The 56,772-nt window shown below is 63.1% G+C and carries 54 protein-coding genes and 1 pseudogene; 24 read left to right on the top strand and 31 right to left on the bottom strand.

The features are described from left to right. Positions 1 to 73: 73 nt before the first annotated feature. From mltG to fabD, 5 genes are all read right to left on the bottom strand, one after another. A complete protein-coding gene (mltG, locus tag QM996_RS04400; protein WP_173516063.1) occupies positions 74 to 1,273 on the bottom strand; it encodes an endolytic transglycosylase MltG in 1,200 nt (399 codons plus the stop codon). A gap of 553 nt (positions 1,274 to 1,826) precedes the next feature. Then, positions 1,827 to 3,092, bottom strand: a complete 1,266-nt coding sequence (gene fabF, locus QM996_RS04395) for a beta-ketoacyl-ACP synthase II (protein WP_429808430.1) — start codon at positions 3,090 to 3,092, stop codon at positions 1,827 to 1,829. Positions 3,093 to 3,308: 216 nt separating this feature from the next. Then, entirely contained in the window at positions 3,309 to 3,545 is a 237-nt protein-coding gene (locus QM996_RS04390; RefSeq protein WP_003531676.1) for an acyl carrier protein, read from the bottom strand. A gap of 330 nt (positions 3,546 to 3,875) precedes the next feature. Further along, positions 3,876 to 4,613: a 3-oxoacyl-[acyl-carrier-protein] reductase gene (fabG, locus tag QM996_RS04385; protein ID WP_173516061.1), complete on the bottom strand. Its 738-nt coding sequence runs from the start codon at positions 4,611 to 4,613 to the stop codon at positions 3,876 to 3,878. Between the two features lie 39 nt (positions 4,614 to 4,652). Continuing rightward, entirely contained in the window at positions 4,653 to 5,597 is a 945-nt protein-coding gene (fabD, locus tag QM996_RS04380; RefSeq protein ID WP_500269453.1) for an ACP S-malonyltransferase, read from the bottom strand. A 359-nt stretch (positions 5,598 to 5,956) separates the two neighbouring features. Here fabD and QM996_RS04375 point away from each other — a divergent pair, with 359 nt between their 5' ends. From QM996_RS04375 to rplI, 5 genes are all read left to right on the top strand, one after another. Then, positions 5,957 to 7,000, top strand: a complete 1,044-nt coding sequence (locus tag QM996_RS04375; RefSeq protein ID WP_500269452.1) for an aldo/keto reductase — start codon at positions 5,957 to 5,959, stop codon at positions 6,998 to 7,000. Positions 7,001 to 7,302: 302 nt separating this feature from the next. Beyond that, entirely contained in the window at positions 7,303 to 7,749 is a 447-nt protein-coding gene (rpsF, locus tag QM996_RS04370; protein ID WP_173516058.1) for a 30S ribosomal protein S6, read from the top strand. 26 nt (positions 7,750 to 7,775) lie between these two features. Further along, complete coding sequence (rpsR, locus tag QM996_RS04365) at positions 7,776 to 8,024, top strand: 30S ribosomal protein S18 (protein ID WP_025426448.1); 249 nt, start codon at positions 7,776 to 7,778, stop codon at positions 8,022 to 8,024. 191 nt (positions 8,025 to 8,215) lie between these two features. Next, positions 8,216 to 9,169: a DUF2232 domain-containing protein gene (locus QM996_RS04360; protein WP_500269451.1), complete on the top strand. Its 954-nt coding sequence runs from the start codon at positions 8,216 to 8,218 to the stop codon at positions 9,167 to 9,169. Positions 9,170 to 9,201: 32 nt separating this feature from the next. Next, positions 9,202 to 9,777 carry a bL9 family ribosomal protein gene (rplI, locus tag QM996_RS04355; protein WP_500269450.1) on the top strand — a complete coding sequence of 192 codons (576 nt, stop codon included), beginning with the start codon at positions 9,202 to 9,204 and terminating at the stop codon, positions 9,775 to 9,777. Between the two features lie 95 nt (positions 9,778 to 9,872). Here the strand turns inward: rplI and QM996_RS04350 are convergent, their stop codons facing one another. The 3 genes from QM996_RS04350 to QM996_RS04340 all read right to left on the bottom strand — a co-directional run bounded on the left by QM996_RS04350 (position 9,873) and on the right by QM996_RS04340 (position 13,144). Then, positions 9,873 to 10,970, bottom strand: coding sequence for an HlyD family secretion protein (locus QM996_RS04350; protein WP_500269449.1), 1,098 nt, complete (start codon positions 10,968 to 10,970; stop codon positions 9,873 to 9,875). An 18-nt stretch (positions 10,971 to 10,988) separates the two neighbouring features. After that, positions 10,989 to 12,569: an MFS transporter gene (locus QM996_RS04345; protein WP_500270251.1), complete on the bottom strand. Its 1,581-nt coding sequence runs from the start codon at positions 12,567 to 12,569 to the stop codon at positions 10,989 to 10,991. Between the two features lie 131 nt (positions 12,570 to 12,700). Continuing rightward, a complete protein-coding gene (locus QM996_RS04340; protein WP_500270250.1) occupies positions 12,701 to 13,144 on the bottom strand; it encodes a MarR family winged helix-turn-helix transcriptional regulator in 444 nt (147 codons plus the stop codon). Positions 13,145 to 13,470: 326 nt separating this feature from the next. On the opposite strand from QM996_RS04340, the gene QM996_RS04335 reads away from it, so the two are divergent. After that, positions 13,471 to 14,973, top strand: a complete 1,503-nt coding sequence (locus QM996_RS04335; protein ID WP_173516054.1) for a replicative DNA helicase — start codon at positions 13,471 to 13,473, stop codon at positions 14,971 to 14,973. Between the two features lie 106 nt (positions 14,974 to 15,079). On the opposite strand, the gene QM996_RS04330 is transcribed toward QM996_RS04335, so the two are convergent. From QM996_RS04330 to QM996_RS04320, 3 genes are all read right to left on the bottom strand, one after another. Continuing rightward, positions 15,080 to 15,391, bottom strand: a complete 312-nt coding sequence (locus QM996_RS04330; RefSeq protein WP_500269448.1) for an AzlD family protein — start codon at positions 15,389 to 15,391, stop codon at positions 15,080 to 15,082. Further along, positions 15,388 to 16,041 carry an AzlC family ABC transporter permease gene (locus QM996_RS04325; protein WP_500270249.1) on the bottom strand — a complete coding sequence of 218 codons (654 nt, stop codon included), beginning with the start codon at positions 16,039 to 16,041 and terminating at the stop codon, positions 15,388 to 15,390. The genes QM996_RS04330 and QM996_RS04325 overlap by 4 nt, the downstream gene beginning before the upstream one ends. A 185-nt stretch (positions 16,042 to 16,226) precedes the next feature. After that, positions 16,227 to 17,084 carry an AraC family transcriptional regulator gene (locus QM996_RS04320; protein ID WP_500269447.1) on the bottom strand — a complete coding sequence of 286 codons (858 nt, stop codon included), beginning with the start codon at positions 17,082 to 17,084 and terminating at the stop codon, positions 16,227 to 16,229. Between the two features lie 150 nt (positions 17,085 to 17,234). Here QM996_RS04320 and alr point away from each other — a divergent pair, with 150 nt between their 5' ends. The 5 genes from alr to QM996_RS04295 all read left to right on the top strand — a co-directional run bounded on the left by alr (position 17,235) and on the right by QM996_RS04295 (position 23,227). After that, positions 17,235 to 18,374, top strand: a complete 1,140-nt coding sequence (gene alr, locus QM996_RS04315; protein ID WP_500269446.1) for an alanine racemase — start codon at positions 17,235 to 17,237, stop codon at positions 18,372 to 18,374. A gap of 157 nt (positions 18,375 to 18,531) precedes the next feature. After that, entirely contained in the window at positions 18,532 to 19,935 is a 1,404-nt protein-coding gene (gene radA, locus QM996_RS04310; RefSeq protein WP_500269445.1) for a DNA repair protein RadA, read from the top strand. Positions 19,936 to 20,214: 279 nt separating this feature from the next. Beyond that, a complete protein-coding gene (locus tag QM996_RS04305) occupies positions 20,215 to 20,838 on the top strand; it encodes a CvpA family protein (protein ID WP_500269444.1) in 624 nt (207 codons plus the stop codon). A 145-nt stretch (positions 20,839 to 20,983) separates the two neighbouring features. Then, positions 20,984 to 22,474, top strand: coding sequence for an amidophosphoribosyltransferase (purF, locus tag QM996_RS04300; protein ID WP_500269443.1), 1,491 nt, complete (start codon positions 20,984 to 20,986; stop codon positions 22,472 to 22,474). Between the two features lie 12 nt (positions 22,475 to 22,486). Next, positions 22,487 to 23,227 carry a Rossmann-fold NAD(P)-binding domain-containing protein gene (locus QM996_RS04295; RefSeq protein WP_500269442.1) on the top strand — a complete coding sequence of 247 codons (741 nt, stop codon included), beginning with the start codon at positions 22,487 to 22,489 and terminating at the stop codon, positions 23,225 to 23,227. Positions 23,228 to 23,305: 78 nt separating this feature from the next. Here the strand turns inward: QM996_RS04295 and pssA are convergent, their stop codons facing one another. The 4 genes from pssA to QM996_RS04275 form a co-directional block, all read right to left on the bottom strand. After that, positions 23,306 to 24,181: a CDP-alcohol phosphatidyltransferase family protein gene (gene pssA, locus QM996_RS04290; RefSeq protein WP_500269441.1), complete on the bottom strand. Its 876-nt coding sequence runs from the start codon at positions 24,179 to 24,181 to the stop codon at positions 23,306 to 23,308. 9 nt (positions 24,182 to 24,190) lie between these two features. Beyond that, positions 24,191 to 24,889 carry a phosphatidylserine decarboxylase gene (locus tag QM996_RS04285; RefSeq protein ID WP_500269440.1) on the bottom strand — a complete coding sequence of 233 codons (699 nt, stop codon included), beginning with the start codon at positions 24,887 to 24,889 and terminating at the stop codon, positions 24,191 to 24,193. A 107-nt stretch (positions 24,890 to 24,996) separates the two neighbouring features. Continuing rightward, the gene (locus QM996_RS04280; protein WP_500269439.1) at positions 24,997 to 26,883 is read right to left on the bottom strand and encodes an ABCB family ABC transporter ATP-binding protein/permease; all 1,887 of its coding nucleotides are present in this window, start codon (positions 26,881 to 26,883) and stop codon (positions 24,997 to 24,999) included. Between the two features lie 301 nt (positions 26,884 to 27,184). After that, a complete protein-coding gene (locus QM996_RS04275; protein WP_500269438.1) occupies positions 27,185 to 28,945 on the bottom strand; it encodes a LysM peptidoglycan-binding domain-containing protein in 1,761 nt (586 codons plus the stop codon). A 243-nt stretch (positions 28,946 to 29,188) separates the two neighbouring features. Here QM996_RS04275 and QM996_RS04270 point away from each other — a divergent pair, with 243 nt between their 5' ends. After that, positions 29,189 to 29,809: an LOG family protein gene (locus QM996_RS04270; protein ID WP_500269437.1), complete on the top strand. Its 621-nt coding sequence runs from the start codon at positions 29,189 to 29,191 to the stop codon at positions 29,807 to 29,809. 71 nt (positions 29,810 to 29,880) lie between these two features. Here the strand turns inward: QM996_RS04270 and rarD are convergent, their stop codons facing one another. The 8 genes from rarD to cysS form a co-directional block, all read right to left on the bottom strand. Further along, complete coding sequence (rarD, locus tag QM996_RS04265) at positions 29,881 to 30,819, bottom strand: EamA family transporter (protein WP_500269436.1); 939 nt, start codon at positions 30,817 to 30,819, stop codon at positions 29,881 to 29,883. 307 nt (positions 30,820 to 31,126) lie between these two features. Next, on the bottom strand, positions 31,127 to 32,743 hold the full coding sequence (cimA, locus tag QM996_RS04260; protein WP_500269435.1) for a (R)-citramalate synthase: 1,617 nt from the start codon (positions 32,741 to 32,743) through the stop codon (positions 31,127 to 31,129). Positions 32,744 to 32,778: 35 nt separating this feature from the next. After that, the gene (pip, locus tag QM996_RS04255) at positions 32,779 to 33,741 is read right to left on the bottom strand and encodes an alpha/beta hydrolase family protein (protein ID WP_500269434.1); all 963 of its coding nucleotides are present in this window, start codon (positions 33,739 to 33,741) and stop codon (positions 32,779 to 32,781) included. A gap of 2 nt (positions 33,742 to 33,743) precedes the next feature. Then, positions 33,744 to 34,265 carry a GFA family protein gene (locus tag QM996_RS04250; protein WP_500269433.1) on the bottom strand — a complete coding sequence of 174 codons (522 nt, stop codon included), beginning with the start codon at positions 34,263 to 34,265 and terminating at the stop codon, positions 33,744 to 33,746. After that, complete coding sequence (locus tag QM996_RS04245) at positions 34,238 to 34,714, bottom strand: GFA family protein (protein WP_500269432.1); 477 nt, start codon at positions 34,712 to 34,714, stop codon at positions 34,238 to 34,240. The genes QM996_RS04250 and QM996_RS04245 overlap by 28 nt, the downstream gene beginning before the upstream one ends. Next, entirely contained in the window at positions 34,711 to 35,202 is a 492-nt protein-coding gene (locus tag QM996_RS04240) for a GFA family protein (protein WP_500269431.1), read from the bottom strand. The genes QM996_RS04245 and QM996_RS04240 overlap by 4 nt, the downstream gene beginning before the upstream one ends. Before the next feature lie 12 nt (positions 35,203 to 35,214). Further along, positions 35,215 to 35,598 carry a VOC family protein gene (locus QM996_RS04235; protein WP_500269430.1) on the bottom strand — a complete coding sequence of 128 codons (384 nt, stop codon included), beginning with the start codon at positions 35,596 to 35,598 and terminating at the stop codon, positions 35,215 to 35,217. 109 nt (positions 35,599 to 35,707) lie between these two features. Then, complete coding sequence (cysS, locus tag QM996_RS04230; protein WP_500269429.1) at positions 35,708 to 37,099, bottom strand: cysteine--tRNA ligase; 1,392 nt, start codon at positions 37,097 to 37,099, stop codon at positions 35,708 to 35,710. 528 nt (positions 37,100 to 37,627) lie between these two features. Here cysS and QM996_RS04225 point away from each other — a divergent pair. Further along, positions 37,628 to 37,771 (top strand): hypothetical protein, encoded by a 144-nt coding sequence (locus tag QM996_RS04225; protein ID WP_173516032.1) that lies wholly within the window; start codon positions 37,628 to 37,630, stop codon positions 37,769 to 37,771. Positions 37,772 to 37,787: 16 nt separating this feature from the next. On the opposite strand, the gene QM996_RS04220 is transcribed toward QM996_RS04225, so the two are convergent. Next, positions 37,788 to 38,567, bottom strand: a complete 780-nt coding sequence (locus QM996_RS04220) for an SOS response-associated peptidase (protein ID WP_500269428.1) — start codon at positions 38,565 to 38,567, stop codon at positions 37,788 to 37,790. 61 nt (positions 38,568 to 38,628) lie between these two features. Here QM996_RS04220 and QM996_RS04215 point away from each other — a divergent pair, with 61 nt between their 5' ends. The 9 genes from QM996_RS04215 (at position 38,629) to QM996_RS04175 (ending at position 44,452) form a co-directional block, all read left to right on the top strand. Continuing rightward, the gene (locus QM996_RS04215) at positions 38,629 to 39,090 is read left to right on the top strand and encodes an NUDIX hydrolase (RefSeq protein WP_500269427.1); all 462 of its coding nucleotides are present in this window, start codon (positions 38,629 to 38,631) and stop codon (positions 39,088 to 39,090) included. Then, positions 39,087 to 39,539 (top strand): TIGR02301 family protein, encoded by a 453-nt coding sequence (locus tag QM996_RS04210; protein WP_500269426.1) that lies wholly within the window; start codon positions 39,087 to 39,089, stop codon positions 39,537 to 39,539. Before QM996_RS04215 ends, QM996_RS04210 begins: the two co-directional genes overlap by 4 nt. A gap of 159 nt (positions 39,540 to 39,698) precedes the next feature. Then, on the top strand, positions 39,699 to 39,968 hold the full coding sequence (locus QM996_RS04205) for a hypothetical protein (protein ID WP_093232155.1): 270 nt from the start codon (positions 39,699 to 39,701) through the stop codon (positions 39,966 to 39,968). A 15-nt stretch (positions 39,969 to 39,983) separates the two neighbouring features. Beyond that, a complete protein-coding gene (locus tag QM996_RS04200; RefSeq protein WP_500269425.1) occupies positions 39,984 to 40,775 on the top strand; it encodes a hypothetical protein in 792 nt (263 codons plus the stop codon). Between the two features lie 308 nt (positions 40,776 to 41,083). Then, positions 41,084 to 41,932, top strand: a complete 849-nt coding sequence (ygfZ, locus tag QM996_RS04195) for a YgfZ/GcvT domain-containing protein (RefSeq protein ID WP_500269424.1) — start codon at positions 41,084 to 41,086, stop codon at positions 41,930 to 41,932. Continuing rightward, positions 41,929 to 42,537, top strand: coding sequence for a YfbR-like 5'-deoxynucleotidase (locus QM996_RS04190; RefSeq protein WP_173516026.1), 609 nt, complete (start codon positions 41,929 to 41,931; stop codon positions 42,535 to 42,537). Before ygfZ ends, QM996_RS04190 begins: the two co-directional genes overlap by 4 nt. 1 nt (position 42,538) lies before the next feature. Continuing rightward, positions 42,539 to 43,078: a tyrosine phosphatase family protein gene (locus QM996_RS04185; RefSeq protein ID WP_500269423.1), complete on the top strand. Its 540-nt coding sequence runs from the start codon at positions 42,539 to 42,541 to the stop codon at positions 43,076 to 43,078. Further along, positions 43,068 to 44,048: an NUDIX hydrolase gene (locus tag QM996_RS04180; protein ID WP_500269422.1), complete on the top strand. Its 981-nt coding sequence runs from the start codon at positions 43,068 to 43,070 to the stop codon at positions 44,046 to 44,048. The genes QM996_RS04185 and QM996_RS04180 overlap by 11 nt, the downstream gene beginning before the upstream one ends. 164 nt (positions 44,049 to 44,212) lie before the next feature. After that, positions 44,213 to 44,452, top strand: coding sequence for a hypothetical protein (locus tag QM996_RS04175; protein WP_500269421.1), 240 nt, complete (start codon positions 44,213 to 44,215; stop codon positions 44,450 to 44,452). Between the two features lie 19 nt (positions 44,453 to 44,471). On the opposite strand, the gene nadC is transcribed toward QM996_RS04175, so the two are convergent. The 4 genes from nadC to QM996_RS04155 form a co-directional block, all read right to left on the bottom strand. Next, on the bottom strand, positions 44,472 to 45,380 hold the full coding sequence (gene nadC, locus QM996_RS04170; RefSeq protein WP_500269420.1) for a nicotinate-nucleotide diphosphorylase: 909 nt from the start codon (positions 45,378 to 45,380) through the stop codon (positions 44,472 to 44,474). A gap of 49 nt (positions 45,381 to 45,429) precedes the next feature. Then, entirely contained in the window at positions 45,430 to 47,028 is a 1,599-nt protein-coding gene (locus QM996_RS04165; RefSeq protein ID WP_500269419.1) for an L-aspartate oxidase, read from the bottom strand. 59 nt (positions 47,029 to 47,087) lie between these two features. After that, entirely contained in the window at positions 47,088 to 48,167 is a 1,080-nt protein-coding gene (gene nadA / locus QM996_RS04160; protein WP_500269418.1) for a quinolinate synthase, read from the bottom strand. 172 nt (positions 48,168 to 48,339) lie between these two features. Beyond that, complete coding sequence (locus QM996_RS04155) at positions 48,340 to 49,578, bottom strand: MFS transporter (RefSeq protein ID WP_500269417.1); 1,239 nt, start codon at positions 49,576 to 49,578, stop codon at positions 48,340 to 48,342. A gap of 149 nt (positions 49,579 to 49,727) precedes the next feature. On the opposite strand from QM996_RS04155, the pseudogene QM996_RS04150 reads away from it, so the two are divergent. Continuing rightward, a pseudogene (locus tag QM996_RS04150) lies at positions 49,728 to 49,829 on the top strand (phytanoyl-CoA dioxygenase family protein); the annotation flags it as partial. A 79-nt stretch (positions 49,830 to 49,908) separates the two neighbouring features. Here QM996_RS04150 and QM996_RS04145 read toward each other — a convergent pair. The 3 genes from QM996_RS04145 to QM996_RS04135 form a co-directional block, all read right to left on the bottom strand. Continuing rightward, positions 49,909 to 50,760, bottom strand: a complete 852-nt coding sequence (locus QM996_RS04145) for an MOSC domain-containing protein (RefSeq protein WP_500269416.1) — start codon at positions 50,758 to 50,760, stop codon at positions 49,909 to 49,911. Positions 50,761 to 50,941: 181 nt separating this feature from the next. After that, positions 50,942 to 51,598: an HD domain-containing protein gene (locus QM996_RS04140; protein ID WP_500269415.1), complete on the bottom strand. Its 657-nt coding sequence runs from the start codon at positions 51,596 to 51,598 to the stop codon at positions 50,942 to 50,944. Between the two features lie 6 nt (positions 51,599 to 51,604). Beyond that, the gene (locus QM996_RS04135; RefSeq protein ID WP_500269414.1) at positions 51,605 to 54,424 is read right to left on the bottom strand and encodes a DUF2339 domain-containing protein; all 2,820 of its coding nucleotides are present in this window, start codon (positions 54,422 to 54,424) and stop codon (positions 51,605 to 51,607) included. Positions 54,425 to 54,718: 294 nt separating this feature from the next. Here QM996_RS04135 and QM996_RS04130 point away from each other — a divergent pair, with 294 nt between their 5' ends. Continuing rightward, on the top strand, positions 54,719 to 56,731 hold the full coding sequence (locus tag QM996_RS04130; protein ID WP_500269413.1) for a PhoX family protein: 2,013 nt from the start codon (positions 54,719 to 54,721) through the stop codon (positions 56,729 to 56,731). Positions 56,732 to 56,772: the final 41 nt, after the last annotated feature.

Below are 56,772 nucleotides of genomic sequence, written 5' to 3'. Positions count from 1 at the left end.
AAGCAATACGGCGACGGCGCGGCATCCCGCAAGGGATATCCGCGCCGTGATCTATCCGTCCACAATGCAGCGTTTATTGCGGCTGCGCTGCTGCCGGTTCAGCCACTGCAGCATCCGTGGCAGCCTTCGCGGCTTCCGCTGCCTTCTCGGCTTCCGCCTTGCGCCAACGCCTTACGTTCGCGTTGTGCTCGTCCAAAGTCTCGGCGAAAACATGGCCGCCCGAGCCGTCGGCCACGAAGTAGAGTTCCGGCGTACGCGACGGATTGGCGACTGCCTCCAGCGCCGCACGGCCCGGATTGGCGATCGGCGTCGGCGGCAAGCCCTTGATGATATAGGTATTGTAGGGCGTCTGCTTGTCGATGTCGGACTTCAGGATCGGACGGTCCGCCGGCTTTCCGTCGCCGCCGAAAATGCCGTAGATGATCGTCGGGTCGGACTGCAGCCGCATGCCCTTGTCGAGCCGGTTGATGAAGACGGAGGCGACTCGCGGCCGTTCGTCGGCGCGACCGGTTTCCTTCTCGACGATCGAAGCAAGCGTAACGAGTTCCTCGACCGTCGAAACCGGCAGGTTCGGATCACGCTTCTCCCAGATCTGATCGACCAGCGCCTTCTGGGCGGCAACCATCTGCTGGACAATCTCGCCGCGTTTGGTGCCGCGTGTGAACTTGTAGGTGTCCGGCATCAGCGAGCCTTCCGGCGGAAGCTCCTTCGGCAGATCGCCGACCAGAACCGGATCGTCGGAAAGCTTGTGGAACATCTGCTTGACGGTCAGGCCTTCGGGCAGAGAAACGGAATAGAGGATCGATTTGCCCGACTTCAGAAGCTGCATCACGTCCTGCATCGACGAGCCGGCCTTGATTTCATACTCGCCGGCCTTCAGCGTCTCATTGTCGAGATAGGCTTCCGAGACAAAGCGGAAGACGCGCGCGTCGGTAATGATGTTGCTGCGCTCGAGACCGCTGGCGATCTCGCTCATGCCGGCGCCGCTCCTGACGATGAAGTTCTGGTTTGCCTGCAGCGGACCCGGCTTCTCGTACTGATGCATGGCGTAGTAGACCGTGCCGGCGGCGGCGAGCGCCGCGAAGACGATGATGGTCATCACGAAGTTCAGGAAGATCACCACCTGGCTGCGCGCCTTGCGCGACCGCTTCGGGGGCTGCGGCACCTTTTCCGGCCGCAGCGCCTCGTTGGCCGATTTCGGAATGATCGGCCCGTTGCTCGCGTTTTCATTGCGGCCGAATTGCGCCGCGCCGTTATCGTTTGAGTCGCTCACGATTATCCCGAACCCGAAATTCGCAGCCTCATTCTCTTCCTGCCCCGGTGCGAATTTCGGACTGGACCATGGCAGGCTTAAGTCAATTTCATAACCGGCGCCGACCTGGCGGGCGGCGTTCCGCAGTCTTCATCACAATAGACCTGCGGCGCAGTGCCTTGGCACCAGGAACCACAGAAATGTGTCGGTTCACCGCCTATTCAAGAGAAGGCGACGGACGGCTGACACTTTACAGAACCGTACGCCTTATAGGACGCATTAAGGTCGCTGTAACACTCTAAATGGCTGCCTGCTTTCTCCTTAAATCGGATGGATTTAAGGAGACAGGCAGCCGTTCGGAACGTGCCGCCCCCGGTTACCACTGGGCGGGCGACATGTTCCCGGCAATAGCTAAATGGCAATCTGACAGATATGCCTTGCGCGAACATAGCGGTCGGCAAGCATCGCGCGATGGCGTTGCATCCTCCCAAATCATGCTTGTAGCGAGCAATGCGGCAAAAGCAGGATCATCGGACCGACTTGTTGGACCGATCCGATGAAAGGCAGGGCCCGATCAGGCGCCCGTGTAGCGGCGCAGGACCAGCGACGCGTTGGTGCCGCCGAAGCCGAAGGAGTTCGACAGCGCCACGTTGATCTCGCGCTTGCGCGCGACGTGCGGCACGAGGTCGATCTTGGTTTCCACCGACGGATTGTCGAGGTTGAGCGTCGGCGGCGCGATGTTGTCGCGAATCGCGAGTGCCGAGAAGATCGCTTCGACAGCGCCGGCAGCGCCGAGCAGATGGCCAATCGCCGACTTGGTCGAGGACATGGAGATCTTCGACGCATGCTCGCCGACCAGGCGCTCGACGGCGCCAAGCTCGATCGTGTCCGCCATGGTCGAGGTGCCGTGGGCGTTGATATAGTCGACGTCGGCCGCCGTCAGGCCGGCGCGCTTCAGCGCCATCTGCATGCAGCGATAGGCGCCATCGCCATCTTCCGACGGAGCGGTGATGTGGAAGGCGTCGCCGGAAAGGCCGTAACCGACGACTTCCGCATAGATCTTCGCGCCGCGGGCCTTGGCGTGCTCGAGCTCTTCGAGGATGACGACGCCGGCGCCCTCGCCCATGACGAAGCCGTCACGATCGACATCGTAGGGACGCGATGCCTTTTCCGGGTTGTCGTTGTGCTGGGTCGACAGGGCCTTGCAGGCTGCGAAGCCCGCAAGCGAGATCCGGCAGATCGGCGATTCCGCACCGCCGGCAACCATGACGTCGGCATCGCCGAGCGCAATCAGACGGCTCGCGTCGCCGATGGCGTGCGCGCCGGTCGAGCACGCGGTGACGACCGAGTGGTTCGGGCCACGCAGCTTGTGGCGGATCGACACCTGGCCCGAGGCGAGGTTGATGAGGCGGCCGGGAATGAAGAACGGCGAAATGCGGCGGGGGCCCTTGTCGCGCAGCGTATAGCCGCCTTCGACGATGCCTTCGAGACCGCCGATACCCGAACCGATCAGGACGCCGGTCGCGATCTGGTCCTCGTTGCTCTCCGGCTTCCAGCCGGCGTCGGCAAGCGCCATGTCGGCGGCCGCCATCGCGTAGACGATGAACGGATCGACCTTGCGCTGCTCCTTCGGCTCCATCCAGTCGTCGGCGTTGAAGGTTGCGTCGGTGCCGTCGCCGAAAGGAATGCGACAGGCGATCTTGGCAGGAAGATCCTCGACCTCGAATTCGGTCACCTTGCGCGCAGCATTCTGCCCGGCAAGAAGGCGCGCCCACGTCGCCTCAGTTCCGCAACCCAAGGGAGATACCATGCCGGTACCGGTGATAACGACACGTCTCATAGTCCGCGACCCACCCTGACTTTTCAATTTCAGAGCCGGATCGGACCACGTGTGACGAACCCGATCCGGGCATCCATTTTAAGGTTCTTATTCACGATCAGAGGAAAATGCGGAAAACGCTTGCTGATCGAAACCCGCGCTCGCGGGACAGCCCACTTCCTTGGGCTGAAACGGGCCGCTTTAGGCGGCCCGTCTACGGCCGTAGCCGCTTGGATATTAGGCCTGGGCCTTTTCGATGAACTTGACGGCGTCGCCGACGGTCAGGATCGAGTCAGCGGCATCGTCCGGGATTTCAACGCCGAATTCTTCTTCGAAAGCCATGACCAGTTCGACGGTGTCGAGCGAGTCCGCGCCGAGGTCATCGATGAAGCTTGCGCCTTCGCTGACCTTTTCGGCGTCGACGCCAAGATGATCAATAACAATTTTCTTTACGCGTTCTGCGATATCGCTCATGTCGGAGTTCCTCGACCTTCGTTTCTGTGGGCGCCTGTTCCGGCACCGGTACTCTTATTCAAGCCTGATAGACCAAGACGGGCTACCCGGCAATCCATCCAACCGGAACTGCGGCAAACCCAGGGCAGCCAAGGCTGCCGGACACCTGGCGGGACCGGTCGACTGCTAACAGTCATGGCCCGATTAACACGGTTTAAGTCTGTCGCAAAGTCCGAAAATGCCTGACATTCGCTTGCTCAACATTGAATTTCAGGCATTTGGCAGGCGCATCCCGGGACGTTGAATATCGCCCGTCGCACAATCTCGACGGGCGACGCATCCCGAACCGGATCAGATCATGGCCATACCGCCATTGACGTGAATCGTCTGGCCGGTGACGTAGCCAGCCTCGTTCGACGCAAGGTAGACGACGGCCGACGCAATCTCCGCGCCGGTGCCCATGCGCTTCATCGGGATCGCGCCCATGATCGCGTCTTTCTGCTTGTCGTTCAGCTTACCGGTCATCGCGCTCTCGATGAAGCCGGGCGCGACGCAGTTGACCGTGACGTTGCGCGTCGCGATCTCCTGCGCCAGGGACTTCGAGAAGCCGATCATGCCGGCCTTGGAGGCACAGTAATTGGCCTGGCCCGGATTGCCCGTGACACCGACAATCGAGGTGATGTTGACGATGCGGCCGAAGCGGCGGCGCATCATCGGATGGGTGAGCTCGCGCGTCAGGCGGAAGACGGCAGTCAGGTTGACTTCGAGAACGCTGTCCCAGTCCTCATCGCTCATGCGCACGAAGAGGCCGTCCTTGGTGATGCCGGCATTGTTGACGAGAATATCGACGCCGCCGAGTTCGGCCTCGGCCTTTTCGCCGAGTGCCTTGACTTCGGCACGGTCGGAAAGGTTCGCCGGGAAGAGCTGCACGCGATCGCCGAGTTCGTTGGCAAGCGCTTCCAGCTTTTCGACGCGCGTGCCGTGCAGGCCGACGGTTGCGCCCTGGGCGTGCAGCATGCGGGCAATTTCTTCACCGATTCCACCGGATGCACCGGTAACGAGAGCCTTGCGGCCGGAAAGATCGAACATCTGATTGATTCCTTGTAACTGGAGCGCTTACGCGATCGCTCAGGCGAGCAAGGCGGCAAGTGCGGTGTCGATATCGGCAGGCGTATTGACGGCAATACCGTTGACGGTCTTGTCGATCCGGCGGGCAAGCCCGGTCAGGACCTTGCCGGAACCGAGCTCGTAGAGCGTCGTGACGTTGTTGGCGGCAAACCACTCGACCGTCTCGCGCCAGCGGACCTGGCCCGTGACCTGCTCCACCAGCAGCCGGGCAATCTCGCCGGCATCGCTGACAGGTGCGGCCAGCACGTTGGCGATCACGGGTACGACGGGATTGCGCTTCTCGACCTTGGTGAGAGCCTCGCGCATGGCGTCGGCGGCCGGCGCCATCAGGCTCGAATGGAAGGGAGCGGAGACCGGCAGCATCAGAGCGCGCTTGGCGCCCTTTTCGGATGCCAGTGCGGCAGCCTTCTCGACGGCCACCTTCTCGCCGGAAATCACCAACTGGCCGCCGCCGTTGTCGTTGGCGATCTGGCAGGAGCCGAGCGCCGAAGCTTCGCGGCAAACGGCTTCGACGTCGGCATACTCCAGGCCGATGATCGCGGCCATCGCGCCCTTGCCGACCGGGACGGCCGCCTGCATCGCGTTGCCGCGGATGCGCAGGAGACGCGCCGTGTCGGCGATCGAGAAGGTACCGGCGGCACAGAGTGCCGAATATTCGCCCAGCGAATGGCCGGCGACGAAGGAGACCTTGGACTTGATGTCGAGGCCCTTGGCTTCGAGCACCCGGATGACGGCCATCGAGACGGCCATCAGTGCGGGCTGCGCGTTCGCGGTCAGCGTCAGCGTTTCCTCGGGGCCGTTCCACATGATCTCGGACAGCTTCTCGCCGAGCGCCTCGTCGACTTCGGAAAAAACGGCTGCCGCTTCCGGAAAGGCGTCCGCCAGATCCTTGCCCATGCCGACAGCCTGGCTGCCCTGGCCGGGAAACGTGAATGCAATGCTCATGGGATAGTCCCTTCCCTAGATCACTATGATTTCGGGTCGGCGCGACACGAAATCATAGTGATCGGTTCTTATGAGTTGGAGCGGGATGCGGGCGAAAACCGCAAACACTTTTCCCCAACCCCGCTCCGGTTTCCTCTCCATTCACATTCCTGAACGGCGAGTCAAGCTTGCAGGCCCGTACGGACGGGGCCGACGGCGCCTTTTGCCCTTGATCTTCAACAATCAAGGCGTAAGTTTGCCGCCCGATGTCGTTCTGCCCTGCGACCGACGCACAGGCAAAGGCGGCCACTCCATTCCCGGCGCGCGCGCCCCTTTCCTCCCCAGGTCGGCGCCCGCCCTTCACAAGGATACCTATCTAGATGCGCTACAACACGCTTGGCCGCACCGGCATAAAGGTTTCGGAAATCTGCCTGGGCACCATGACCTGGGGCTCGCAGAACTCCATCTCCGAGGCGCACGAGCAACTGGATCATGCCTTCGACAAGGGCGTCAACTTCATCGATACGGCTGAACTCTACCCAACGACCCCACTGTCGCCCGAGACCTACGGCAATACGGAGCGTTTCATCGGCGAATGGCTGGCGAAGCGCGGCCGCCGCGACGACGTCGTGCTCGCGACCAAGGTCGCCGGCCCGGGTCGCCCCTATATCCGTAATGGCGATCCCACGACCCCGGAAGGCATCGAACTGGCAATCGACGCCAGCCTTCGACGTTTGAGGACCGACTATGTCGACCTCTACCAGATCCATTGGCCGAACCGCGGTCACTACCATTTCCGCAATGCCTGGTCCTACGATCCGGCCAAGCAGGACAAGGCGCATGTCGCCAGCGATCTCCGAGCGATCCTCGACAAGCTCGGCGATCTCGTGAAGGCCGGCAAGGTTCGCGCCATCGGTCTCTCCAACGAAACGGCCTGGGGCACGATGAAGTTCATCGACATGGCCGAGCGCCACGGCCTGCCACGGATCGCCTCAGTGCAGAACGAATACAATCTGCTCTACCGCGCCTATGATCTCGATCTTTCCGAGCTGTCGCATCACGAGGACGTGGGCCTGCTCGCCTATTCGCCGCTCGCAGCCGGACTGCTCAGCGGCAAGTATCTGGACGGTGCCAGACCGACGGGCTCCCGCCTCTCGATCAACGGCGACCTCGGCGGCCGCTTCACGCCGCACCAGGAACCGGCGGTGGCCGGCTATGTGCAGCTTGCACGCGAGCACGGTATCGACCCCGCTCAGATGGCAATCGCCTTCTGCCTGACGCGGCCGTTCATGGCATCCGTCATCATCGGCGCGACCTCGATGGAACAGTTGAAGACCAACCTCGGCGCCGCCAATCTCACTCTGTCGCAGGACGTCATGAACGGCATCAGGCGACTGCACCGTCTCTACCCGATGCCGATCTGATCGGCATCGGTCCGCCTGAGAACAGGTCGGAGTGAAAATATCCGGCGAGCCTTGCCTTCTGCGGAAAAATGCGTATAAGCGCGCTGTTCGAAATGCCCGGTCTTCTGGCTGGTGGCTGAACGGAGGGCCGGTTTCCCGCGAGGGGAGCCGTTAGGATAGCAAGTCTTTCCGGCCTCCCGTGTCTCCGCTCTCGACCGTCTCGATACAACACTTTCTTGCCGGCTCTTGCGAGCCCATAAGAACAGTCGTTGAGGCTTAGCCGCCGAGGTCCGGGCTGATTAACGCAAGAAAGGCAAGCCACAATGGCTCTTTATGAACACGTATTCCTGGCCCGCCAGGACATCACGCCGCAGCAGGTCGACGCTCTCGTCGAGCAGTACAAGGGCGTGCTCGAAGCGAACGGCGGCAAGGTCGGTCGCGTCGAGAACTGGGGCCTGAAGTCCCTCACCTACCGCATCAAGAAGAACCGCAAGGCTCACTACGTTCTGATGGACATCGATGCTCCGGCACCGGCCGTTCACGAAGTCGAGCGTCAGATGCGCATCAACGAAGACATCCTCCGCTACATGACGATCGCCGTCGAGAAGCACGAGGAAGGCCCGTCTGCCATGATGCAGAAGCGCGACCGCGACGACCGTCCGCGCCGCGATGGCGACCGTCCGGAGCGTGGCTTCGGCGACCGTGGTCCGCGCCCGGACCGTGGCGACCGTGAAGACCGCCCGCGTCGTCCGCGCGAAGACCGCGCGTAATCAAGAAGCTTTAGGAGATAAAGACAATGGCTGAAGTTTCTTCCGCTCCGGTTCGTCGCCCGTTCCACCGTCGCCGCAAGACCTGCCCCTTCTCGGGCGCAAACGCTCCGCGGATCGACTACAAGGACATCCGTCTGCTGCAGCGCTACATTTCCGAGCGCGGCAAGATCGTTCCTTCCCGCATCACGGCCGTTTCCCAGAAGAAGCAGCGCGAACTCGCCCAGGCGATCAAGCGTGCACGCTTCCTCGGCCTCCTGCCCTACGTCGTTTCCTAAGAACGGCTGACTCTCCGTCGGTCGTCTGACTCGACGGAAGCCGACTCCGGGATAAGGCGCTCCGCCGACGTGAGCGCCTTATCCCTCCCTTCCGCGGTGGGCGCGGATCGGAACCGGTGCGAAAGCGCCAAAATCCCATGCTGGGGCCGGGCATTTGCCATCCCCTAACTGCACGAAGCAGGACAGCGAACGTGACGAATGTGAACAGGACATCGCTGCTGACCGGCGTTCTCGCCGGCTTTACCGCCGCCCTCTTGTCGATGGGCGCGAACACGCAGTCGTCTCTTGCCATCGTCCTTTATGCCGCTTCCGCACTTCCGATCCTGATCGCCGGCCTCGGTTGGGGCAATGCCGCGGCGATTGCTGCGATCGTTAGCGCCGGCGCCACCGCCGCCGCGCTCGTCTCGCCCTATTTCGCACTGCTGATTCTCGTCGTCACGCTGATCCCCGCCGGCTGGCTCAGCCACCTCGCCAATCTCGCCCGCCCGGCTTCCGAACTCGGCGGCCCGGACGAGGCGCTCGCCTGGTATCCGCTGTCCGATATTCTCAGCCACCTCGCCGGCCTCGTGACCATCGGCATGATCATCGTCGGCTTCATCGTCGGCTATGGCGCCGACATTTCCGACCGCATGGTCGATATCGTCATTGAGGCGGTGAAGGCGCAGGATCCGGGCTACAATCCGGACGTCGCTGCCGTTGCCCAGATCAAATCGCTCTTCACGCTGGCCCTGCCGCTCGTCCAGGGCGCGATCTGGGTATTGATGCTCTTTACCGCCTACTACGTCGCAACCCGCATCGTGCAGATGTCGGGCCGGTCGTTGCGCCCGCGCGAGGACATCCCTTCGACGCTGCGCATGCACCGCAACGCGATCTTCATCTTCCTCGGCGGCCTGGTCATGACCTTCCTCGGCGGCGCGCCCGCGACGATCGGCGCGCTGATCTGCGGAACCTTCGGCGCAGGTTTTCTGCTCGCCGGCTTCGCCTCCTTCCATTTCCGCACGCGCGGCAAGTCCTGGCGGCTTCCCGTGCTGTGGATCGCATACCTGTCGGTGCTCGTGTTCACGATCCCGGCATTCTTCTTCCTCCTGTCCGGCCTGATCGATACGCGACGCACCATCGCAGTCACGCCGGTGGGAAAAAGCTGACCAACAAACTGGAACACTGAAAGGAAACGAACATGGAAGTCATTCTTCTCGAACGTATCGCCAAGCTCGGCCAGATGGGCGAAACCGTAAAGGTTCGCGACGGCTTTGCCCGCAACTATCTCCTGCCGCTCGGCAAGGCACTGCGCGCCAACGCTGCCAACAAGGCCCGTTTCGAAGCCGAGCGTTCGACGCTCGAAGCCCGTAACCTCGAGCGCAAGTCGGAAGCCCAGGCGGTTGCCGAAAAGCTCGACGGCAAGTCCTTCATCATCGTCCGCTCCGCTGGCGAAACCGGCCAGCTCTACGGCTCGGTTGCTGCTCGCGACATCGTCGAGACGCTCGCTGCCGAAGGCTTCAACGTCGGCCGCAACCAGGTTGACCTCAACCACCCGATCAAGTCGATCGGCCTGCACAAGGTCACGCTGCACCTGCACTCGGAAGTCGAGATCTCGGTTGAAGTCAACGTTGCCCGTTCGGCTGAAGAAGCCGAACGCCAGGCCAAGGGCGAAAGCCTGACCTCGGCCGACGCCATCTACGGCGTCGACGAAGACGCTCTGAAGCCGGAAGACTTCTTCAACCCGGAAGCCGAATTCGAAGGCGAAGAAGAATAAGCCTAACGGCCATTCGACATACGAAAGCCCGGGTCAATCGATCCGGGCTTTTTCTTGGCCGCATCTTTCCTGGCCTCTTCACGTGAGGCGGCAGGCTACCCACGAGCAGCGACGGGCACAGCGTGACTGGTCGCCTGATCCACGGCGGTCCGCGCTGGCGCATCCTTGTCGACACGCACGACCACCGAGAGGCCGGGCGAGAGCATCTCGGCCAGCGGCTGACCGGGATCGACCATGATCCGCACGCCGACGCGCTGGGCCACCTTGGTGAAGTTGCCGGTGGCGTTGTCCGCCCGGATGACACTGAATTCCGAACCGGCTGCCGGCGAGAAGCGCTCGATATGCCCCGTGAGTTCGTTCTTCTGCAGGGCATCGACCGCGATGGTAACGGGCTGGCCCGCCTTCATGCCGTCGAGTTGCGTCTCCTTGAAATTGGCGACGACCCACACATCGTTCGGTACCAGTGCGAGAAGCTGCGATCCCGCCGTCACATATTGCCCGATCCGCGCGCCAATCTCACCCAGCCTGCCGTCACGCGGCGCAACGATGCGCGTGTTTTCGAGATCGATGCGCGCCAGCTCGACGGCGGCTTGCGCACCGGCCACGGCCGCTTCCAATCCTGCACGCGCGCCAAGCGTCGTCGCCAGCGCCTGCTTCGACACTTCCAGCCCGGCTTCCGCCTGGCTCACGGCCGCGCCGGCCTGCTCGAAGCCGGCGCGTGCCTGATCGGCATCGCTGCGTGTCGACACGCCCTTTTCGGCGAGCGGACGAATACGGTCCCAGGTGGCGCGCGCCCGATTGAAGGCCGCCTTGGCGCTCGCGAGCTGGGCTTCGCTGGCGACGATGCCGGCCTTGGCCGATAGTTCCTGCTGATAGGAATTGGCGAGCGCCGCCTTCTGTCCGGCAAGCGTCGCTTCGGCCTGAGCCAGCTTCTGCGCATAGATGCGATCGTCGATCTTCACCAGCAATTGCCCGGCCCTGACGGTCTCGTAGTCACGCACCGGAACATCGGCGACGTAGCCCGAAAGCTGCGGGCTCATGATCGTGACGTAGCCGCGCACATAGGCATTCTCCGTCATCTCGACGGAGCTGTGGAACGGCGGCAGCCGCCAGGCATAGAGCACAAGGGCGACACCGGCGATGCCGGCAAGAAGCACAATGATGGTCGTTGGGGAACGGAGAAACTTCAGCATGGTCGTCAACTCGATTGATCAAGCGGCCGGCATTGGCGCAGGGCCGGTCAGCCTCTGCGTGAGCCAGTTGTAGGACATGTGCAGGAGCAGGCCGGCGAGCGCGAAAAGCGCGATCACAGCGGCAAGCAGGAATGCGTCGTTATAGGCGAGTATGTAGGCTTCCCGCGTCACTTGCTGCGACAGCAGCAGCGTGCCCTCGCCGTTCAGCAAGGTCTTGTCGCCCATCACCCTGCCATAGCCGGCGGAGAGCTGGTTGACGCGCTGAGCAACCAGCGGATTGGACAACACGATCTGCTCGGCCAGAATATTGGAATGGAACTTCTCGCGGAATGTGATGAAGGTCCCGAAGGCCGCGGAACCGATCAGGCTGCCGATGCTCTGGGTGAACAGGAAGATGACGATGAAGCTCAGGATGTAGCTCGGCCCCTTCGCCAACGCCGCCTTGAAGCCGCGCGCCATGGCAGGCGGCAGGAAGAGCGCAGTGCCCGAAGCGATTATCGCCTGGCTCAGATACATCTGCTCGGGTCGTGTCAGGCTCGTCGCCTGGCTGTCCATATAGGCGCCGGTCGCAAGCAGGCCGAGCGCAAGGATGTGCACACGCTCCGCATGCTGCGGGTTCATCAGCACGGCACAGAGCAGACCGCCGGCAATGGCCGCGGCGAGGATGATCCAATAGAGCGTTGCGACCTGTTCGAACTGGAGGCCGAGCTGCTGATAGAAATTCGCAGCGATTGCCGATTGCTCGGAGGCGACCAGGCGGAAGATCAGCAGGACCGCGGCAAAATGGATGATTTCCTTCGAGGCGATCCAGCGCACATCGATCAGCGGCACCTGGCGATGGAGCTCGATCAGCACCACGGTCGTCAGCGTCGCGATCGCGACAACCAGGAGAACGCCGAGCCAGGGCGCCTCCAGCCACCAGTAGAGACGCCCCATGGTCAGCACGACGGCGAGACAGCCGAAGGCGACGGCGACGAGCAGGTAGCTCAGGATATCCATGCGCTGGATGACCTTCGCATGCGGAACCGGCGTCAGCGGCAAAAGATAGATGATCGGCAGCGCGATCAGCGCCAGCGCCATTTCGAGCGTATAGAGAGCATGCCACTGACCGTATTCGATGAGGGTCGGGGAGATGAGACGGGTGATCGGCGCGGAGATCGTCGTGCAGGTGAGTGCGAGCGCCAGGCCGACCGTCAGCTTGCGCGCCGGCGGAAAGGCCTCGAGCATATAGAGGAAGCCGAGCGTCGACATCGGTGCGGCGGCGATGCCGCTGATGAAGCGCACGACTATGGCCGAATGCAGGTCGGAGACGAAGACGTTCATCAACGAGACGATGACGAAGCCGACGATGCTGATTTCGGCAAAGCGGCGCAGCCCGTATTGAGCGCGGATCTTCACCAGCGCGATCGACAGGCTGACATTGGGCGCCATATAGGCCGCAGACAACCAGCCGGCCTCGACCGAAGTTGCCGAGAGCGCCCCCTGGACCTGTGTCAGATTGGCCAGAGCCAAGTTCATGCCCAGGCCCTGTGTCAGGAACAGGAGAACCGAACCGACGACATAGACCGCCGATAGCGCCAGGCTTTTGTCGACCGGCATCGGGGCCGGCGCCGGAGCTGGGGCCGGCGGGACCGGAGCGATCTCCTCCAGGTCGCCGGCCGCGCCGGTCGCCGGCGCCGGGGCATTGCGATTATCGTTTGCAGCAGCAGTCGCGACTGCGCTCATCGCCGTCACTCCCGCGCCAGCGCCTGAACGTTGTCGGCGATCGCCCGTATCACCCGCTGCGTCACGGCAAGCTCGGCGGCATCGATACCTTCCAGCACTTCCGCCCGAACCTCGTCGGCAAGCCGCAGAATCTCGTCCGCGACGCCGCGGCCATCGTCGGTCATGTGGATCTGCTTGGCGCGCCGGTCGGAGGCCTCGACCCGCCGCTCGATGAAACCCTGCTTCTCCATGCCGTCGAGCAGACGCACCAGCGTCGGCGTCTCGATGTCGAGCTCATCGGCCAGTTCGCGCTGGTTCAAACCATCCTTCCGGGTCAGGGCGAAGAGCGCGCGGGCCCGCGACAGCGTCAGCCCCCTCTCCTTCACCCGAGCATCGAATACGGCCCGCAGCTTGCGATTGACCAGCGACAGGGCATCGAACAGTTCGCGGTTCACGGTGGGTTGATAAATTGATATCTTTTCCATATTACTAGCATGCTAACTATTTTGATCCTATCTAATCCAATTGCGGCCGGTTTTCAAGATGGAGATTTGTGCGGATCAGGGAGAGGGCTACACTTCCGTAGCCCGGTTGGGTGATTCGTTCGTCAACGTCCAACTTTGTGGGAAGGCGAGATTCTACGCTTTTGTGAACCCGGCCTGTGGATCAGTCGAACAACGGGAAAAGCGCCAGGCCGCGATGAGACGCTTTGCGAGTGTGTCCCCCCTGCACTTGACCCGGCTCGCGGTAGATCGCAAACCGGTTCCACACCAGACAGAGGCAGAGATAAAACGACATGAACGACGCGGCGCGAAAGCTATCCCCTATCAGCAACGATCAGGTGGACCAGCACTATCGCGAGGCGCCGAACAACCTTGAAGCCGAACAGGCTCTGCTCGGCGCGATCCTCGTCAACAATGATGCCTTTTACCGTGTCTCGGACTTCCTGAAGCCTGTGCATCTCTACGAGCCGCTGCACCGCAAGATCTTCGAGGTCGCCGGCGACATCATCCGCATGGGCAAGACTGCGAACCCGGTCACTATCAAGACCTTCCTCAAGGCCGACGAGAAGGTCGGCGACCTGACCGTCGCGCAATATCTCGCGCGTCTCGCCGCCGAAGCCGTATCGATCATCAATGCCGAAGACTATGGCCGGGCGATCTACGATCTGGCGCTCCGCCGCTCGCTGATCACCATCGGCGAGGACATGGTCAACATCGCCTATGACGCGCCGCTCGACATGCCGCCCCAGGGCCAGATCGAAGACGCCGAGCGCCGCCTGTTCGAACTCGCCGAAACCGGCCGCTACGACGGCGGCTTCCAGTCGTTCAACGACGCCGTGGCACTCGCGATCGACATGGCCGGCGCCGCCTTCGAGCGCGACGGCAGCCTGTCGGGCATTTCCACCGGCATCCATTCGCTCGACGCCCGCATGGGCGGCCTGCAGCGCTCGGACTTGATCGTGCTCGCCGGACGCCCGGGCATGGGCAAGACCTCGCTTGCCACCAACATCGCCTATAACATCGCCGCCGCCTACGAGCCCGAAGTCCAGGCGGATGGTTCGTTCAAGGCGAAGAACGGCGGCGTCGTCGGCTTCTACTCGCTCGAAATGTCGTCCGAACAGCTCGCCACCCGTATCATCTCCGAGCAGACCGAGGTCTCCTCGTCGAAGATCCGTCGCGGTGACATTTCCGAGGCCGATTTCGAAAAGCTCGTCGCCTGCTCGCAGATGATGCAGAAGGTGCCGCTCTATATCGACCAGACCGGTGGTATCTCGATCGCCCAGCTTTCCGCTCGCGCTCGACGCCTGAAGCGCCAGCGTGGCCTCGACTGCCTGGTGGTGGACTATATCCAGCTCATGACCGGCTCGGGCAAATCGAGCGACAACCGCGTGCAGGAAATCACCCAGATCACCACGGGCCTCAAGGCGCTGGGCAAGGAACTGAACGTTCCGATCATCGCGCTGTCACAGCTCTCCCGTCAGGTGGAAAGCCGAGAAGACAAGCGCCCGCAGCTCTCCGACCTTCGTGAATCGGGCTCGATCGAGCAGGACGCCGACGTGGTGCTCTTCGTGTTCCGTGAGGAATACTACGTGAAGAACCTGGAGCCGCGCGACGAGTTCGATCCGAAGTACGAAGAGTGGAAGATGAAGATGGAACAGGTGAAGGGCACGGCCGATGTGATCATCGCCAAGCAGCGCCACGGACCAACCGGCACCGTGAAGCTCGCATTCCAGTCGGAATACACGCGCTTCGCCGACCTCGCCGATCCTTCCTTCAGCCAGTACGAAGAACACTAAAGTTCCGTGGGGGCGGCCGGAGCGGGATGGGAAAAATGTTTGCGGTTTCCTATCCCGCTCTCACTTCATAGCGACCCGCCCAGCATGCGTTTGAGCTGCACCGCCTTCACCAGGCGCCACCCAGAACCTGACGCAACAGCGCCACCGAAATTACGCCGACGGCAACGGATGCCAAGAGCGGCAGCCTGGTTGCGGCAACGGCCGTCGCGGCAGCCGCAATCGTTTCAGCCGGGCCGGTGACCAGGGCCGTCGGAGCGATGACCGCCATCAGAACTGCTGGCGGGATGGCTTCGAGGGCGCGCTTCTGGTTTTCTCCGATCGTCACGTAGCGGATGAGCACTAGGCCGGCGATGCGGGTTGCGATGGTCGCGGCTGCCATGGCCACAATCGCAAGCAGTGCGTCGAGATCGATGGTCATGCGTGGGCCTCCTTGCGTCCGCCGGATAGCACGGCCACGACGACGCCGGCGGCGGCACCGGCCGCGATGTACCACACCCCCGGCAGCAACTGATGCGTGACCACGGCCGCACAAGCGCTCGCGGCCAGCACGGCGCCCGTTTCACGCCCCTTCCAGAACCCCATGACCAGTATGATGAAAACGGCCGGGAAGGCGAAGTCGAGGCCGATGACCTTCGGATCGCCGAGCAGGGCGCCAAGCATCGCGCCCGTCAGGCTCGTCAGAACCCAGGCGCAGTAGAAGGGCACGGCGAGGCCGGCATACCAAGCGGGGGTCAGCCTGCCATTGCTCGCGCGCATCTCGGCCATGGCCCATATTTCATCGGCGAGAAGCAGCATCGAGGCATAGCGCGCCGGCCCGGAGAATCCGTCGAGCTTGCTGCCGATCGAGGCGCTCATCAGCACATGGCGGATGTTGACCAGCAGGGCCGAAAAGCCGAGTGCGGCCCAGGACGCCGGATGCGTCCAGATATCCATGGCGACGAATTGCGACCCGCCGGCAAAGACCAGCGCGCTCATCAGAGTCACCGCCGCCGGCGTCAGCCCCTTGGCCGCCGCCACCGCACCGAACACCAGACCGATCGGCATGACGGCGACGATCAGCGGCGTCATCGCGATCGCCGCGGCGCGAAATTCCTGAAATGCACTTCTTACCTGCAACGTCCCTGGCTCCATTTGCGCGAAACGAAGACCGTCTAAAGGCTGGAGCGGCTCCCGTATTGAACGAAAGTGATTGCTCTCGTGAGTAAGGGCGGAATGCGGGCGGAAAAACCGCACGCACCTTTTCTCATCCCGCTCTACCCGGCGCGGAAGGCGCCGGGTGTCACGCCGGTGCGTGCCTTGAAGTGGCGGCTGAAATGCGCCTGATCGGCGAAGCCGCACTGATAGGCCGCATCCACCGCCGACCAGCCATGCCTGAGCAAGGTCTTGGCAGCACGCACGCGCTTGTCGGTCAAAAAGGCATGCGGGGTGATATGAAATTCCTTGCGGAAGGCGCGGATCAGGTGCGCGCGGCTGAGCCCTGCGACCTTGGCCAGTTCCTCGAGCCCGACGTCTTCAACGTAATTTTCGACCAGATAGTCCCGTGCCCGATGCACGGCGGACTGCTCGCGCGTCTCGATCGGGGCGATGATCGTACTGCCGTGCCTCTCGAACATCGCCGCAAGCACGCCGAACATCTTTTCCTCGGCCTCGAGCTGACCACCCGCCAGCTCAAGCGTTCGGTGCGCGTGATGAAAGGATAAGGCGAGGTCCGGATCCTGCAGCACACGCTTCGAGAAGGATGGCGTTCCCCTGAAGGGGCGACCGGTCACGTCCTCGATGATGTTCACCAAAAGCTCGGCGCTCGGATAGACCATGCGGTAGCGATAGCCGCTGCCGCCGGGATGACCGTCGTGGATCTCGTCGGGGTTGATCAGGTAGAAGAACCCGGGGCCGGCTTCCGAGCGCTCGCCCTTGATCTTGCTGATCTGCGAGCCAGCCTCGATCGCGCCGATGCTGAAGGTCTCGTGCGCATGCGGCGCGAATTCGTGGGTGATGAAGGTCGCCGTCAGACATTCCATCCCCATGAAACGAGCGTCCCGCCAGAAGCGTGTGCGCTCGGCGCCCTCAATCGGCGTATCATCGATGGCCTGTTGCTGCGAAATCGTCTGCATGCGGGAATCATAGTGGTCCGAGGCGATCCCGTCTTGCATAAAAGTGCTCGGTTCCCGACACAGCCCGGGTGGACGTGCGACAGGCGAGCATTTGCGACCATGGGCCGTTGGCTGTATTGCTCTTTGGATCGTCCACGCAGAGTGTCCGGCATGCTTCCTTCCGAATTCCTTTCCGCCTCCAACCGCCTCACGATCGATCTCGGCGCGCTTGCCGACAATTGGCGGGCGATGAACGCCCGCTCCGGCAAGGCGCGGGCGGCAGCGATCTTGAAGGCGAACGCCTACGGGCTCGGTATCGAGCACGCCGCCCCTACCCTCTATGCGGCCGGCGCACGTGACTTCTTCGTTGCCAATGCCGAGGAAGGTGCCGAGCTGCGACCCCTCGTTCCGGACGGTCGCATCTACATTCTCGCCGGCATGTGGCCGGGAAACGAAGAGCTCTTCTTCGACAACGATCTCGTGCCCATCATCAATTCCGAGGAGCAGCTTGCCGTATTCATGGCCGCACTTTCCGAGCGCGGTGATCACCCCTGCGTCCTGCATGTCGATACCGGCATGAACCGGTTGGGCCTCTCGGTCGAGGCCGCCGTGGCGCTTGCCAACGACCCGGCGCGGCCCGCAAGCTTCTCGCCCGTCTTGATCATGAGCCACCTCGCCTGCGCCGACGAACCGCAGCATCCGTTGAACGCCTACCAGCTCGCGCGTTTCCGCGAGACAACCGCTGCGTACGAGGGTGTCGATGCCAGCCTTGCAAACTCCGGCGGCGTCTTCCTCGGCGCCGACTACCATTTCGAGCTCACCCGGCCGGGCATTGCCGTCTATGGTGGCGAGGCGGTCAACGATGCCATCAACCCGATGACGCCTGTCGTGACCGCCGAAGCCAGGATCATCCAGATCCGCGAAGTTGCCGCCGGAGGCACCGCCAGCTACGGCGCCTCCGCCCGCTTCGACAGGGACAGCCGCATCGCCACTGTCGCGGTCGGCTACGCCGATGGCTACCATCGCTCGGTTTCCGGCGGCGGCGTGACTCTGCGGCAGGCAACTCCGTCAGGGGCATTCGGCTTCCTGCACGGCAAGCGCGTGCCGCATGTGGGCCGCGTCACCATGGACCTCAGCCTGTTCGACGTCACCGACCTTCCGGCAGGTGCAGCACGCCCGGGCGATTATATCGAGCTCTTCGGCCGCAACATCGCCATTGACGACGTCGCGCGCGCCGGCGGTACGATCGGTTACGAACTGCTGACCAGCCTCGGACATCGCTACGTCAGGAACTATGTCGGCGCCGTCTGACGCGGCTTTCGCAGGTATTCCTTGCAGCCTTCGCTAAAATTCACCTTCTGTTCCGCGTTTCGCGGCATTATGTGACGACAAAGGTGATTCTCCTGTCACTGACGGTATCGCTCCACGCGACCGCCGGTGACGCTCCAGATTTCGAAAGTCGAACTTAATGGCGAAAGCTCGCACACAATTCATCTGCCAGAACTGTGGCACCGTCCACACCCGCTGGGCGGGCAAATGCGAAGGCTGCGGCGAGTGGAACACCATCGTCGAGGAGGATCCGACGGCAGGCATCGGCGGCGGTCCGTCGCGCGCACCGAAGAAGGGCCGCCCGGTGGCGCTCACGACGCTTTCCGGCGAGATCGAGGATGCGCCGCGCATCCAGACCGGCATTTCGGAACTGGACCGGGTGACCGGCGGCGGCTTCGTGCGGGGCTCGGCGCTGCTCGTCGGCGGTGATCCGGGGATCGGCAAATCGACGGTGCTGATGCAGGCGGCCGCAGCACTCTCGCGCCGCAAGCACCGCGTCATCTACGTCTCCGGCGAAGAGGCGGTGGCGCAGGTGCGGCTGCGTGCGCAGCGCTTGGGTGCGGCTGACAGCGACGTGCTGCTTGCCGCGGAGACCAATGTCGAGGACATCCTCGCGACGCTCGCCGATGGCAAACGGCCCGACCTCGTCATCATCGACTCGATCCAGACGCTCTGGAGCGACATCGTCGATTCGGCGCCCGGCACGGTGACCCAGGTTCGGACCGGCGTGCAGGCGATGATCCGCTTTGCCAAGCAGACAGGAACCGCCGTCGTGCTCGTCGGCCATGTCACCAAGGAAGGGCAGATTGCCGGCCCGCGCGTCGTCGAGCACATGGTCGATGCGGTGCTCTATTTCGAAGGCGACCGCGGTCACCACTATCGCATTCTACGCACCGTCAAGAACCGCTTCGGCCCGACCGACGAGATCGGCGTCTTCGAGATGTCCGACAAGGGGCTGCGCGAAGTCGCCAACCCGTCCGAGCTGTTTCTCGGCGAGCGCAACGAGAAATCGCCGGGAGCGGCTGTCTTTGCCGGCATGGAAGGCACGCGCCCTGTTCTCGTCGAAGTCCAGGCGCTCGTCGCGCCGACTTCGCTCGGCACGCCGCGGCGCGCTGTCGTCGGCTGGGACTCCGCCCGGCTGTCGATGATCCTCGCCGTACTCGAGGCCCATTGCAGCGTGCGGCTCGGCCAGCACGACGTCTATCTCAATATCGCCGGCGGTTACCGCATTTCGGAGCCGGCCGCCGATCTAGCTGTGGCTTCCGCACTGGTTTCATCGCTTGCCGGGCTTGCCCTTCCTGCGGATTGCGTCTATTTCGGCGAAGTCAGCTTGTCGGGCGCCATCCGGCCGGTTGCGCATACCGCACAACGCCTTAAAGAAGCCGAGAAACTCGGGTTCTCACAGGCGGTTCTGCCATCCGCTTCCACCGAGTTGCCGAAAAACGGCAATGGCCGATGGAGCGAAATGGAAAGCCTGCCGGATCTGGTGGCGCGCATCGCGGGATCGCGACACGCGCTGAGGCCGGCGGAGGAGGCAGACTGACGAGGCGGATGCCGCAGACCGAGGTCTAAGTGCTACAGCGACCTTTGCGCGCCCGAAAGGACGCGCGGCGCTGTAGGGGGCCGCGAGAAAGGCTGCAAATGCCCTACTGCATGTTTCCTTTGATCGTAGCCGATCAAAGGACAAAAACATGCAGCACATCAAAGTGGTACAGCGGCCTTTGTGCGTCTGATAAGACGCGCGGCGCTGTAACATCAGGCAGGGCCGATGGCGGATAGGCTTGAGGAGACCCGGACGAACCGGGTCCGGAGTAAGGACAAAATGCCCATTACAATTCTCGACGGTATCGTTCTCGGCGTCGCCCTGTTTTCCGCAATCCTGGCCATGGTTCGAGGCTTCTCGCGCGAAGTGCTCTCGGTCGCAAGCTGGGTGGGCGCGGCCGCAGCCGCCTATTTCCTCTACCCGCAGCTGCTGCCCTACGCCAAGCAGTACACCAACAGCGATACGGTCGCATTGATCGGATCGGCGGCGGTGATCTTCCTGGTCGCGCTGATCATCATTTCCTTCATCACCATGCGGATTGCCGATTTCATCATCGACAGCCGCATCGGCGCGCTCGACCGCACCCTCGGCTTCCTGTTCGGTGCCGCCCGCGGCATCCTGCTGGTCGTCGTCGCCATGCTGTTCTTCAACTGGCTCGTAGCGCCACAGCAGCAGCCGACCTGGGTCACCCAGGCGAAATCGAAGCCGCTGCTCGACAATCTCGGCAACAAGCTGATCGCGCTGCTGCCTGAAGAAGCCGACGCCACCATTCTCGACCGCCTGCGCGGCAAGGACACGACCGGCGAAGGTGAAGGCGAAGCGCCGGCGGTCACCCCCGGCCAGACACCGTCGACGACGCCCGAGCAGGCGCCTGCCGACGACGCACCGGCCACCAACGGCTGAGACAGGAACGATTTGCCGACAAAGCCCGCCCCGCGGGCTTTGTCCTTTTGGGGAATAACGCTTGCAGCCGTTTTCAGCTAAGATCGCTTGAAGATGGCGGGCCTGATCACGATATGCGCACCGGTACGGAGCAAAGGCGACTGTGATGACCGATCTGAGATCCATGGAAATCCACGATGAACTCGAAGGCGATGAGCTGCACGAAGAGTGCGGCGTCTTCGGCATATTGGGGCATTCGGACGCGGCGGCGCTGACGGCGCTCGGCCTGCATGCGCTCCAGCATCGCGGCCAGGAAGCTGCCGGCATCGTCACCTTCGACGGCAAGCAGTTCTACACCGAAAAGCGCATGGGCCTCGTCGGCGACCACTACACGGACCCGGCGACGCTGGCAAAGCTCCCGGGCTTCATGTCCATCGGCCACACCCGCTACTCGACGACCGGTGAAGTGGCGCTGCGCAACGTCCAGCCGCTCTTTGCCGAACTCGAAGTCGGCGGCATCGCGGTCGCCCACAACGGCAACTTCACCAACGGCCTCACCCTTCGCCGTCAACTGATCGCCGATGGCGCTATCTGTCAGTCGACCTCCGACACCGAAGTCGTCCTGCACCTGATCGCCCGCTCCAAGCAGGCCTCCTCCTCCGACCGCTTCATCGACGCCATCCGCCAGATGGAAGGCGGCTACTCGATGCTGGCGATGACGCGCACCAAGCTCATTGCGGCGCGCGACCCGATCGGCATCCGCCCGCTCGTCATGGGCGAACTCGACGGCAAGCCGATCTTCTGCTCCGAGACCTGTGCGCTCGACATCATCGGCGCCACCTATGTCCGCGACGTCGAAAACGGCGAAGTGATCATCTGCGAAATCCAGCCCGACGGTTCGATCACCATCGATGCGCGCAAGCCTGAGATATCGCAGCCCGAGCGGCTCTGCCTCTTCGAATACGTCTATTTCGCCCGGCCCGACTCCGTCGTCGGCGGCCGCAGCATCTACGTGTCGCGCAAGAACATGGGCATCAATCTCGCCAAGGAGTCGCCCGTCGAGGCGGACGTCGTGGTTCCGGTGCCGGACGGCGGCACGCCGGCCGCTCTCGGCTATGCCCAGCAGAGTGGCATCCCCTTCGAATACGGCATCATCCGCAACCACTATGTCGGCCGCACCTTCATCGAGCCGACGCAGCAGATCCGTGCCTTCGGCGTCAAGCTCAAGCACTCGGCCAACCGCGCGATGATTGCCGGCAAGCGGGTCGTGCTGGTCGACGATTCGATCGTGCGCGGCACGACCTCGGTGAAGATCGTGCAGATGATGCGGGACGCCGGCGCGCGCGAAGTGCATATCCGCGTCGCGAGCCCCATGATCTTCCATCCGGACTTCTACGGCATCGACACGCCGGATCGTGATAAGCTGCTCGCCAACCAGCATGCCGACCTCGCCTCCATGTGCCGCTACATCGGCGCGGACTCGCTCGAGTTCCTGTCGATCGACGGCCTCTATGAGGCGGTCGGCGGCGAAAAGCGCGATCCCAAGGCGCCGCAGTTCACCGACCACTACTTCACCGGGGACTATCCGACCCGTCTTCTCGACCAGGAAGGCGCCAGCAATGTCCGCAAACTCTCGGTTCTCGCCAGCAACGGATAATCAGACAATAAAATGACGATCGATCTCAAAGGCCGGGTGGCCGTGGTCACCGGCGCATCGCGCGGTATCGGCTACTTCACCGCTCTCGAACTGGCCAAGGCCGGTGCCCATGTCGTCGCCTGCGCGCGCACCGTCGGCGGGCTCGAAGAACTCGACGACGCGATCAAGGCCGCGGGCGGCGCGGCGACGCTGGTGCCGTTCGACCTCGCCGACATGGCAGCGATCGACAAGCTCGGCGGCGCGATCAACGAACGCTGGGGCAAGCTCGACATCATGGTCGCCAATGCCGGCGTCCTCGGCACGATCTCGCCGATCGGCCATGTCGAGGCCAAGGTGTTCGAGAAGGTGATGAACATCAACGTTACCGCCACCTGGCGGCTGATCCGCTCGCTCGAGCCGCTGCTGATCAAGTCGGACGCCGGCCGCGCGCTGATCCTGTCGTCCAGCGCCGCGCACAAGTGCAAACCTTTCTGGGGCCCCTACTCCGCGTCGAAGGCAGCCGTCGAGGCTCTTGCCCGCACCTGGGCCGGCGAGACGCAGCGCCTGCCGCTGCGCATTCTCTCCGTCGATCCCGGCGCCACCCGCACGGCGATGCGCGCACAGGCAATGCCCGGCGAGGATCCGGAGACCGTGCCGCATCCTTCAGAGGTCGCGGCCAAGCTGCTTGCGCTCGTCGGTCCGCAGCAGACCGAGACCGGCAAGCTCTATATCGTCCGCGAAGACAAGATCGTCGACTACCGGATGCCGGAGTAATCCTCGAGGACTTACCCAAACGGAAAAGGCCATCGTGTCGCCACGGTGGCCTTTTCCTTTACCTGAGCTGGAGCTCAATCATTCCTTGTCACCGGGCAGGCCATCGCCGCCCGTCGATGGATGGGCCGGCCAATCGCCGCCATATTTGCGCTGCCAGGAGCGCGCGCCGAAGGGCAGCGTGATCAGGTAGCCAAGCGCCGTCACCGCCATCGTCTCCCACGTGTAGGTCATCAGCGTCGCGACATAGAAGACGACACCGAGAATGGCCGGCAGGACGAGATCGCGGCGGACGCGGCTGTTTTCCGACTTGCCGGACCAGACCGGCAGGCGGCTGACCAGCAGGAAGGCGATCAGCACGGTGTAGCCCGATGCAATCAGCGCGAAGGTGCGCTCCGGAGCCAGGCCCAGGAGGCCGAGGTAGACCGGAAGCAGGACCAGCATGGCGCCCGCGGGCGCCGGCACGCCGACGAAATATTCCGACTGCCACGGCGCCTTGGACTGGCGCTCGGCCATGACGTTGAAGCGCGCAAGCCTGAGGCCACAGGCGATCGCGTAGATCAGCGCCGCGATCCAGCCGATCGAGCGGGCCTGATCCAGGATGAAGACATAGAGCACGAGCGCCGGTGCCACGCCGAAATTGATGATATCGGCGAGCGAGTCCATCTGGCCGCCGAAATTCGACGTCGCCTTCAGGAGGCGGGCGACGCGGCCGTCAATGCCGTCGAGAAAGGCCGCCAGCAACACCATGGCAACGGCGAGCTCGATGCGGTTTTCGAAGGCGAGCCGAATGCCCGAGAGACCCGCACAGATCGCCAGCACCGTGATCAGGTTCGGGATCATCAGGCGCAGCGGTATCTCGCGCAGCCGAGGGCCGCGACCGGTGTCGTTTGAACCGCTCGCGTCGCCGCCGACTTTCAGCGGTTCGGCCGGTTTTTCCTGTTCAGAGCCTTCCATGTACACTCCTTATGCGCGACGGCTGAGGACCGGGCCCTTGGCCGAGCCGAATTCGGCGAGCACGGTTTCACCCGCTACGGCAGTCTGCCCGACGCTGACGCGCGGTTCGGCTCCTGCGGGCAGGAAGACGTCGAGGCGTGAGCCGAAACGGATCAGGCCAAAGCGTTCGCCGGCGTCCAGCGAGCCGTTTTCATATTTCCAGCAGAGGATGCGGCGGGCAACGAGGCCGGCGATCTGGACGACGCCGATCGCGCCGTGCTTCGTGTCGATCACGAGGCCGTTGCGCTCGTTCTCGTGGCTGGCCTTGTCGAGTTCGGCGTTGACGAACTTGCCGGTGCGATAGGCGACGCGGGTGATCGTGCCGGCCATCGGCGCACGGTTCACATGGCAATTGAACACGTTCATGAAGACCGAGATGCGGAGCATCGGTTCCGAGCCGAGATTCAGCTCTTCCGGCGGCATCACCGTGGCGATCGAAGAAACGCGGCCGTCGGCCGGGCTGATCACCAGATCGTCGTCGATCGGCGTCATGCGCTCCGGGTCCCGGAAGAAATAGGCACACCAGGCGGTCAGCACGAAGCCGATCCACATCAGTGGCTCCCACAGGAAGCCAAGCACCAGCGACACGACGAAGAAGATCGCAATGAAGCGATAGCCTTCCTTGTGCACCGGGACGAGCGTGTTGCGGATCGTATTGACCAGGCTCATAAACTCTACTCCAGATTTTCCGTGGAACGTGAACTACCGCGAAATGCCCCAGCGGGCAACGCCACCCGCCCCATAGCGACAAAACGCGTCGCGACCAGCAAACATCCTCAGACCGCCGGCTCGCCGCGCGTGACGATGCCGAGATCGTCGTTTTCGCGCACCCGCTTCAGTTGCTCTTCCGCCTGCGTCGCTTCGCGCTGGCGGCTCCACATCGAGGCATAGAGGCCATCGCGGTCGATCAACTCGCCATGGGTGCCGCGCTCGGCGATGACGCCATCCTTCAGCACGATGATCTCGTCGGCATTGATCACCGTTGAGAGCCGGTGCGCGATGACGAGCGTCGTCCGATTGCGCGAGACCACGTCGAGCGCCGACTGGATTTCCTGCTCGGTCCGGGTGTCGAGCGCCGAGGTCGCCTCGTCGAGGATCAGGATCGGCGGCGCCTTGAGGATCGTGCGGGCGATTGCGACGCGCTGCTTCTCGCCGCCGGAGAGTTTGAGGCCGCGCTCGCCGACCATGGCCTGGAAGCCTTCCGGCAGCGTGCGGATGAAGCCGGCGATCTGTGCGGCCTCGGCGGCCGCTTCGACTTCGGCCGCGCTCGCCGAAACCCGGCCGTAGCGGATGTTATAGGCAATCGTGTCGTTGAAGAGCACGGTATCCTGCGGCACCATGCCGATGACCGAGCGCAGGCTCTTCTGCGTCACCGTGCGTACGTCCTGGCCGTCGACGGTGATCGCCCCTTCCTGCACGTCGTAGAAGCGATAAAGCAGCCGGGAGAGCGTCGACTTGCCGGCGCCCGACGGGCCGACGACGGCAACGGTCTTGCCGGCGGGCACCTCGAATGTGATGCCCTTGAGGATCGGTCGGGCCGGATCATAGGCGAAGTGCACGTCCTTGAAGGTGATGGCGCCCTTGCCGATGACGAGCTCGGCGGCATCGGGGCGATCCACCACTTCCGCCTGAACGTCGAGCAGGTCGAACATATGCTCGATATCCGTCAGGCCCTGGCGGATTTCGCGGTAGACGAAGCCGATGAAATTGAGCGGGATCGCGAGCTGGATCAGCATGGCGTTGACGAAGACGAAGTCGCCGAGCGTCTGCTCGCCGCGCTGAACGGCAAGCGCCGACATGATCATCATGACGGCCGTGCCGGCACCGAAGATCAGCGCCTGACCGAAGTTGAGCCAGCCGAGCGAGGTCCAGACCTGCGTCGCCGCCTTTTCATAGCGCTCCATCGACTTGTCGAAGCGTCGGGCCTCCATCTCCTCGTTACCGAAATACTTGACCGTTTCGAAGTTCAGGAGCGAGTCGATCGCCTTGGTATTGGCGTCCGTGTCGCTGTCATTCATCGAGCGGCGAATGGCGATGCGCCAGTCGCTCGCCTTGACCGTGAACCAGATGTAGAGCCAGACGGTGACGGCGGTCGCGAAGAGATAGCCGAAGCCGTAGCCCCACCAGAAGATCACGGCCGTCAGCAAGAACTCGATAAGGGTTGGCAAGGTGTTCAGGATGGTGAACCGGACGATCGTCTCGATGCCCTTCGTGCCGCGTTCGATGATGCGCGAAAGCCCGCCGGTGCGCCGCTCCAGATGGAAGCGCAGGGAGAGCTGGTGCATATGCACGAAGGTCTTGTAGGCGAGCTGGCGGACGGCGTGCTGGCCGACGCTTGCAAACAGCGCGTCGCGGAGCTGATTCAGTCCAGCCTGCAGCAGGCGTGCCAGGTTGTAGGCAAGCACCAGCATGACGGCGCCGGTCAGGACCTCAGGCAGGAAGCCCATAACGTCCGGCTTGCCATTCAGCGCGTCCGTCGCCCATTTGAAGGAATAGGGAACGAGGATCAGAACGACCTTGGCGATGATCAGAATGACCGTTGCCCAGATGACCCGGAGCTTGAGGTCGGCCCTGTCCGTCGGCCACATATAGGGCCAGAGATTGGCAATCGTCTGCAACGGATTGCTCGTATCGGCCGAAACAGTTTTCTTCTGGGGTGCCACGTTCTGATCCGCTCTTACGTTTCGCGCTGCTTGACGGCCGCGAAGCCCCACGAGCCCTGCCGCGCCGCGCTTTCCCTCTACAACGCCACGCGTCTTATCAGACGCGCAAAGGTCGCTGTAGCCCTTTGACTTGCTGCATGTCTTCGGCCTCAAATCGAGGTCGCTTCAGGCCGCAGCCCGAGACAAACAGCGCCGTCATCACCGTTCAATGAAAAGCGGCGCCTCGTTGAAGGCGCCGCCCTGGATCGAGAAATAGGCATCCATCGCCGCCGCCGCAATGTGCAGGCGGACGATCAGTTGCCTATTGCTCGTGTTTCATGTGCTTTCTGTGAATCTCGCGGGATTCGTCATCGGGCAACGCCTTATCCGGCACGCCGAAAACCTGCCCCGGGCGAATGCGGTCCGGGTCTTCGATCTGGTCCTGGTTGGCAAGGTAGATCGTGGTGTAGCGCAGGCCGGCACCATAGACGCGACGCGAAATCTGCCACAGCGTATCGCCGCGACGGATGATCACCGAGGACTTGCTCTCCTTGAGCGGCTCCTGCTGGACGGTCTGCGGCCCTTCCTGCTGGGGGGCAGCGGCTGCGGCTTCCGTGCCTTGTGCCGGAGTCGTCGTGGCGTCGCTGGCCATCGCGCTGCCTGCGCCCATGACCTTCGCCAGTTCACCCGGCGCAGGGGCATTGCCCTTCTGCTGGGCTTGCCCGTCCGATGCCGGCGTCGCGCTGCCGCGCTCGGCCAGAACCGGGCCGACGGTCGCATCGACCTTGGCAAGCGCCGAGGCAACGCTCGGCGCATCCTGCGGCGCCGCCTTCAAGGCTGCCAGCGCGTCGGCTGCCGCCTTGGAAGCCCGTGCCGCGGCCGCCGCCAGCGCCTGATCGGAACCGTCGGCAAGCCGGAAATCCGCCAGCGACTTCAGTGCAATTTCCGTCGCGGAACGCGCCGCGGCAAGCTGCTCGCCGCTCGGAACCTTGCCGTTGGCATAAAGTCCCTTCAAGAGGGCCAGCGCCTTGCCGGCCTCGGCGCGCACGCCATCAAGACCGGCTGTCGCCGAAGGCGTGCCCGACGGCGCGACTGCGGCAACCTGGGAGCCGACGGGGCGATCAAAGGGAACCGATGCGCGCATGGCGACCTTGGTGCCATCCTCGTTCAGCATGTCGGCGCGGATGATGTGGCTGCCCACGGTCAACTCGACCTCGCCATCGACAACGAAATTGCCCTTGTCATCGGCCTTGATTTCGCCGATCAGCTTGTCATCCGCATAGACGCGCACCAGCGCATGCGGCTTGGCGCTGCCCGCGACGAACATCTTGCTTCCTTCGATCTCGACCGCAGTCACCTGCAGGCCGGGAACGCCAGCCGTCTTTGCCGGTGCCGAAGACGCGTCGCCGGTTGCCAACGGCGTCTGCGATGCGACCTCAGCCGGCTTACCGTCGGTTGTCGGCGCGGTTTCGCCCTTGGCCGCTTCCGGCGTCGTGATCAGGCGGCTTGCTTCACCCGGCTTGGACACCATGGCGAGAAGCTGCCCCGAGGGGTCCTTGGGAACCGAAACGGTCGCGACTTCCTCGGAGGTTTTCACGGCGCCGTCATCACCGGTGCTGCGCAGCGTCAACTGATAGTCGCCGGCGGGCAACGGCTTGTCGAACACCGCTGCGAAGTCGCCCGTCCCGCCGACATCGGCCGTACCGACAACGGCATCGCCACTCAGGATCTCGAGCTTAGAACCGGGCTGCGCGTGCCCAGCGATGACGGTCGATCCATCAGGCTCCACACGCAACACGTCGAACCCGGGAACGGCAGAGTTTTCGGCGGGTGCGTTCGTCGCAGCAGCGTTTGTCGTCGCGCTGGCGGCCTCACCGGCCTTGGTGTCCAGCGGCTTCGCCGTTCCTTCGGTCGCTTGCGGGCCAGAAGCGGTTTCGTTCGACTGTGTCGCATTGCCTGCCGCTGGCTCTTCCGCCGGCTTCTTGGCGTCACCACGCAGGTTCGGCTGCACCACGAATACCATCAACGCTGTTGCTGCCACGAGGACAGTAATGGCCACCCAGCCGGCCTTATTTTTTATCATGCCACTCTCCACACGGAGCGGAGCAGAACTCCGCGCATGCCCTCTCATCGGCCTGCGGTGCGGGCTAACGCCATGCATTATAGCGCAACAGCAAGCAACCGTCCGATTTCTTCAATCAATCCCTGAAATTGCTAGCGATTCCTGATTCGCCATACAAGCTACCGGTCGCCCGGCAAACGGCGGAAAACCGGCTTTCCCCTCATTTTTCTTGACCCTTGCTGCGGTGCAATGTCTTTTGGGGGTATGAGCACCGAAAGCACCACGATTCGATCCATCTGCGTCTATTGCGGTTCACAGCCCGGACGCGACAATGCCTATATGGAAGCCGGCCGCGCACTTGGCCGCTCGATTGCCGATCACGGGCTGCGCCTCGTATATGGTGGCGGCACCCGCGGCATCATGGGAGCCGTCGCCAGCGGCGTCCTTTCGAACGGCGGCGAAGTCACAGGGATCATCCCGGAATTCCTAATGGACAAGGAAGCGACCCGCCATTCGCTCGGCCAGCTCAACGAGCTGATCGTCACCGCCGACATGCATGAGCGCAAGCACACAATGTTCGAGCGCGCCGACGCTTTCGTCGCGCTGCCGGGCGGTATCGGCACGCTCGAAGAGATCGTCGAGATCATGACCTGGGCGCAGCTCGGCCGTCACCGCAAGCCGATGGTCTTCGGCAACATCAACAATTTCTGGCGGCCGATGCTCGACCTGCTGCAGCACATGCGCGACGAAGGCTTCGTGCATACCGCACATCTCGTGCAGCCGCTGGTCGTCGATGACGCCGCTGATATCGTGCCGGCCATCCTGGCGGCTGCCAATGGTGGCAATGGCCGCGAGGGCGAGGCGGAGATCATCTCCCGTCTTTGATGGCAGCAAGCACCGACAAGGAAAAAGGCGCGGTCCACCAACGCGCCTTTTGATTTGTAGCGACTGCGAGCTTACTCCGCGGGACTTGCCTGCAGCACCCGGCGCGCCCGGCTTTCCGCCAGCATTGCGCCCGAATAGATCACCAGCGCCGCCCAGATCAGGCCGAAGGCAATGAGCTTTGCCGTGCCGAACGGCTCATGGAAGACGAAAACGGCGATCAGGAAGATCATCGTCGGGGCGATATACTGCATGATGCCGATCGTCGACAGGCGCAGCAACTTGGCACCGTTGGCATAGATCATCAATGGAATGGCGGTGACGACACCGCAGGACATCAGCCAGAGAATATCGGCCGTGCCGGTATCTCCGAAATGGCCCTGCCCGGTCGCCTCGAGCCAGATTATATAGCCGAGCGCCGGAACGCTGAGCAGCAGGACTTCCAGGAAGAAGCCCTGGTTCGGACCGACAGGCAGCGTCTTGCGGAAGAAGGCATAGAAGCCCCAGGACAGGCAAAGGCCGATCGACACCCACGGCAGGCCACCGGCGTCGAAAGCAAGGACGGCGACCGCGGAGGCCGCGAGCGCAATCGCAACCATCTGCGCCGGGTTCGGCCTTTCCTTCAGCAGCACCGCGCCGAGGAAGATCGAAAACAGCGGGTTGATGTAGTAGCCGAGCGCCGTCTCAATCGCCCGGCCAGCACCGATCGCCCAGACATAGATGCCCCAGTTGATGGTGATCAGCACGGCGGTCAGCGCCGCCATGCGCAGCATGCGCGGCGAGCCCAGCGCCACCTTGATGTCATCCGTGCGCCCGAGCCAGAGCAGAACCAGGCCAGCAAGCGGTACCGACCATACGATCCGGTGTGCCACCACTTCCGGCGCCGGAATGTGAGCGACGGCCTTCATGAAGAAGGGCAGAAAGCCCCAAAGGAGATAGGCGGTCAGCGCGAAGGCAAAGCCTTTCGCGGAATCGGTGTTTTCGGCGGGTACTTTCGCGTTCGGCTCAGCCATAACATCTTTTCCTGGTGCGTTTGCCGGCGAGCCTTGGTGGAACGAGCCGCTCTCCGATCTCTGCTGCCCGTCTCCCTAAATCGTCTCCGACCTAAGGGCAAAACATGCAGCAACACAAAGTGCGACAGCGACCTGTCTGACGGGACGCGCGGCGCTGTAGGGAAGGCGCGGCTTACCAGCCGGCGCAAGCTCCCGTAAAGCGTCCTACCCCAATGCCCGGCTATGTACCAATTCATTTCCGTGAAGGGATGGTGAGTTTTACTCATCACCCCGCCGGAGCGGACCCAGTCTTATCTCGCCGCCGACGTCATTCGGCAGCGATCAGGCCCACATGATCCCGGTTCTTCAGCAGCTTGAAGATGATGCTGTCCATCAGCGCCTGGAAGGATGCGTCGATGATGTTGTCGGAGACGCCCACCGTCCACCAGCGCGCGCCGGTTCCATCGGTCGATTCGATCAGCACGCGCGTGATCGCCTCGGTGCCGCCGTTGAGGATACGGACCTTATAGTCCGCGAGCTCGAGATCGGCGATCTCCGACTGGTACTTGCCGAGGTCCTTGCGCAGCGCGAGGTCGAGTGCGTTGACGGGCCCGTGCCCTTCGGCGACCGACATCATCGTCTCGCCATCGACCACCACCTTCACCACCGCTTCGGATACGGTCTTCAGATTGCCGTTGGCATCGAAGCGGCGCTCGACCATGACGCGGAAACTTTCGACGTGGAAGAAGTCCGGCACCGTGCCGAGGATACGGCTCGCAAGCAGCGCGAAACTCGCGTCCGCCCCCTCATAGGCATAGCCGGTCGCCTCCCGCTCCTTGACGATGGCGATCAACTTGTCGAGCTTCGGGTCGTCCTTGCTCACAGCGATGCCGCGGCGCTTCAACGCGTTGATGAAATTGGCCTTGCCGCCCTGGTCCGATACCATGACCTTGCGCAGGTTACCGATGCTCTCGGGCGCGACATGCTCGTAGGTGCGCGGATCCTTGAGCAGCGCCGAGGCATGGATGCCGGCCTTGGTGGCAAATGCGGATGCGCCGACGTAAGGGGCCTGTTGATCCGGCGAGCGGTTCAATAGCTCGTCGAAAGAATGGGCGAGCTTCGTCAGTTCCTGCAAGCGATCGGCATCAATCGCCGTTTCGAAGCGGCTGGAATAGGTCTCCTTGAGCGCGAGCGTCGGGATCAGCGTGACGAGATTGGCGTTACCGCAGCGCTCGCCGATGCCGTTCAGCGTTCCCTGGATCTGGCGCACGCCAGCCTCCACCGCAGCCAGCGAATTGGCGACCGCCTGGCCGGTATCGTTATGGGCGTGGATGCCGAGATTGGCGCCGGGCACGCCGGCGGCGATCACCGCGGCGACGATCTCGCGCACCTCAGGCGGCTGCGTGCCGCCATTGGTGTCGCAGAGCACGACCCAGCGGGCGCCGGCTTCAAAAGCCGTCTTCGCGCAGGCGAGCGCGTAGGCCGGATTGGCCTTGTAACCATCGAAGAAATGCTCGCAGTCGACCATCGCCTCACGGCCGGAGGCGACAACGGCCTCGACCGAAGCGCGGATGTTGTCGAGGTTTTCCTCGTTCGTGCAGCCAAGTGCGACCTCGACATGGTAGTCCCAGCTCTTGGCGACCAGACAGATCGCGTCGCTTTTGGCGGCAAGTAGTGCCGCGAGGCCCGGATCATTGGACGCCGAAACGCCGGCGCGCTTGGTCATGCCGAAGGCGACGAAGGATGCCCTTTGCGTGCGCTTGCTCGTGAAGAACTCGGTGTCGGTCGGGTTCGCACCGGGATAGCCGCCCTCGATGTAATCCATGCCGAAGCCGTCGAGCAGGCTCGCAATCGCAATCTTGTCCTCGACCGAAAAGTCGATGCCGGGCGTCTGCTGCCCGTCCCGTAGCGTCGTGTCGAAGAGGTAGATGCGTTCCCTGGTCATGGCTAATCGTCCAACTGCTCTGTTCTTGCTTGGTCTTACTCGGTCTTGCCTGCGTATCTGTCCGTGGCGCGGATCAGCCGGTCGAGAATGCCCGGCTCGGAATAGGCGTGCCCTGCCCCCTCTATCAGATGCAAATCGGATCCAGGCCAGGCCTTATGCAATTGCCAGGCATATTTCGCCGGGCACGGCATGTCGTAGCGCCCATGGATGATAACCCCGGGAATGCCGTGAAGCCGGTGAACATCCCGCAACAATTGGCCATCCTCCATCCAGCCGGCATTGACGAAGAAGTGGTTTTCGATGCGCGCGAAGGCGTCGGCGTACTCGTCGTCCTCGAAAGGAGCGCTGGTCGACAATTCCGGCAGCAGCGTAATCGTCTCGCCTTCCCAGATGCTCCAGGCCTTTGCCGCCGCAAGGCGCGTTGCCTTGTCGTCGCTCATCAGGCGACGGTGATAGGCGTGCATCATCTCGTGCCGCTCTGCTTCCGGTATGGGCGCGATGAACCGCTCCCACTTGTCCGGGAACATTTCCGAGACGCCGAATTGATAGTACCAGTCGAGTTCGGCTTTCGTCAGCGTATAGATGCCGCGCAGCACGAGTTCCGAAACGTGCTCCGGATGCTTCTCGGCGTAGGCGAGCGCAAGCGTCGATCCCCAGGAACCGCCGAAGACCAGCCACTTGTCGACCCCGGCCTGTGCGCGCAGCAGCTCGATATCGGCAACGAGATGCCATGTGGTGTTGGCCTCAATCTTCGCATGCGGTGTCGACTTGCCGCAGCCGCGCTGATCGAACAGGGTCACATCATAGAGTGCCGGATCGAACAGACGGCGATGGTTGGCAGAAATCGTGCCGCCGGGTCCGCCATGCAGGAAGACGGCGGGCTTGGCGCCTGGCGTGCCGACCCTTTCCCAATAGATCACGTGACCGTCGCCGACATTGAGGTGACCCGAGGCATAGGGTTCGATTTCCGGATAGAGCGTACGCAGTACAGTCGTCATTTTCAGTCTTTCGTCAGCGGCCAATGCACGGTGTCGTAGTCCGGGTGCTGGCGGTTCGTTTCCAGTACGATCAGATGGCGGGTGGCGGACACCTCGCTGCCATCGTCCGTCTCTTTTTCCGGCAGCCCGGCGAGCCGCGAGAACCAGAGGACTCGAGACTCGACGCCCGCCTGATAGAGGGGCAACACATCATCCGGATCGTCGAGCGAGCCGAGCGTGATGTTGATGAAACCCGCATCCGGCATGTCGTAAAACAGCGGCGTGCCGCAGTGGCTGCAGAAGCCGCGACGGACCAGATGCGACGAGCGGAACCAGGACGGCTGGCCGCGGGTAATGTCAAAACTGTCACGCGCGACGTTCGCCAGCGGCATGAAGTAGTTCCCGGCCGCCTTCTGACACATTCGGCAATGACAGATATGCGGATCTGCGAGCGTGCCCTCGGCGCGGTAGCGGACGGCGCCACACTGGCATCCACCGGTATAGATGCGGGAGATGGTCACCGGAACGCTCCCGAAGGATGCCATTGATCGGTTTCATGGTCCGGGTGCTGGAAGGAGATGATACGTTCCTGCCGCGCGTAGAAGTCCGGATCCTCCAGGACCGGCTGCTCGAAGATCGTCTCGACCCAGGGAAGGCGCGAGGCGTAGTTAACCTGGATCTTCGGCGCGAGATCGGTGCGATCGTCAAAGGTGCCGATCGCGATCTCGAGGCCGCCGGGGTGCCGGTAGGTCATCGGCGTGCCGCATTTCGGGCAGAAGCCGCGATCGATGTTGACCGAGGACTGGAAGTAGCTCGGCTCGTCCCGCACCCATTCGACGCCATCTTTCGGCGCCGTCACCAGCGCGGAGAAGAACGAGCCGAATTGCTTCTGGCACATGCGGCAATGGCAGATCGACGGGCGGCCGAGTTGGCCGCGGATACGGAAGCGGACTGCGCCACACTGGCAGCCGCCTGTTCGAACGTTTTCGCTCATCGTCTTTCCTCCGGGGGCCAGGTTTCGGTGTCGTGGTCGGGATGCTGGTAGGAAACGAGATTGGTCAAGAATTCGACCGCGTCCGGATCTTCCATCGTAGCAACGCCGGGCAATTCCGATATGTGATCGGTATAGGGCAACTTGCGCTCGATCCCCCATTGGATGGTCGGCACGATGCCCTGCGGTTCGTCGAAGGCGGCAATGGCCAGCGCCATTCCGTCCGGCGCCTCATAGGTCAGCGGCGTACCGCAATCACCGCAGAAACCGCGCCGTGCTGCGTTGGAGGACTGAAAGCGCTTGGGTTCGCCGCGCGTCCAGGTGACATGCGCGCCGCGAACCGAAACCAGCGGCATATAGAAGTTGCCGCTCGCTTTCTGACACATGCGGCAATGGCAGACGGAGGCGTCGCCGAGCCTGCCCTCGACACGGAAACGGACCGCGCCGCACTGGCAGCCGCCAGTATAATAGGGCCTGTTGTCGAGACTCATCGCAACTCCTCCTCAGCCCGGCGCGTGGCAGACGGCTTCGATATTGTTGCCGTCGGGATCGATCACGAAGGCCCCGTAGTAGTCGGGGTGGTAGTGCGGCCTCAGTCCCGGCTTGCCATTGTCGCGCCCGCCGGCCGCCATCGCCGCTTCGTAGAAGGCATCGACTTCCGCGCGGTTCCGCGCCGAAAACGCATAGTGCCGACCCGGGCCAGCCGCAGCCACTTCGTGCAACCAGAAGACCGGCCGTTCGCGGCCATAGCCGCCGACTCTGACGCCGCCGGTATGTTCCACCGGCACCATCATCAGCAGCGAGGCGCCGAGCGGAGCGAAGGCCTTGTCGTAGAACGACCGCGCCCGGTCGAAATCCGCGACCGGGATGCCCGTATGGTCGATCATCGCACGAACTCCTCTTTCATGCATGCTCTCCGCGTTTCCGCCGCCCCCCGGATGGCTCTGTCCGAGCCCGATCAATGCGACCGGACAAAACGCGCCGCCGGGTTCGCGATCACCGCTTGATATCCCAAGTCGTCACACGCTCGCCGGTTGCCGGATCCTTGCCGTCCTTGAGCTGGATTCCTTGCGCCACAAGATCGTCGCGGATCTTGTCGGCCTCGGCGAAGTTCTTCGCCTTCAGCAGTTCCAAGCGGGCACGGACACGGCTGTCGATGTCGTGCACCACGGCGTCGTCCAGTTCGACCGCCTCGGGCACGACGCCAATGAGGGCCGCACTGGCGGCGAAGGTGCCGAGCAGCTTCGGATTGGCCGCCGCCTTCTGGGCGAGCGCATGGAGCGCCTGAACGGCAGCGACGGTGTTGAGATCGTCCGCAAGTGCGGCAACCACCGCCGGATCGGCCTCGCCCGCTGCATCGCCCGGCACCGGCCACTTGGAAAGCAGATGTTCGGCTTCCTCCAGCCGCTTCACCGAAAAATCGATCGGCTCGCGATAATGCGTCATCAGCATGGCGAGCCTCAGCACTTCGCCCGGCCACTGGCGGCCGGCGAACTTTTCGGTGTGCAGCAACTCGTAGATGGTGACGAAGTTGCCTTCCGACTTCGACATCTTGCGGCCTTCGACCTGCAGGAAGCCGTTGTGCATCCAGACATTCGCCATCACCTCTGTGCCGTGGGCGCAACGCGACTGGGCGATCTCGTTCTCATGGTGCGGGAAGATCAGGTCTAGCCCGCCGCCGTGAATGTCGAAGACCTCACCGAGATAGCGTCCGCTCATGGCCGAGCACTCGATATGCCAGCCCGGGCGGCCCCTGCCCCATGGACTTTCCCAACCCGGCTCGTTATCGGCCGAGAGCTTCCACAGCACGAAGTCGCCCGGGTTCTTCTTGTGCGCTTCCACGGCGATGCGGGCGCCTGCCTGCTGTTCGTCGAGGTTGCGCTTCGAAAGCTGGCCATAGTCGGCCATCGACTTGGTATCGAACAGCACCTCGCCGCCGGCCTGATAGGCGTGGTCCTTGGCGATCAGCTTCTCGATGATCTCGATCATCTGAGCGATGTTGTCGGTCGCCCGCGGCTGCACGTTCGGATCGAGGCAGCCGAGCGCCTTGGCATCCGCAAGGAACTGGGTTTCGGTCTTCTCCGTCACGCGCCGGATCGCTTCGTTGAGCGGCAGCGTCGGATAATCGCGCAGCGCCCGCGCGTTGATCTTGTCGTCGACGTCGGTGATGTTGCGAACATAGGTGACGTGATCGGCACCATGGACATGGCGCAAAAGCCGGAACAAAACGTCGAAGACGATCACCGGCCGGGCATTGCCGATATGGGCATAGTCATAGACCGTCGGGCCGCAGACATACATGCGGACGTTGTCGGGATCGATCGGCCGGAAGTCGACCTTTTCCCGCGTCAGCGTGTTGTACAGCTTCAATGTCGGCGCTCCGCCCATTCCCATTCTCCAATACGCTTACAACCGTCGAAATACGGCGCCCGGAAGGCCCGCGCGTTTGTCATCTTGGATTTTAGGAGACGAAAACGGCCAGGCCAGCGGGACGCTAGCGAATAATCTTCCGGCAGATAATGCAGATAACCGTTTTCATGCGCTCACTTATCGCGCGTCACCCGATTTCGGTCAAGAGGTCAGCCGCATGCAAGCACAGTCGGCTATCGAAACGGAAACGGCGGCCATGGATTTGTCATGATTAGGCTTATCTGGGAGCGCCATGCGGAGAACAGATTCGCGGTGTAGTTGGTTCTGCACCACGGGTTCCTGTCTCCGGAGAACAGGGAGGAGCATCGTTTTCGCGCCAAAAGACGAAAACGGAATGTATCCGGTTCGGGAAAGCATCAGAGCGGGATGAGGAAAAGTGCGTGCGGTTGTCCGCCCGCAGCCCGCTCTAACTTATTAGAAACGGTCACGTTTATGAATTTGGGTCGATCCGACCCAAATTCATCGTGATCTAAGGAGTGAGTGCAAGTGAAAGCCGCAAAGACCAAAGAAATCGCCAAGCCAACCAATCTCGTCGAACAGTACCGTCCGCTCGGCCTGAAGGCCGTGCTCGCCGCTGCACTGCAAGCGAAGGGAAAGTCGGCGACCAAACTGACCAAGCGGCCCGCCTAACCCCTGGGTTGTTCGATCAAAACAGCGACATCTGCCCGCTATCGGGCATGTCCGGTTTGCTTCTGCCCTTAGGCTGGACATCCAATATCGTCTTGGGTGTCACCGCGTCCTGAATGTCCGGGCCGGTATTGGCGACCTTGTTGACCTTGTCGGAGACAGGGATTGCCTCGAAATAATCCTCCGCCGCCGGACCGAAGAGATCCGCGACGTCGCGCGGCTCCTGCGTCTTGCAATCCAGCCAACGGGCAAAATCCTCGGGCTGGATGACGACGGGCATGCGGTCGTGGATCTGCCGGATGGAGCTGTTGGCTGCCGTCGTGAGGATCGCAGCGGTGTCGACCTCGGAACCGTCGGCCGACGACCAGGTTTCCATCAGGCCGGCGAAGGCGACAATGCCGCCCTTTCGCGGCCGCACCCAGTAGGCCTGCGACGGCTCGCGGCTGCCTTTCGGCGGCCTGCGCCATTCGTAGAAGCCCGAGGCCGGAACGAGGATGCGACGGTGTCGCATGGCGGCGCGAAACGACGCCTTTTCGATCGCCGATTCGGCGCGGGCATTGACCAGCAGCGGAAAATCGCGCGGGTCCTTGACCCAGCCAGGCATGAATCCCCAGCGCACGAGAACGGCCTTGCGCTCGGGAAGGTTACTGCCGGGCTCAGCGCGCTCACCTGCGACGACGACCATGATCGGCTGTGTTGGCGCTATGTTGAATCGCGCCGGAAAGTCATCGCTTTCCAGCAGGCCGAACAATTCCATGAGTTCTTCCGGCGTCGCCGTCAGCGCAAAACGTCCGCACATGACACGGATGTCGCACTTCACGTAGGATGGGTCAACGTTACTGAGGCAATTTGATTCCCCAATGTCGACCAAGCCCGAACTCGCCTCCTCCGTCATTCTCGAACGCGACGGCCGCTACCTGCTCGTAAGGCGGGCCAATCCGCCGTCAGCCGACATGTACGCCTTTCCCGGCGGACGGGCAGAACCCGGAGAGACGCCGGCTGAAACAGCACTGCGCGAGCTTTGGGAAGAGACGGGCATCAAAGCCCGCAATCCCGTGCTGTTTGAAACCTACGACCTGCCTGGCAAGGAATCGGAAGGACGCCATTTCCTGCTCTCGGTCTTCAGAGCGGAGGCGAGCGCCGATGCGGTTGCCATTGCCAGTGACGATGCAGCCGGGCTTGGCTGGTTCACGCCCGCCGAAATCTTTGCCTTGCCGATCCCGGACAGCGTGCGCGAATGCGTGGAAAGGCTCGCAAACATCGGCACGGAATCCAGCCGCGGCCTTGAAACCGCCGTCAATTCAGGCTTGGTGAAGCCATGATCACTGCCCCGATCCTTGCGCGGCTCGCCCTGGCCGGTTTCGCGCTGACAGCCGCCACCGGTGCGACGGCGCAAAAAACGACGTTGAACGAACCGGCGACGACCGAGGCCACCGCCCCGGCCCCCGTGGTCGCGGAAGAGAAACCCACGCCCTACGACCAGAGATTGATTCGACTTTCCGAAATTCTTGGTTCTGTCCATTATCTCAGGAACCTTTGCGTCAAGGAGCCCGAGGACGTCTGGCGCCGTTCGATGCAGGAATTGATCGACAAGGAGACGGCAGACGAGATCAAACGGCGTGAAAGGATGACCGCGGCCTTCAACCGTGGGTATCGCACCTTCGCCTCCGTTTATACCACCTGCACGGGACCGGCGATCGTCGCCGAGCAGCGATACCGTGCCGAAGGCGCAACACTTGCGTCAGAAATCGTCGCCCGCTTTGGAAATTAGCAAGAAATTAACCTCTTTTCTCACGACCCCGTGTCGTTTCGGGAAAAGGCTGCTAAGTTCGTTAAGAGAGTGGTAAGAAGTGGCGAGTCCGTCACGGTCGTTCAGTTGGAGTTCAGCCGGACGGCCAAAAAAATGAACCGCTTGCACAATGGAAGTCGCATGGAACGAATGATGGAACCAAGCCTGACCGACATCGATGACATGATCGTCCACGAGAAAATGCAGGCTGCGCTGGAACACCAGAGCGAGGCCTGGGCGGACGGCATGGCTGATGGTATCGAGCCGGAAATCATCGCCGATGCGGCCATTGCGCTCGCCATGCGGGAAACCGTTCGGCTTCATGGCGAAGATGGTGCCGAAGCAATGCTCAATTCGCTTCGCGAGCGCGTGCTCGCCGGTGAATTCTCGCCCCAGCGCACGCTTCAGTAATATCAGGACTGCCCGATGAGTCGGAATCTTGCAAACCGGACCCTTCCGGTTCGCCTCGCTACGCTGCTTTTGGCCGGTGTCGCCTTGAGCACCCAGGCAGCGTTCTCCCCCGCCTTTGCTCTCAGCGAATTGCAGGGCGCGCCGCAACCCGTTCCCACCGAACAGCCCGCTGCCGGCGACCAGAAGACGCCGCCGCCCGTGGCCGAGCCCGTCGCAGAGGAGCCGGAAGAGGAAGAAAAGCTTCCGCTCGAAATCCCCATGCCCGATCCGCTGATCAACAAGTCAGCGACGATCACCAAGGACGAGGCTCCCACGGCCGAGGAGCCGGAGCCGGCCGGGCCTGTCGAGGTCTTGACCGACGTTTCCAAGATACCGGCGCCGGTAGCCCGGATGCGCGAGCTGATCGTCGAGGCGGCTGCTTCCGGCGATATCGAGCGCCTGCGCCCGCTGCTCGGCAAGGGCCCGAACCAGACCCAGGTCACTGGCGTCACCGGCGACGAAGACCCGGTTGCGATCCTGAAGAGCCTCTCGGGCGACCAGGAAGGCGTCGAGATTCTGGCGATCCTGCTCGACGTGCTGTCGACCGGCTTCGTGCTGGTGGACAAGGGCACGCCGCAGGAGGCCTATGTCTGGCCCTATTTCGCCGAAAAGAAGCTCTCCACGCTGACGGCACCGGAAAAGGTCGACCTGTTCCGGCTGGTCACCGCCGGCGACTTTGCCGACATGGAAGAGTTCGGCAGCTATAACTTCTACCGCGTCGGCATCATGCCGGACGGAAAGTGGAAATTCTTCATCGCCGGCGACTGACCGCCGGCGACCGCGCTTGCCGATCCTCTCCGAACATCCTACCTCTTCGCCAAGAGATCACGAAGGTACCAGGTCGAGTCGACCGGGATTGCCGTCGTGATCGGTCTTTGTTGTTACGCATTTCCGAACGCAAAACTGCTACGCATTTTTGCTGGAAATGCTCTACAGCGCCGCGCGTCCTATCGGACGCGCAAAGGTCGCTGTAGCACTTTGAAGTGCTGCATGTTTTTCCTTTAATCGGCTACGATTAAAGGAAACATGCAGTAGGTTAGAGCGGGGTTCCCACCCCACCGAGCAGGATTCGAACGATGCCCAGAGTTCGCCTCGACGACCGCGCGATTGTCGCCGTCTCCGGCAAGGACGCAGAAGATCTTCTCCAGGGATTGATCACCACCGACCTCGACGCGCTGGCACCCGACGAAGCGCGTCCCGGCGCGCTTCTGACGCCGCAGGGCAAGATCCTGTTCGACTTCATGATTTCCCGCGACGGCGACGGCCTCCGCCTGGAGACCGCGCGCGACCAGGCGGAGGCGCTGCTGAAGCGCCTGACGATGTACAAGCTTCGCTCGGCGGTGGAGCTGTCGATCGATGCGTCGGCCGCTGTCACTGTGATATTTGACGAAACAGCGCCTGAGGGTGCCTACCGGGATCACCGGTTCGAGAAGGCCGGGATAACGCTCTTCCGCAGCTATGGGGACGCAGCCGGCGACACCGCCAGTGTCGAAGAACTCGAGCGGCTTCGCATTGCGTCAGGCGTTGTGGTCTCCGGCGCCGACTATGTCCCACAGGATGCTTTTCCGCATGACGTTCTCCTGGACAAGAACGGCGGCCTTTCCTTCAAGAAGGGCTGCTATGTCGGCCAGGAAGTGGTGTCTCGGATGCAGCACCGCGGCACGCCGCGCCGCCGGGTCGTGATCGTTTCTGCCGAAACGGCACTCCCCCCGAGCGGGACGACGATCACCGCGAATGAGAAAGCCATCGGCGCACTGGGCACCGTCCAGGGCAAGTCTGCGCTTGCGATCGTGCGCATCGATAAGGCCGGCGAGGCCATGGCGAATGGGATCCCGCTGCTTGCCGGCGATGTGGCGGTGACCATGATTCTGCCCGAATGGACCGGGCTCTCCTTCCCGACGAGCGCCGACGAGGCAAGCGCGTGACGACGACCCGCGCCTGGCAGCGTATGCTCTCCGGCCGCCGGCTGGATCTTCTCGATCCGTCACCGCTCGACGTCGAGATCAGCGATATCGCCCATGGGCTGGCGCGCGTTGCGCGCTGGAACGGCCAGACCGCCGGCGACCATGCCTTCTCGGTGGCGCAGCACAGCCTGATGGTCGAGGACATCTTTCGCCGCAGCTACAAATGCAGCGCCGACGACTGCCTGCTGGCCCTTCTGCACGACGCGCCGGAATATGTGATCGGCGACATGATCTCGCCATTCAAGGCCGTGGTCGGCGGCGGCTACAAGTCGGTGGAGAAGCGGCTGGAAAGTGCCATCCATCTCAGATTCGGCCTGCCGCCTCATTGCTCCAAGGAGCTGAAGGATCGCATCAAGAAGGCCGATCATGTCGCTGCCTATTTCGAAGCGACGGTGCTCGCCGGCTTTTCCGTGGAGGAGGCGCGCAAATTCTTCGGCCAGCCGCGCGGCATCACCCGCGAAACGCTGCTGATCGATCCCTTGCCGGCAGTCGAGGCGCAGCGGTTGTTCACGGAGCGGTTTCAGGTTCTGGAAGCGCAGCGCCTGCCGGCGCGAGCGGACATCTGACATGCCCAGTATCGTCGTTTCGCCGCTTGCCCGCATTGCCGAAATGGCCGTCCGTCACGGCTGTACCGAGATGATCAGCCTCGTCGCCAAGGGGCAGGATTTTCATCGCCCGGGCATCATCACCAAGGCGCGGCACCTGACACTGGGCATGAACGACATCACTTTCGCCGGCACCGGCGATCTGGTGGCACCGCAGGAAGACCATGTCCGGCAAATCATGGCCTTTGCCCAGGAGTGGGACCGCGCGCGCCCGTTGCTCGTCCATTGCTGGATGGGCGTTTCCCGTTCGCCCGCAGCCGCGCTCATCGCGGCGCTTGCGGCCGAGCCGGACCAGGACGACACAGAGTTGGTGCAGCACCTGCGGCAGGCTTCGCCCTTCGCGACCCCCAACAGCCGGCTCATCGAAATCGGCGATGCGGTGCTCGAGCGCAACGGACGGCTGATCGCCGCTGTTCGCGCGATCGGCCGGGGAGCGGACGCGGACGGCAACGCACCCTTTGTCCTGCCGCTCCTTGTCGAGGGAGCAACCGTTGCCGACTGAGACGCAGCCGACGACCGTTGAAATCGGCCTCAATGCGGCGATCGTCGCCGTCGTCCAGCGCAGCCCGCGCATCCTCGCCGTCAGCGAAGCGGACGGCGACACGCGCGACAGCCTGCCCTTCGGCCCTTTCGACCCTGCGCTCCACCGGACATTCGAAACGAGCCTGCGCGATCGCGTCGAAAAGCGAACGGCGCTGAAGCTCGGCTATATCGAGCAGCTCTACACCTTTGGTGATCGCGGCCGCCAGCGGCTTCCGGGCGAAGAAGGCAAACACATGGTCTCGGTCGGCTATCTCGCGCTGACCAGGACCGATGCCGAAAACACCGAGCGGCTCGCCGAAGCCGGCGCGCACTGGCGCGACTGGTACGGCTATCTGCCGTGGGAAGACTGGCGTCAGGGCCGCCCGCCAATCCTCGATCAAGCGATCCTGCCTGGGCTTGCCCGCTGGGAGAGCGGCGCCATCGGCGACGAGCGAGCGGGGCCGATTGCGCAACGCCGGGCGCGCATCCGTCTCGCCTTCGGACTCGACGACTTCCCCTGGGATGAAGAGCGCGTGCTGGAGCGCTACGAACTGCTCTATGAGGCCGGGCTGGTGCCCGAGGCGGTCATCGACGGCCACGGTAACGGTCACGACGTTCTGACCGCCGGACAGGCGATGCGCCATGACCACAGGCGTATTGTGGCAACAGCGATCGCGAGACTGCGCGGCAAGATCAAGTACCGGCCGGTCGTCTTCGAACTGATGCCGCCGGAGTTCACGCTGACCGACCTGCAAGCGACCGTAGAGGCGATCTCCGGCCGCCACCTGCACAAGCAGAACTTCCGCCGCCTCGTCGAAGGCGCGGAACTGGTGGAACCGACGGGCATGACGCTCTCTTCGACCGGCGGCCGGCCGGCCGCACTCTTCCGCTTCCGCCGCCAGATCCTCGACGAGCGCCCCGCCCCGGGCCTCAAGGTTGGCGGGCGATGATGCCAGCCATCAAGCGCTGAAAAGCGACGCTGCGTCTAAAAACATCCCGAGATGCGACCTACATTTGCTGGATCGTGATATGGTTGGCGCCGTGGGTGGAGACGAAACATTCGTGGCGCGCCCCCACACCAGAACGACGCGAAATTTCGACTGAGGTAAACCCCATGCTACTCGCACTGACCCTGCTGACGTCGCTGCTCGGCAGCCCGCAATCGGGGATCGACGAGAAGCCAAAGATGCCCGACTACTTCAAGAATCAGCAAGGCGGCTCGCAGCCGCAGACAACGATCTGCAATCTCAACAGCCAGGATTCGAACGGCCAATTCAAGACCTGCCGCTACGATTGCGGCACGCAGATCACCGTCGGCGAACGCTTCGCCTGCCCGTTCATCATGCAACGCTGACCCCACCGACGGTGGCGGACTACCGCTCGATCACCACATCAAGTCCGATGTCGAGCGTCGGCGCGGCCATGGTGATCTTGGAGGTCGAGATGTAATCGACACCGCTCTCCGCGATCACCCGCACCGTATCGATCTTGACGTTGCCGGAGGCTTCGAGCCGGGTGCGGCGGGGGTCGAGTGCATAGGCGTCGGCGGAAAGCTGCCAGTGCGCCCGGTTGACGGCGACGGCCTCGCGCAGCAGCTCCGGGCCCATATTGTCGAGCAGGATCACGTCGGGAGCCCCCGTCAGCGCCTCGCGCATCTGGTCCAGACCATCGACCTCGATCTCGATCTTGACGAGATGACCGCAATAGGCCCGCGCCGCGTGAATGGCACTGGCAACGCCGCCGGAAACGGCGATGTGGTTGTCCTTGATCAGCACCGCGTCGTCGAGACCATAGCGATGGTTGGAACCGCCGCCGAGCCGCACGGCATATTTTTCAAGCGCGCGCAGCCCCGGGATGGTCTTGCGGGTGCAGCAGATCTTCGCGCGGGTATGGGCGATCTCGTCGGCGAATTTCGCCGTATAGGTCGCAATGCCCGAGAGATGCATGAGGAAGTTCAGCCCGACGCGCTCGGCTGAAAGCAGTCCGCGGGCGCGACCAGAAATGCGGGCGATGGCTGTTCCGGCCGCCACTCGGTCTCCGTCCTCCACAAGCGCTTCGAAGCGGATCGACGGATCGACCAGGTGGAAGGCCGCCCGGGCGAGATCCAGCCCGGCGACGACGCCCGGATCGCGGGCATTCATGCCAGCCGTTGCCGTCAGCTCCGGCCCGATCGTCGACAGCGTGGTGATGTCGCCGGCACGGCCGAGGTCCTCTGTCAGTGCAGCGCGCACCTGGTCCTCGATCATCAGCGCGGGCAGTTCGGGGCGGAGGGCTGCTGTCATCTGCTATTCGTCCTTGAAATCAATCGCGTGCGCACCGGTATGCACCGGTTCACGCCGCTTCCGTTTCCGCCAGTTCCTGGGCCAAACGGTTGGCGTCGGCGAGCGTCAAATAGGTACGGCGGCGCCATTCCGGCCGCTCCGACGGGCAATCGGCGCGGAAGTGACCGCCACGGCTTTCGGTTCGACGAAGCGCACCGACGGTGATCAACTTGGCCGTCGTGATGATGTTGGTGAAGCGCATGCGGGTATTCTCGCGCTCGAGCACCGCGATCTCCCGGATTGCCTTCAGCAAGCTCTCGCGGGTGCGGATCACGCCGACGCAATCGCTCATCACCTGGCGGAGAATCTTGAGCTGCGGGCTATCTTCGACGGTCACCGGATCGTCATTCTCGCCGGCATTGTCGCCCCATTCGGTGAGTTGCGGCGTCGGCAGGGTGCCCTTGATGTTTTCGGCGATACGGGCGGCAAAGACGACTGCTTCGAGCAGCGAGTTTGACGCGAGGCGGTTAGCGCCGTGCACACCGGTCGAGGTCACTTCGCCGGCTGCCCAGAGACCATCGATCGAGGTGCGGCCTTCGGCATCAGTGAGCACGCCGCCCATGTGATAGTGGACCGCCGGCACCACCGGGATCGGCTGGGTCACCGGATCGATGCCGGCCGCGATGCACGAGGCATAGACCGTCGGGAACATCTCGGGGAAATGTTTGCCGACCGCCTTGGTGCAATCGAGAAAGGCGCCGCGCCCGGCCTGGACCTCGGCGAAGACCCCGCGCGAGACGATATCGCGGGGCGCAAGCTCGCCGTCCGGGTGGATGTCGAGCATGAAGCGGTGTCCGGCCGCATTCAAGAGATGGGCGCCATCGCCACGAAGGGCCTCGGTCGCGAGCGGCGCCGGGTCCTTGCCGATGTTGATCGCAGTCGGGTGGAACTGCACGAATTCCGGATCGGCGATGATCGCGCCGGCACGCGCCGCCATGCCGACCCCCTGCCCGCAGGCTTCCCACGGATTGGTCGTGACCGCATAGAGATGGCCGACGCCGCCAGAGCAAAGCACGACGGCGCGCGCCGGGAACGATACGCGCTTTTTCGACTGCCCTGCATCCGGACGCGCGATGACGCCCGAGATGAACCGGCCCTCGCGAACCAGTTCCTCGACGACGTAACCCTCGATTACGCGGATCGAAGGCGTCTTGCGCACCGCGGCAATCAACGCCTCCATGATCGCCTTGCCGGCCATGTCACCTTTGACCCGGACGATGCGGCGTTCGGAATGCGCCGCCTCGCGCGAGAGCAGCAACTTGCCTTCGAGGTCGCGATCGAAGGGCACGCCATATTCCAAGAGATCGTGAATGCGCGCCGGACCTTCGGCCACCATCATCCGCGTCATCTTCTCGTCGACAATGCCGGCGCCGGCGGTGAGCGTGTCGGCGACATGCTTCTCGAAGGTGTCGCCGGGGCTCATGGCCGCGGCGATGCCGCCCTGCGCCCAGGCCGAGGAAGCGCCATGGCCGATCGGTGCAGCAGCAAGGATCGTTACCGGCCTCGGGCTCAGCTTCAGCGCACAGAACAGCCCGGCCAAGCCGCCGCCGACGATGACGATATCGTCAATCCCGTTGAAGGATTGCGGGCGGAAATGGTCGGTCAGCATGATTCATTCTCCTCCAATGCGCATGCCTGCATCCGGATGAACATCACCCGGCAGAATTGTTACTGCTTGAGATTCACCATGCGTTCGACCGCCAGGCGGGCGCGATCGGCGATCGCGGGGTCGACGAGAACCTCCTCGGTCATGGTGAGCAGGCTGTCGAGGATCTTCGGCAGCGTGATGCGCTTCATGTGCGGACAGAGGTTGCAGGGCTTGACGAATTCGACGCCCTCGATCTCGGCCTGGATGTTCGACGCCATCGAGCATTCGGTGACGAGCAGCACCTTCGACGGGCGGTTGTCCTTGACATAGTTGATCATGCCCGACGTCGAACCGGCGAAGTCGCAGACGGCAATCACATCCGGGTGGCATTCCGGATGGCCGATGATCTCGATGCCCGGGTTGGCTTCCTTGTAGGCACGCAGTTCGGCAGCGGTGAAGCGCTCGTGCACCTCGCAGTGGCCCTTCCAGGTCAGGATCTTCTTGTTGGTCTGGCGCGCGACGTTCATCGCCAGATATTCGTCCGGGATGCAAAGCACCGTGTCGGATTCCAAGCTCTCGACGACGGCGAGCACGTTCGACGAGGTGCAGCAGATGTCGGTCTCGGCCTTCACGTCGGCCGATGTGTTGACGTAGGTCACGACCGGAACGCCGGGATAACGCTGCTTCAAAAGGCGCACGTCGGCACCGGTGATCGATTCCGACAGTGAACAGCCGGCCTTGGCGTCGGGGATCAGAACCGTCTTTTCCGGGTTCAGCAGCTTCGACGTTTCCGCCATGAAGTGCACGCCGCACTGAATGATGATCTCGGCATCGACCTTTGTGGCGTCGCGCGCAAGCTGCAGCGAATCGCCGACGATATCGGCGACGCAGTGGAAGATGTCGGGCGTCTGATAATTGTGCGCGAGAATGACCGCATTGCGCTCCTTTTTCAGCCGATTGATGGCGTGAACGTAGGGCGCATAGACCGGCCACTCGATTGCCGGGATGAAATCCTTCACCTTCTCGTAGAGATGCTCGGTCTCGCGCGCGACCGCAGGCGTGTAGGCAAGCTCGGGTCGTTCGATGATACCGAAACGAGCCGCGGCGCTGACAGGAACCGGGTTCGCTACCGCCTCAGTGCGAGGTACAACGCGCGTCATCGAGATCTCCTCTCCGCCCCTTTTTTCGGGCGGGTTTTCAATTATGCTCAAACTGAGCATAATTGAACCAAAACAAAAGCGGCAAAGCCGCATGGGTTGATTTAGAAAGTTTTGTGACAGAATTCAAGAATGGAGCGCTGCTTTTCGCAGCGCCCCCGATTTTGATGGGCGATCAGGCCATAGCCGGCCGTGCCACGCCCTTTTCCTCGATCGGCCAATGGACGACCGCCGCGAAGACGCCGAGCGCCACGCCGAGCCACCACACCGGATCATAGGAACCGAAGTGGTCGTAGAGATAGCCGCCCATCCAGACGCCCAGGAACGAGCCGATCTGGTGCGAGAGAAAGACGATGCCTCCGAGCAGGCCGAGGTGGCGGGTGCCGAACATGATGGCGACGAGCGCGTTGGTCGGCGGCACGGTCGACAGCCAGAGCAGGCCCATGACGATCGCGAAGACGATGACGGAGACCGGTGTCTGCGGCAGCAGCAGGAAGGCAGTCACCGCCACCGAGCGGGCGAGATAGATCAGCGCCAGGAAATAGGGCTTCGAGTAGCGCTGGGCGATGAACCCCGCCGACAGCGAACCGATGATGTTGAAGAAGCCGATCAGCGCCAGCGCAATCACCGCATAGCGCGCGTCGATGCCGATATCGCCGATATAGGCAGGGAAGTGCGCGGTGATGAAGGCGACCTGGTAGCCGCAGACGAAGAAGCCCGAAACCAAGAGCAGGTAGCTCTTGTGGCCGAGCGCTTCCTTCAGCGCCTCGCCGATCGACTGCTTGTACTGCGCCTCGCTCTGGCGACCGGAGGATGCATTGCCGCGCAGCGGGATGGCAAAGAACGGCACCAGCAGCATGAGGACGCCGAGATAGACCAGACTGTCCGACCAGCCATAGGCGGAGATCAGCCCCTGGCTCAAAGGCGCGAACAGGAACATGCCGGCCGAGCCCGCCGCCGTACAGATGCCGAAGGCGAGCGACCGCTGATGCGGCGTGACGTTGCGGGCGAAGGCGGAGAGCAGAATGCCGAAGGAGCCGGAACCCACCGCCATGCCGACGAGCACGCCGCCGCCGATGTGCAGCCAGATCGGCGCGTTGGCAAAGGCCATGATGATGAGGCCCGCAGCATAGAGAAGACCCGACACAGCGAGCACCCGCCAGGTGCCGAAGCGATCGGCGATCGCGCCGAAGAAGGGCTGGCTCAAGCCCCAGCACAGGTTCTGCAGGGCCATGGCAAGGCCGAAGGTCGTCCGGTCCCAGCCGGTATCGGCGAGCATCGGCAACTGGAAGAAGCCCATCGCCGAGCGTGGGCCGAATGTGAGCATCGCAACGATCGAGCCGGCCGCGATGATCAGCCAGGGCATCTCCCGGCTGGCACTGGACGGCGCGCATGCTCCGGAAACAGCGGACATGGAATATCTCCGATTGAAGGAGCGGCATCCTATCCCGGCGGCCAAAACAGAGAAAAGCCAATTAAATTGACGCCGCGATCACCGGAATTGATGCCCGCCTCACCCGGCACTGCGGAAGCGGTTGCGGAACTGATCGAGCACCCGGTCGAGCCTTCCCCGGTGATCCGCGTGAATGGGAGAAGCACAACGCCTCCCCCGCCTGCCTCTCGGATCTCGGCGCCAAGCTACTCGGCATCACGCCTTGGGCGTGAGGCGTCTTAAGAGACTCGAACGGCCCAGAGCAATTCCAGGAAAAGTGTGAAGCGGTTTCCGTCCGGAATTGCGTATGAACTAAGCCGAAACACGCACCTTCATCGGCCAGCGCTCACCGCGCCGGCCGATGACCTTGACCTCGTCGTCGAGCGTCACAGTGCCTTCGCTGCGCGGCACGGCATTCCAGCCGAAGAGGACGCCGGCCACGCGCCGGTCGGCCGACATGCGCTTTTCGGCCAGTCCCTGGATCGGGTTGCCGCCGATACGCTCGCCGGTAAGTTGGTCCTGTGTCGTCATGATGCAGCGGGCGCAAGGCTTGACGAGATCCAACCGAATGCCGCCGATCTCGACGCTCTCCCAGAAGTCTTCCTCCCAGGCTTCGTCGCAAGCGACGAGGATGTTGGTGCGGAAACGATCCATGCCGACGGGTTCCTGACCCTTTTCGGTGAGCGTCCGGTTGAGATCGGCGAGCGAGCCTGTCGTCGTGATCAGGATCGGGAAGCCATCGGCAAAGCCCACAGGTGCCGCCGTACCCGCCCATTCGGCACCGACCAGGCGCTCGGCCGAGGCGTCCATGTGAGCAAGCTTGACCGGGCGGCCGAACCATGCGGACAGAACCGCGTCCGTCGCATCGTCCGACACCGCGGCATCGACTTCGCTGCCCCAGACCTGGACGTTGAGCCGCCGATCCGGATCAAAGCGTACCGCAATCTCGCTGCCACCCATCTTCAGGTGCACGCCGCCATCGATGTGGCTGGCTTCGACCTTCGCCAGCGCCTGCAATTCGCGCTGCGTGATGAAGCGCCCATCCGGCTCGATCAGCATGAAACGCCGGTCACCCGCGATACCGTCGAGATTGACGGTAACCATCTCGCGAGCGATCGCGCGACCGCTCTTCAGCGGATGAATGTTGAGGCCGGTCACCTTCATGGGCAATTCCTTCATCTTCAAAAATTGATTCAAGCGCCTGACGATCCGATTCACCAGGTCGCCATAATCCGTTGAAACGGCTGGATCATTTTTCTGTTTCGAGGAAACCGCGAAATGATCCAGCTTTTGAAAAGCCGCAAGTCCGAACGGAAAACCGTTTCACACTTTTCCTGGATTTGCTCTAAATTTCATCGAGCATCATGGCAAGCACGTCGCGCAGCCGCTGCTCGCGCTCCGTGGCCAATCGGCGGCCAGCTTCGGTCTTGAAGCCATCGGCCAGCCGGAAGAGCTTGGTCTCGAAGTGGTCGATGGCAAAAGCCTTGTCATCAAGCTGCCTTGCCCCCGCCAGCGGATCAAGCGGATCATAGAGGCCGCTGCCCATGCGCCCGGCGATATAGAAACACCGGGCGGCACCGACCATGCCAATCGCATCCAGCCGATCGGCATCCTGAAGGATCTTCGCCTCCAGCGTCTCCGGCGGAATGTTGGCGGAGAAGCTGTGGGTCAATATGGCATGCGCCACCGCGGCCGTCTCCGCTGCGTCCCATCCGAGACCTTGCAGGATGCCCGTCGCCTTCTCCGCCGCCAGCCGCGATGCCTCAGTGCGCAAGGGCGAGTTCTTCTCGACCGAAACGCAATCATGCAGCAGCACCGCTGCGGCAAGCGGCCGGGCATCGCCACCCTCCTCCGCATGGATGCGCGCGGCGTTCTTCCAGACGCGGATCAGATGGGCGGCATCATGCGACCCGTCATCGGCGGCAAAGGCATGCGGCAACAGCACCGCCGCGAGCTCTTCATGCGGCGCGAAGGCGGCCGCGAGTTTCGAAATGCGTGTCATGACATCCTATTGCTGTTCGGTCGGGTTCGTCGGCGCCGTCGGTACGACGCCGGCACCGGACAGGATCTTCTGGTAGAAAAGCCCGATGCCGATCAATACCCCGCCAAGGCCGATGAAAGACAGTGCCCGCAGGAAACCTTCGAGGTTGGACATGTCGATCAGGAACACCTTCAGCACGGCGACGAAGACGAGAACCGCCGAAGCGATGCGGATGCTCTTGGCATGGAAGCGCGAACCGAGCACGAGCAGCAGCACGCCGAGCAGCAGCCAGACGACCGAATAGGTGTAGGTTTCTCCCTGCAGGAAGCCCTTCCAATCCGCGATGTTTTCCCCCTGCCACGCACGGCGCACGGTAAGGCTGGCCCAAGCGAAGGCAAGGACCGCGCCGCTGACCGCGAGCGCCATGACATAGGGCAAAGGCCGCTTGTCGCGCGCGTACCAGGCGAGCCCGGCATAGCCGAGCCCCGGCAACAGATAGCCGATCAGCAGCAGATCGAAGAACGGGATATGGCCCAGCAGCTCGCCGCTGAAGTAAGGATTGAGGCCGAGGAGATGCGCCGACAGCACCGACAACATCGAGAGCACGCCGAGGCCCATGCCGCCGTAACGGAAGACGGGACTCGGTGCCTTCATGTCGAGGCTCATGAAGATGGCCGAGGCGCCGATCGCCAGCAGCGTATAGATCGATTGCTCGCCGAGCGTCGGCACCGAGCTGTCGAGCACGCCGCCGTTCATCGCATGGCGCACCAGGATCGCAAGCGTCAGCAGCACAAACAGGCTGGCCAGCGCCTGCAGCAGGTTGCGTACGCGCGTGTCCGGCCAGGATCTGAGGAAGTACGCCGAACCGGCGAGGAGCGCGGCGGGAATGCCGTAGCCCGGCAGCAGCGCATTGAAGACAGGCGTGGTGCCGAGATTGCCAGCGCCGACAATCGTCGGCTCCCAGGCGATGCGCCCGAGAACGACGACGGCCGCCGCGCCGGTCATCCAGGGCAGGATCGGCCAGATGCGGATGCGCGTCGCGAGCGCATAGGCTGTTCCGATTACCGCAATCGCAAGTGTCGTGGCCAATCCATCCGTCCAGGCATGGAGCGCAAGAATGAAGAACGCGAACGAACCGGCGACCAGCAGGCCAGCCGCCGTGTCGCGCGCCTCTGCCCCGCCGTCACGGCGGTAAAGCCAGTCCGCCAGCGCGAGCAGCGCGGCGCCGGCGACGAGCGAGAACAGACCGTGCGGCAGGTCGAAGGCATAGTTACCGGTCATCAGGAATGACATCGCCGTCAGCGCGACCGGAACGACCGCGGCAATGCCGGCCCAGAGGGTCGAATATTGCGGATGGGTGACGAGACGGCGCGAAAGCACGAAGCCGCCGAGCGTCACGAACAGTGCTGCAAGCAGCATCGCGGTGATCATGGCGGTCCGTCCGGGCAGCACGATCGTCGGGAGAGCATCGGCCAGCGAGGGATCGAGATAGGCAAGCACGCCGCTCAGCGCCGTCAGGCTCCAGACGCCGGCGACTGCGCCGACGGCGGAAAGCACGGCGGGATAGACCGCTGTTGTCCGCCACGCTCCCAGGGCTGCCAGCGCCGCAATGACCACAGCAAATTCCGTCACCGGATAGTTGACCGCGGTTACCGCCGGGCTGATGAGGAGGAGCGCCAAAACCGTGGCGGCGATGGCTGCGGAAATGGAAATTGCCGCATGCGGCGGGATAAACAACAGCTCCCACGGTCCGGCAACGCCGCCGCGTCGCACCACTCCGTCAGGCATCTCGGTTGCGGGCGCCGCCTCCGTAGCCCCCGGCCAGACAAGACCGATACCCGCGATCGTCACCAGCAGCGCAAAGGCGACCGGCAGCGGTTCGAATGGCGAGACCGCACTGATATAGGCGAGCCCCCAAAGCCCGATGCCCGCATTGGCCAACGTCGGCACCACGGTCCAGGTCCGCAGCCGCGAGGCCAACAGGGTCGCCACCCAGACGACCGACAGGAAACCGAAGAGCACCCAGGGGCGCGGCTCGTCGCTCGATACGAGTGCCGGCGTTGCGAGCGAGGCAAGCAAACCGAGGCCGGCCAGCGCCTGCCCATGCAGCAGCGACAGACCGACGGTCGCCAGCGAGATTGCTGCGAGGAGAACGAATGCTGTGCCCGTGCCGATGTAGCCGTAGATGTCGTAGGCGGCATAGGCGACGCCGAAGAGAGTGACGGCACCGGCAGCCGTCAGGATGCCGGGGATCATCGCGTTCTGGAACTCATTGGCGATGACAGGCACGGCGCGCCTGCGAATGATTTCCCCCGCCGCCATCAGCAGGAGGCCGAACAGGGCGGCAAGCGTCAGGCGAACCGCCGGGCTCAGGAGGCCGGCATCGATCGAATATTTGACCATGAAGACGCCGCCAAGCGCGAGCGCGATGCCGCCGACCCAGACGGCCCAACGCGCACCGAGGCGGCTTTCCAGGCTTTCGGCCTGACGGGGCGCGGCCATGACCGGCTGCGGCGCTTCCGTGCTGGCGGCGATCGTCTCGTCGCCCTCAATGCCTTCCGCCGCTTTTTCCGCGTCGCCAAAGATCCGGGCGCCCTCGTGCGCACTTGCCGGCAGGCCGACGGCGGCGTCCTCGGCCGTCTCCGTTTCCGCCGGCAATTCGGGCGCAGCGGCGAACTCTTCGCTCGTAGCTTCGGCTTGAACGCCTTCACGCGACGAGGCCTTCAGGCTTGCGACCTCCGCCCTCAGGGTGGCGAGCTCACGCTCCAGCCGCTCGGCCGTCTTGCGACCGCCGACAAAGGCGGCAAGCGCCAGAATAACGGCAAAAAAATCAAAGAGTTCGAACATGGTTTCCCCTGACAGTCGCACATGCAAACCGCGCGCAACCATACAAACTTTTACGCGCTCGCCAAATCTCTACAGCGCCGCGCGTCTCATCGACGCGCAAAGATCGCTGTAGCACCCTGAATTGCCGCATGTTTCCTTAAATCGGAGACGGTTTAAGGAAACATGCAGTAGACGGGCGAGCGCTGTAATCTCTTCACGGAAATGTCGCAGAACTGTCATCGGCCAACTGATACAGGCGGATGAGCACCGCCGTCCAGCGCGGTGGTTTCCATCGTTCAACCAGGAGACCCGATCATGGACAAGCATCTCGGCCAGACGGAAGAGACCGAATTCAAGACGCTGACGGAACGCAGGGAAGATCTGGAAGACATCGGCCACAACTGTTCCACCAATCCGACGATGGGCGACATCATCCATCGCCGCTTCTCGCGCCGCTCGTTCATCGGCGGTTCGCTCGCCGTTGCCGCGATTTCGACGACCGTCAGCCCGCTCGCTCTCCTGACCGCCGAAGAAGCACGCGCCGAAGAAGGTTCGCGTTTCGACTTCACCGAGATCGAAGCCGGCGTTGATGAAAAGCACCATGTCGCCGAAGGCTACGATGCCGATATACTGCTGCGCTGGGGCGACAAGATCTTCGCCGACAGCCCGGAGTTCGACCCGAAGAACCAGACGGCCGCCGCCCAGGAAAAGCTCTTCGGCTACAACAACGACTATGTCGGCTTCATCCCGCTCGACGGCAGCGCCAACCACGGTCTCCTGGTCGTCAACCACGAATACACCAACGCCGAGCTGATGTTCCCGGCCTTCGCCAGCGTTGTGAAGGAAAAGGTGACGAAGGACGGCAAGGAAGTCGAGGAAGAGAAGGTCGTTCTCGGCGAATATACCAAGGAACTGGTCGACATCGAAATGGCCGCCCATGGCGGCACGATCATCGAGATCCGCAAGGTGGACGGCAAGTGGCAGCCGGTTCTCGACGGCAAGCACAACCGCCGCATCAGCGTCAACACCGAGATGCAGATTACCGGCCCCGCCGCCGGTCATGACCGCCTGAAGACGCAGTCCGATCCGACGGGCAAAAAGGTCTTCGGCACGATCAACAACTGCGCCGGCGGCGTCACCGCCTGGGGCACCTACATGATGGCCGAAGAAAACTTCAACGGCTATTTCGGCGGCGAGATTGCCGAGGATCACCCGGAATACAAGCAGCTCAAGCGCCTGGGCGCTCCGGGCGGCCAGTATGAATGGGCCTCCTTCCATGACCGGTTCGACGTCTCCAAGGAGCCGAACGAAGCCAATCGTTTCGGCTGGATCGTCGAGGTCGACGCGCTGGACCCGACCTCGGTGCCGAAGAAGCGCACCGCACTCGGCCGCTTCAAGCATGAAGGCTGCGAATCGATAGTCAACAAGGACGGCCGCGTCGTGCTCTATTCCGGCGACGACGAGCGTTTCGACTATGTCTACAAGTTCGTGACCAAGGGCACGTTCAACCCTGATGATCGTGCCGCCAATATGGACCTCTTCGACGAAGGCACGCTCTATGTCGCCAAGTTCGATGAAGACGGCACCGTCACCTGGATGCCGTTGGTCCACGGCGAGGGCCCGCTGACCGAAGCCAACGGCTTCGCCTCGCAGGCCGACGTGCTGATCAACACCCGTCTTGCCTCCGACGCACTCGGCGCCACCAAGATGGACCGTCCTGAAGACGTGCAGCCGAACCCGAAGACGGGCAAGGTCTACGTGATGCTGACCAACAATACCAAGCGCAAGGCCGAAGAGGTCGACGCCGCCAATCCGCGCGCCAAGAACGCTTTCGGCCATATCGTCGAGATCACCGAGACCGACGGCGACTTCGCTTCGCTGAAGAGCCGCTGGGACGTACTGCTGAAGTGCGGCGATCCAAGTGTCGCCGAGGTCGGCGCTTCGTTCTCGACCGCCACCACCAAGAATGGCTGGTTCGGCATGCCCGACAATTGCGCCATCGACGCCGACGGCCGCCTTTGGGTGGCGACCGACGGCAACAACCAGAAGGAAACCGGCCGCACCGACGGCATCTGGGCGATCGACACGGACGGCGCAGCCCGCGGCACGTCAAAGCTCTTCTTCCGCGTGCCGGTTGGTGCCGAAATGTGCGGCCCCTGCTTCAACCCGACGTCGGATACCTTCTTCCTCTCGGTCCAGCATCCGGGCGACGCCGGCCTTGCCACCTACGAGACGCCGGCAACCCGCTGGCCCGACTTTAAGGATGACATGCCGGTTCGCCCGGCTGTCGTCGCCGTGACCAAGCAGGGTGGCGGCCGCATCGGCTGATCAGGACTGCGGATCGCAAACGAACGCCGCGCAGTTTGAAC

This window comes from Sinorhizobium chiapasense, assembly GCF_045277575.1.
GTDB classification, from domain to species: Bacteria; Pseudomonadota; Alphaproteobacteria; order Rhizobiales; family Rhizobiaceae; genus Ensifer; species Ensifer chiapasense_A.
This window is presented reverse-complemented; position numbering and strand designations above follow the sequence as displayed.

Excerpts from the sequence above, each read along its gene's own strand:
- QM996_RS04220 (WP_500269428.1), bottom strand. The coding sequence starts at position 38,567 with ATGTGCGGACGTTTTGCGCTGACGGCGACGCCGGAAGAACTCATGGAA.
- pssA (WP_500269441.1), bottom strand. The coding sequence starts at position 24,181 with ATGGAAGGCTCTGAACAGGAAAAACCGGCCGAACCGCTGAAAGTCGGC.
- QM996_RS04175 (WP_500269421.1), top strand. The coding sequence starts at position 44,213 with ATGCTACTCGCACTGACCCTGCTGACGTCGCTGCTCGGCAGCCCGCAA.
- radA (WP_500269445.1), top strand. The coding sequence starts at position 18,532 with ATGGCGAAAGCTCGCACACAATTCATCTGCCAGAACTGTGGCACCGTC.
- QM996_RS04350 (WP_500269449.1), bottom strand. The coding sequence starts at position 10,970 with ATGCTGAAGTTTCTCCGTTCCCCAACGACCATCATTGTGCTTCTTGCC.
- purF (WP_500269443.1), top strand. The coding sequence starts at position 20,984 with ATGACCGATCTGAGATCCATGGAAATCCACGATGAACTCGAAGGCGAT.
- QM996_RS04335 (WP_173516054.1), top strand. The coding sequence starts at position 13,471 with ATGAACGACGCGGCGCGAAAGCTATCCCCTATCAGCAACGATCAGGTG.
- rpsR (WP_025426448.1), top strand. The coding sequence starts at position 7,776 with ATGGCTGAAGTTTCTTCCGCTCCGGTTCGTCGCCCGTTCCACCGTCGC.
- cimA (WP_500269435.1), bottom strand. The coding sequence starts at position 32,743 with ATGACCAGGGAACGCATCTACCTCTTCGACACGACGCTACGGGACGGG.
- nadC (WP_500269420.1), bottom strand. The coding sequence starts at position 45,380 with ATGACAGCAGCCCTCCGCCCCGAACTGCCCGCGCTGATGATCGAGGAC.
- QM996_RS04245 (WP_500269432.1), bottom strand. The coding sequence starts at position 34,714 with ATGAGCGAAAACGTTCGAACAGGCGGCTGCCAGTGTGGCGCAGTCCGC.
- QM996_RS04320 (WP_500269447.1), bottom strand. The coding sequence starts at position 17,084 with ATGCAGACGATTTCGCAGCAACAGGCCATCGATGATACGCCGATTGAG.
- QM996_RS04215 (WP_500269427.1), top strand. The coding sequence starts at position 38,629 with ATGTCGACCAAGCCCGAACTCGCCTCCTCCGTCATTCTCGAACGCGAC.
- QM996_RS04345 (WP_500270251.1), bottom strand. The coding sequence starts at position 12,569 with ATGCCGGTCGACAAAAGCCTGGCGCTATCGGCGGTCTATGTCGTCGGT.
- QM996_RS04240 (WP_500269431.1), bottom strand. The coding sequence starts at position 35,202 with ATGAGTCTCGACAACAGGCCCTATTATACTGGCGGCTGCCAGTGCGGC.
- QM996_RS04140 (WP_500269415.1), bottom strand. The coding sequence starts at position 51,598 with ATGACACGCATTTCGAAACTCGCGGCCGCCTTCGCGCCGCATGAAGAG.
- QM996_RS04325 (WP_500270249.1), bottom strand. The coding sequence starts at position 16,041 with ATGACGCCGCTGATCGTCGCCGTCATGCCGATCGGTCTGGTGTTCGGT.
- ygfZ (WP_500269424.1), top strand. The coding sequence starts at position 41,084 with ATGCCCAGAGTTCGCCTCGACGACCGCGCGATTGTCGCCGTCTCCGGC.
- QM996_RS04185 (WP_500269423.1), top strand. The coding sequence starts at position 42,539 with ATGCCCAGTATCGTCGTTTCGCCGCTTGCCCGCATTGCCGAAATGGCC.
- fabG (WP_173516061.1), bottom strand. The coding sequence starts at position 4,613 with ATGTTCGATCTTTCCGGCCGCAAGGCTCTCGTTACCGGTGCATCCGGT.
- QM996_RS04165 (WP_500269419.1), bottom strand. The coding sequence starts at position 47,028 with ATGCTGACCGACCATTTCCGCCCGCAATCCTTCAACGGGATTGACGAT.
- QM996_RS04145 (WP_500269416.1), bottom strand. The coding sequence starts at position 50,760 with ATGAAGGTGACCGGCCTCAACATTCATCCGCTGAAGAGCGGTCGCGCG.
- QM996_RS04375 (WP_500269452.1), top strand. The coding sequence starts at position 5,957 with ATGCGCTACAACACGCTTGGCCGCACCGGCATAAAGGTTTCGGAAATC.
- QM996_RS04295 (WP_500269442.1), top strand. The coding sequence starts at position 22,487 with ATGACGATCGATCTCAAAGGCCGGGTGGCCGTGGTCACCGGCGCATCG.
- nadA (WP_500269418.1), bottom strand. The coding sequence starts at position 48,167 with ATGACGCGCGTTGTACCTCGCACTGAGGCGGTAGCGAACCCGGTTCCT.
- QM996_RS04270 (WP_500269437.1), top strand. The coding sequence starts at position 29,189 with ATGAGCACCGAAAGCACCACGATTCGATCCATCTGCGTCTATTGCGGT.
- QM996_RS04250 (WP_500269433.1), bottom strand. The coding sequence starts at position 34,265 with ATGGCATCCTTCGGGAGCGTTCCGGTGACCATCTCCCGCATCTATACC.
- cysS (WP_500269429.1), bottom strand. The coding sequence starts at position 37,099 with ATGGGCGGAGCGCCGACATTGAAGCTGTACAACACGCTGACGCGGGAA.
- QM996_RS04205 (WP_093232155.1), top strand. The coding sequence starts at position 39,699 with ATGGAACGAATGATGGAACCAAGCCTGACCGACATCGATGACATGATC.
- fabF (WP_429808430.1), bottom strand. The coding sequence starts at position 3,092 with ATGAGACGTGTCGTTATCACCGGTACCGGCATGGTATCTCCCTTGGGT.
- QM996_RS04275 (WP_500269438.1), bottom strand. The coding sequence starts at position 28,945 with ATGATAAAAAATAAGGCCGGCTGGGTGGCCATTACTGTCCTCGTGGCA.
- rarD (WP_500269436.1), bottom strand. The coding sequence starts at position 30,819 with ATGGCTGAGCCGAACGCGAAAGTACCCGCCGAAAACACCGATTCCGCG.
- QM996_RS04210 (WP_500269426.1), top strand. The coding sequence starts at position 39,087 with ATGATCACTGCCCCGATCCTTGCGCGGCTCGCCCTGGCCGGTTTCGCG.
- QM996_RS04330 (WP_500269448.1), bottom strand. The coding sequence starts at position 15,391 with ATGACCATCGATCTCGACGCACTGCTTGCGATTGTGGCCATGGCAGCC.
- QM996_RS04390 (WP_003531676.1), bottom strand. The coding sequence starts at position 3,545 with ATGAGCGATATCGCAGAACGCGTAAAGAAAATTGTTATTGATCATCTT.
- QM996_RS04155 (WP_500269417.1), bottom strand. The coding sequence starts at position 49,578 with ATGTCCGCTGTTTCCGGAGCATGCGCGCCGTCCAGTGCCAGCCGGGAG.
- QM996_RS04235 (WP_500269430.1), bottom strand. The coding sequence starts at position 35,598 with ATGATCGACCATACGGGCATCCCGGTCGCGGATTTCGACCGGGCGCGG.
- QM996_RS04305 (WP_500269444.1), top strand. The coding sequence starts at position 20,215 with ATGCCCATTACAATTCTCGACGGTATCGTTCTCGGCGTCGCCCTGTTT.
- rpsF (WP_173516058.1), top strand. The coding sequence starts at position 7,303 with ATGGCTCTTTATGAACACGTATTCCTGGCCCGCCAGGACATCACGCCG.
- QM996_RS04130 (WP_500269413.1), top strand. The coding sequence starts at position 54,719 with ATGGACAAGCATCTCGGCCAGACGGAAGAGACCGAATTCAAGACGCTG.
- QM996_RS04135 (WP_500269414.1), bottom strand. The coding sequence starts at position 54,424 with ATGTTCGAACTCTTTGATTTTTTTGCCGTTATTCTGGCGCTTGCCGCC.
- fabD (WP_500269453.1), bottom strand. The coding sequence starts at position 5,597 with ATGAGCATTGCATTCACGTTTCCCGGCCAGGGCAGCCAGGCTGTCGGC.
- pip (WP_500269434.1), bottom strand. The coding sequence starts at position 33,741 with ATGACGACTGTACTGCGTACGCTCTATCCGGAAATCGAACCCTATGCC.
- rplI (WP_500269450.1), top strand. The coding sequence starts at position 9,202 with ATGGAAGTCATTCTTCTCGAACGTATCGCCAAGCTCGGCCAGATGGGC.
- QM996_RS04200 (WP_500269425.1), top strand. The coding sequence starts at position 39,984 with ATGAGTCGGAATCTTGCAAACCGGACCCTTCCGGTTCGCCTCGCTACG.
- QM996_RS04285 (WP_500269440.1), bottom strand. The coding sequence starts at position 24,889 with ATGAGCCTGGTCAATACGATCCGCAACACGCTCGTCCCGGTGCACAAG.
- alr (WP_500269446.1), top strand. The coding sequence starts at position 17,235 with ATGCTTCCTTCCGAATTCCTTTCCGCCTCCAACCGCCTCACGATCGAT.